The following is a 50,318-nucleotide window of genomic DNA, read 5'->3' as shown; positions in this document are numbered from 1 at the left end:
CATACTCCAATAAAAATTGCCTAACGGCTCAGATGGGACATCCCTGTCCCCCCGAGCCTGCGCCATCATCCATGATGTCGCCACGACATTTTTATCTACGTATTTCGACAACTTCGCAGGGGAAGGTGTATCTCTTTTATATTTGGTGTTGCTCGCGAGTCATGCAAAGCAAACAGAATTATACCCACCATCCCTTTTATAAAATTTAACAATGGGTGGCCCATTAAATTTTCATGGATGTGAAGAGCGGCCATGCCGTCAACGGTCACTTACATGCCAGCGCTTAATCCAACCAACTATCAAGTAATCTGTATGCCTTTTTATAAGCATACACTCTGCAAATTTCACAATGGATGGCTCGTTAAATTGGGTTAAATTTGAAACGGGTGAAGCGCTTAATTACCTAACCTTTATTGAGTCGGAAGTGATCCCATTTGTGGAGACTCATTACAGAGCAACGCCCAACCACAGAACACTTGCAGGTCAATCTTTAGGGGGATCTTTTGGCGTTTTAGCACTGCTGACTAAACCCCAATTATTTGAAAATTATATTCTGACGAGCCCGTCGCTGTGGATCCATGACCGTTATCTTTTCGAACTAGAAAAACAATTCGCCGCAAAAAATACTGATTTAAAAGCCAAAATCAATTTTGCGACTGCCGCGATGGAAACGCCAGCCAACGGTAGCAAAAATGACATGGTAGGCTTGCAAAATGCGTTCGTCGCCAAGCTGCGTTCGCGCAACTATTTGAGTCTTGAAGTGAAAGACGACATCATCGAAGACGCCTATCACGAGACCACTTTTCCTATCGGTTTCACTAAAGACGCATTATGGTTATACGGAGTGAGTAGTCCAAAACAATAAAAACGTAACAATGAATGGCTCGTTAAATTCTCCACTTATTTATCTTCATTGATTGGGTAATATGCCTTACAAGACGCCATTCGCATCTGGCCATCACTTGAAATTTGCAGGCTTCCGACGTTCGTATTTACCATTAGCTCACCGCTTGCAAGTATTTTGGCTTCAAACATAGAATCGGGTAATCGCCGCCATGGTGTTGCCGACCATTGGTTGTCGCCAGAGCGCTTTATTTCGTAGATGATGTCAAACCCGTCGATTCTATCGGTAATGGCAATATTCCTGCTACCCAATTGAAAAATGTCCGCGATTGGCTCTGATAAGATGCGCGAAGATGTCCCCAAGTCTGAAAGAAAAACCAGTTCTCCGCCCCACTCACCAAGATTAAGGCCTGCCAACCATCCGCCACCGACTTTTAATGCCACATTTGGCTCTTGTGGGTATCGAACTCCTGGCAGGGTCAGCTGATTTGAAGCATCCAAAACTATCGTATAACGCTCTATAGCGTCCGGGTTTGTCTGTTCCAAAGAATTGGAGCCACGACTGATAACCCTATATGAAATAGCTGCCAGAGAACTGTTTTCAGTATCTTGATAGCGTTTTATAAACAAATTATTCTTCGCAAAGGGAACTGCCAATTCGCTACATAACTTGGGCCTTGGAGTACTGTAATTTTCGACCATCAAATAATCAAAAAAGACATCAGCGAAACTGGCATTCGGGTGCTGCTTCGGGTACTGACGATTATGCTCAATGTTGAATATCGCTGTTTTCGCAGCATTTCGAACTGCAGGGAACCAATGCGATTCTGCAACTGGCTCAAGAAAGTCTATTGCACGCTGGTCTCCGATTCGACCAAGCGATTCAGCGGCTATCAAACTTAATACAGCATTGGCTGGATCATTAAGCAACTTGCCCAAATAGGGAATTGCCTCTGGATAGTCAATAAATCCAAGTGCTCTGGCAGCCTTCTCTCTGATAGCCCAATCAGGATGGTCCAATAATGCCGCGACGACAGAACCAGCTTCACGTCCCATCGGGCCTTTTTCAGCCAGATCTCTGAGAAGTAGATAATCAGGTTTTTTTTGCAGCTGTACTTTTATCGAACAAACCTCCGGTGTAGAACATGCTGCATCCTGCGCAGACCAAACCGATAATACTGGCACTACAAACACACAGAACAGCGGCAGAATAATTGCTTTTGAAATTTCCATAATGTCCTTATTTAGACAATTAAAAACGACCCCTGCTATCTATTGTAAAACAATAAGATAATTCAGCTTTAGTCTGTACTCAAGCTAAAGCAAACCTCAGAATAAAAGCCATCAGGGGAAAATGGAACAGGCATAACTCTTTTGGGTTTAACCGCAAATTTAACGTGCCACCCATTATTAAATTTTCTAAAAGGTGTTGTGGTTAAAGAACAAAGATGGGACAGGATAACTCTTTTAGGTTTAACAGCCGACACCGAGATTACAGAAGTTCACCCTCCCCTAGGAGTTGCCGTAGGGCATTTGCGTTCGTTGCGTGAGCGAGGCATGGATGCCGAGATAGCGTCAGTCGAATCAAGGACGAGCGTCTGACGCGATAGCATAAGGACGCTAAATGCCCAAGGGGCTTTCAACTCCGTTAGGGGCGTCTTGGAGCATCCAAGGAGGATAGGACGAACAGTCCTCCTTGGTCGGGTGTGGGGTGAAGCCCCACGACTTTGATTTTTCTTTTAAAAGCAATCAAGAATGATGGAACCATCTAACCACCAGCAAAAGTATACAATGTTACACTTTTAGTAACGATTTCAGTGCTTAAATTTCAAAAAGTGTAGGTAAGTACACCCAATACTTACCCAAGTTGCCAGAGCAAAAACAAAACCCCGATACTGTTACCAGTATCGGGGCTTTTTTTACAAGAACTTTGGTTTGAGGCTTTTAGGCTCCAGACCAGCAAAGTATCTTACGTAGGATAAATCGAGTTAGAACAAGGCGCTTTACCACGACGTTTAGCTTTCTTAAACGAGTGGTGAAGCAACGCAGTTATCACCGATTTAGACCAGTAAGATTACATCATGCCGCCCATTCCGCCCATCCCACCCATACCGCCCATATCTTGGCCAGCATTTTGTGGGATCTCAGCAACCATAGCTTCTGTTGTGATCATCAGACCTGCGATTGACGCAGCGAATTGCAATGCACAACGGGTCACTTTAGTTGGGTCAAGGATACCCATTTCTAACATGTCACCGTAAGTGTCGTTACCGGCGTTGTAACCGAAGTTACCGCTACCGTTCTTCACTGTGTTAGCAACAACTGACGCTTCTTCACCCGCGTTTGTGGCGATTTGGCGCAGTGGCGCTTCCATTGCACGCAGTGCGATAACCACACCGTGTTTTTGGTCTTCGTTTAATACTTCAACTTCAGCGATCTTAGAAGCTACGCGAACCAGAGCAACACCGCCGCCAGGAACCACGCCTTCTTCTACCGCAGCGCGAGTTGCATGCAGAGCATCTTCAACGCGGGCTTTTTTCTCTTTCATTTCAACTTCAGTCGCTGCGCCAACTTTAATCACTGCTACGCCGCCAGCTAGTTTAGCCATACGCTCTTGCAGTTTTTCTTTGTCGTAGTCAGAAGTTGATTCTTCAACTTGTTGTTTGATTTGGCTTACACGAGCAGCAATTTGTGTTTGCTCGCCGTTACCATCGATGATGGTGGTGTTGTCTTTAGTGATCACAACACGCTTAGCTGTACCTAAATCTTCCAGGGTTGCTTTTTCAAGCTCTAGGCCGATTTCTTCAGCAATAACAGTACCGCCAGTTAGGATTGCTACGTCTTGCAGCATTGCCTTACGACGATCGCCAAAGCCAGGTGCTTTAACGGCAGCCACTTTCACGATACCGCGCATATTGTTCACAACTAAAGTTGCTAATGCTTCGCCTTCAACATCTTCAGCAACGATAAGCAATGGCTTACCGGTTTTTGCCAGACCTTCAAGGATAGGTAACAGTTCGCGAATGTTAGAGATTTTCTTGTCTACTAACAGTACGAATGGGTGGTCTAACTCAACGCTGCCGGTTTCTGGCTTGTTGATGAAGTATGGAGATAGGTAGCCACGATCAAACTGCATACCTTCTACTACGTCCAATTCGTTTTCTAACGCTTGGCCTTCTTCAACTGTGATCACGCCTTCTTTGCCGACTTTTTCCATCGCAGTAGCGATGATTTCGCCGATAGATTCGTCAGAGTTTGCAGAGATAGTCGCAACTTGCGCAATCGCTTTTGAATCTGCACAAGGTTGTGATAAGGCTTTTAATTCAGCAACAGCAGCGATAACGGCTTTGTCGATTCCGCGCTTCAGATCCATTGGGTTCATACCGGCTGCAACGGCTTTTAAGCCTTCAACTACAATGGCTTGAGCCAGTACAGTTGCAGTAGTAGTACCATCACCGGCGGCGTCGTTGGCTTTAGAAGCAACTTCTTTCACCATTTGCGCGCCCATGTTTTCGAATTTGTCTTCTAACTCGATTTCTTTGGCAACAGAAACACCGTCTTTAGTGATCAGTGGTGAGCCGAAGCTCTTATCTAATACCACGTTACGGCCTTTAGGGCCTAAGGTCACTTTTACTGCGTTCGCTAGAATGTTTACGCCAGCCAGCATTCTTACGCGAGCGTCATTACCAAATACAACTTCTTTAGCTGCCATCTTGATTATCCTTTAAATTTTTAATGATTAATTGGAATGTCGAATTGATGCTGAGGATTAACCCACTACTGCCATCAGGTCAGCTTCCGACAGGATCAAAACTTCTTGTCCGTCGATTTTTTCTTTCTTAACGCCGTAACCTTCATTGAAGATCACCACGTCACCCACTTTGACATCCAGTGGTTTAACTGTGCCATTTTCTAAGATACGGCCATTGCCCACAGCAAGGATTTCACCGCGAGTTGATTTTTCAGCGGCGCTACCGGTCAGTACTATGCCACCCGCTGATGTTGATTCAACTTCTAGACGCTTAACGATTACGCGGTCATGTAATGGACGAATATTCATCTATGAACTCTCCTAATGATTTGATGCCCTACAATCGAGCCTATTTGTGATTAAAAAAACAGACACCTGAGTCTGCTCTTTTGCTGTCTGAGATATGGGGCTGATAGTGTCGAGATCCAAGGGCATTTATAAAAAAAACTTCAATTTTTTGATGTCGGTTTTTTCAAGTCCGCACAATCCTGCTAGAATCTCGCCTCCGCTCGCTAACAAGGCACTATTTTTCCATGAAAGACAGACACGGGCTGCTCACCGCGCCAATTGGTCGTGTACTGCTCAACATGAGCCTCCCCAACTTAATTGGCATTATGACCATTCTAGGTTTCAGCCTCGCTGACACTTTTTTTATCAGCCAATTGGGCACCGAAGCCTTAGCCGCCATCAGTTTTACCTTTCCGGTGACCTTAGTGATCTCGAGTATCGCCATTGGTATTGGCGCTGGAGTCTCGACCAATTTAGGCCGACTAATTGGCTCGGGTAATGCCCACAAGGCCAAAGTATTCTTGCATGATGCCTTATTACTGACCTTTGGCTTGATTGCCAGTTTAGCCGCTCTGGGTAGCATTTTTATCGAGCCACTGTTTCGCTTACTCGGGGCAAACGATGACAGCTTGCCGCTGATCCACGACTATATGATTTACTGGTATGTCGGTGCGCCGCTGCTGGTGTTGTTGATGGTGGGCAATCAGGGCTTACGTTCCACTGGCGATACCCGCTCGCCGGCGATGATTATGGCGCTGGCGGCAATCATCAACCTTATCCTCGATCCGTTGTTGATCTTTGGTATTGGGCCGTTTCCACGTTTAGAAATTCAAGGTGCCGCGATTGCAACCCTGTTCGCTTGGTTGGTGGCCTTATCTTTGTCGGGATATTTGTTGATTGTCAGGCGCAAAATGCTTGAATGGACAGTGTTTGACATAGATAGAATGCGCGCCAACTGGACCAAACTTGCCCATATCGCCCAACCCGCTGCTTTAATGAATTTAATCAATCCGTTAGCCAATGCCATTATCATGGCCATGTTGGCGCATATCGACCACAGTGCAGTGGCAGCCTTTGGTGCCGGTACTCGCTTAGAGTCAGTGCTATTAATCGTGGTGATGGCGCTATCGTCGAGCTTAATGCCCTTTATCGCGCAGAACTTAGGTGCAGGCCAGCCACAGAGGGCGAAAGAAGCCCTGCTGCTATCGATAAAATTTATCTTTATCTTCCAAACCATACTTTATATTCCACTGATCTTTTTGGCTGAACCTATCGCGCACTTATTCAGTACCGATCCGCTGGTGATCGAGTGGTTGAGTTTTTACATCTTAGTGCTGCCCTGCGCCTATGGGCCTTTGGGCATAGTAATTATTGTGGCGACCTCGCTCAATGCTTACCACAGACCTATGAGTTCACTGGTGATCAACCTGTGCCGCTTAGTGCTACTTATGCTGCCGTTGGCGGCCTTGGGATCCTATATAGGTGACGTTAAAGGCCTACTGCTCGCGCTACCTGTAACCAATATTTTTATGGGGATTGCCTGTTACTGGCTGGCGCAGCGGATCTGTGAACCGACAAAGGTCACAACCGCTAACGCCATTCGCGAGGGGTAAACTAGCTTGATTTTTTAACGGGAAAGCGCAACACGTCGTCTGAAAGCGCTCCCGTAGAGGCTTTGCAGGATCGACGTGGGCCTTGCTCGCTCATGTTGATCGGCACGCCATTTGGCACTAACTCTTGCATTATGTAGTCGATAAAGCGTCGACAGGCTAAACTAACGTAACGTCTTGATGGATAAGCTAAGAAACACTCGCCTTGGTGGGGCTGGATTTCAGGTAACAGAGTCACCAACTCACCGGTTTGCACATATTCATCCACGACCTCAGCAGGCGCATACACGATACCGCGTCCTTGCAATCCAAACTCAACCGCCACTTCAATACTGTTAGAGCAGAAATTGCCTCTGACTCTCACCTCTTGTTCTGAACCGATAAATAACTCATTAAAAATTTTGCCGTTGGATAAACGGAACATAGACACGTTATGCGCTTCAATCTCTTTCGGTGTTTTAGGTGTGCCGTGTACCGCTAAATATTGCGGACTGGCGTAAAAACGTAAGTCAGTGGTAAAAATCGGCCGCACCACTAAATCTAAGGTATCCAACGCAGGCTCGACCACAAAGGCCACATCGAGATTATGTTTCACCATATCGACGGATTCTGAGCTGCTGATGACCTCTAAGGTGAGTTTAGGGTGCATATCCATAAAGCGGAAAATGGCTTGCATCAAGATTTTCATGCTATGGATGGGGAACATTTGAATGCGCAGATGCCCGCTGATCTCAGCATCATCATTGGTCATTTCGAATAGGGTTTCATCGAGCTGGGCCAGAATGTTTTGCGAGCGCTGATAGAAATGGCTACCTGCAGACGTGAGCGTCATGGAGCGGCTCTGGCGGTGGAACAATTTAATATTCAGCTCATCTTCCAAGGCTTGCAAACGCCGACTGACAGTCGATTTTGGCAAGTTAAGTAAATCAGCCGCTTCAATCAAACTACCGGTTTCAGCAATTCTGTGGAATAACGCTAAGTCCTCTGTCTTCATTTTGACCTTAAGTTCAATCTCATTATGTGGGACTGATAATCCCAAAGTATCCCGTTTATTGCAACTACTTTAGCTGGTATCTTCGCGCCCAGAAATGCTGACAACTTGTTAACTAGGAAATCGCCACCATGAAATCATATCGACTCTTGCCACTGGCTATGCTGCTTCCAGCCCTGCTCAGTGGTTGTTCGCCAGCGGAAAGTTCAGTACAAGTGGACACTGTCCGTCCGGTTAAACTGTTTGAAGTGCTCAACGTAGAAGCTGGAGATTTTAGAACCTTTCCTGCCCGCGTTGCCGCCAATAGCCGCGCCGAATTGTCGTTCCGTATTTCAGGGCAATTAACCGAACTGACATTAGTCGAAGGCCAAAGAGTCGCTCAAGGTAGCCTGCTCGCCCAGCTTGACGACAGGGATGCCAAAAATAACTTAATGACCCGTGAGGCCGAGCACGAACTGTTAGCCGCCGACTTTAAACGTAAGGTCGAGCTGCTTAATCGTAAACTGATTTCACAGTCTGAGTTTGATAGCACTCAAGCGCAGCTCAAATCGGCCAAGGCCGCCCTTGCGGCAGCGCGCGACCAACTGAGTTACACCCGCTTAACCGCGCCCTTTAGCGGCACGATTGCTAAACGTTTAGTGGATAACCACCAAATCGTGCAGGCCAATCAAGGGGTGTTAACACTGCAAAACAACAACTTGCTCGATGTGAGCATTCAAGTGCCCGAGGCGATGGCGGCGGGGTTGAAGCAATATACCGATCAAGCTCACTTTACCGCTAAGGTGCGTTTTAGCGCCTTTCCCGAGCAGAGTTTCGACGCCAAATTTAAAGAATACTCCACCCAAGTCACCCCAGGTACTCAAGCCTATGAAGTGGTGTTTTCATTGCCTCAACCCCAAGATATTCAATTACTTCCTGGGATGAGCGCCGAGTTAACCTTAGCCTTAGTTAAAGACCCAAGCACCCTTGCATCCAGTATTGTGCCCGTGACCGCCATCGATAAACGCGATCAAGATGGCCAAGTGCAAGTGTGGGTTTATCAAACCCAATCAGGTGAAGTCAAACCCACTATGGTGACCCTAGGACGCGTGAGTAACCAAGGCGTTGAGATTTTAACGGGTATCAACAAGGGCGATCTTATCGTCAGCGCTGGGGTGTCTCAATTATCCGCTGGCATGAAAGTCAAACCACTACGCTGGCAGCGTGGAGTGTAATTGATGAACATTGCAGAGTATTCGATACGCCACAAAGTCATCAGTTGGATGTTTGTGTTGCTGCTACTCGTGGGTGGCGGCGTGAGTTTTACTGGTTTGGGGCAATTAGAATTCCCCGAATTCACCATTAAAGAAGCCCTAGTGATCACGGCTTACCCCGGCGCATCACCTGAGCAAGTTGAAGAAGAAGTCACACTGCCGCTCGAAGATGCCCTGCAGCAACTCGATGCCATTAAGCATGTGACCTCGATTAACAGTGCGGGCCTGTCACAAATCCAAATTGAGATTAAAGAAAGCTACGACAAAACCACCCTGCCACAGGTGTGGGATGAAGTGCGTCGTAAGGTCAACGACACGGCGGGCATCTTGCCACCGGGTACAACCGCGCCGCAGGTGATGGACGACTTTGGCGATGTGTATGGCATTTTATTTAATCTCTCTGGGCCTGATTACAGCAACCGCGAGTTAAGCAATTACGCCGACTATCTGCGTCGCGAACTCGTGCTCGTGCCCGGGGTGAAAAAAGTTTCAGTTGCAGGCAGCGTCACCGAGCAAGTGGTGATTGAAATCTCCCAGCAAAAGCTGTCGGCACTGGGGTTAGATCAAAGCTATATCTATGGTTTAGTGAACAATCAAAACGTGGTCTCTAACGCGGGCAGCTTAGTGATTGGTGATAACCGTATCCGCATTCATCCCACGGGCGAATTTAGCAATGTGCAGGATCTGGCGCGCTTGATTGTGAGCCCACCGGGTAGCACTGAGCTAATTTACCTTGGCGACATTGCTAATATTGAAAAGGATTACGACGAAACCCCGAATGTGCTTTACCACAATAAGGGCGAAGCGGCGTTATCACTGGGGATTTCTTTCTCTAGTGGCGTGAACGTGGTCGAAGTCGGACAAAAGGTCAGTGACCGCTTAGCCGAGCTTGAATCCCAACGCCCAATCGGCATGAATTTAGCGACGGTTTACAACCAGAGTCAGGCGGTCGATGAGACAGTCAACGGCTTCTTAATCAACTTATTAGAATCCATTGCTATCGTGATCGCCGTGCTCCTGCTGTTTATGGGGCTGCGCTCGGGTATGTTGATGGGTCTGATCTTACTGCTGACGATTCTGGGTACCTTTATCGTGATGAAAGTGCTGGGGATTGAGCTGCAACTCATCTCCCTCGGCGCACTCATTATCGCCCTTGGCATGTTGGTTGATAACGCGATTGTGGTCACCGAAGGTATTTTGATTGGCCTGCGCCGTGGTAAAACTCGCCTCGAAGCGGCGAAGCAAATTGTCGCTCAAACCCAGTGGCCGCTATTGGGCGCGACTGTCATTGCCATTATTGCCTTTGCGCCCATTGGCTTATCGCAAAATGCCGCAGGTGAATTCTGCCGTTCTTTATTCCAAGTGTTGATGATTTCGCTGTTTATCAGCTGGATAACCGCCATCACCTTAACGCCGTTCTTCTGCCATCTGTTATTTAAGGATGCGCCGAGCGATGAAGAAGCCCAAGACCCCTACAAGGGCTGGTTCTTCAGCTTATATCGCGCAAGTTTAACCCTAGCGCTGCGCTTTAGATTGGTGAGTATTCTGCTGGTTATAGCCATGCTGTTCAGCGCTGTGGTGGGCTTTGGTCATATCAAGAATGTGTTCTTCCCTGCCTCTAACACGCCGATTTTCTTTGTGGATATCTGGATGCCAGAGGGCACGGACATTAAGGCGACCGAACGTTTTACTGCCGATATTGAGCGCCAGTTACTGCAACAGAACGAGCAAAAAGATATAGGGCTAAAACACTTAACCAGCGTTATCGGCCAAGGCTCGCAGCGTTTCGTCCTGCCTTATCAACCAGAGAAAGGCTATCCCGCCTTTGCCCAGTTGATAGTCGAAATGCAAGATCTAGCCGCCGTTAAAGCCTATATGCCAGAGTTAGAAACCTTGTTAAATCAACGTTTCCCACAGGCACAATATCGCTTGAAAAACATGGAAAACGGCCCGTCGCCCGCAGCCAAAATTGAGGCACGCTTCTACGGCGACAATCCTGAAGTGCTGCGCGCTTTAGGCGCCCAAGCCGAGGCCATTTTCCACGCCGAACCGAGCATGGATGGCATACGTCACAACTGGCGTAATCAAGTGCCCTTGATCCGTCCGCAACTGGAAAATGCCCAAGCGCGGGAAACGGGGATCAGTAAGCAAGATCTCGACAATGCCCTATTGGTTAACTTTAGCGGTAAACAAATTGGTCTATACCGAGAAACCAGCCACTTGTTGCCCATCGTCGCCAGAGCGCCCGCCGAAGAACGTTTGCAGGCCGACAGCCTGTGGAAGTTGCAAATTTGGAGTAGCGAACACAACACCTTTGTGCCTGCCACCCAAGTGGTGAGTAGCTTTAACACTGAGTGGGAAAACCCGCTGGTGATGCGCCGAGATCGTATGCGTATGCTCGCTGTGATGGCCGATCCTAAGCTTGGCAGTGATGAAACCGCCGACTCTGTACTGCGTAAAGTAAAAGACAAGGTCGAAGCGATCAGCCTGCCCGCAGGTTATCACTTGGAATGGGGCGGTGAATTTGAAACCGCAGGCGAAGCGCAAACCGCGGTATTCAGCTCGATTCCCATGGGTTATCTGGCGATGTTCTTGATCACCGTATTCCTGTTCAACTCAGTGCGTCAGCCCTTAGTGATCTGGTTTACTGTGCCCTTGGCCCTGATTGGGGTGTCTGCGGGACTCTTGTTATTCGACGCCCCTTTCAGCTTTATGGCGCTACTCGGCCTGCTGAGTTTGTCGGGTATGGTGATTAAAAACGGTATCGTCTTGGTCGATCAAATCAACCTCGAACTCAGTGAAGGCAAACCCGCTTATTTCGCCTTGGTCGACTCCTGTGTCAGCCGTGTGCGCCCCGTCATGATGGCAGCGATAACCACTATGCTCGGGATGATCCCACTGATCTCAGACGCCTTTTTCGGTTCAATGGCGATAACGATTATTTTCGGTCTCGGTTTTGCGTCACTGTTAACACTCATAGTACTGCCAGTGATGTACAGCCTAGTATTCAATATTAAAGCGACAGCGATAGGAGGTGAGTCACCTAACAAATAACACTCAACTTTTTAGCTCCGCAATTGTTCCAAAAACGCTTCCCGGCGCGGCCGGTCAGTCTCGATTAAAGCGACTGACTGGTCATTTCTTTTAATGATTTATCGCCAATCCTCTCACTCCGTGTTAACGCCATTATTTGCTATTCATATTTGCCTTTAGATATCAGCCTAATTTGCCAATCCGATGACATACCAGAGCGATACTAAGGCGTATAGAGATCGTATAAGTGTTTTATGATTCAACTGAAAAGTGAGACCACTACATTGGAAACGAATAAGTATGGTTATGGGCAGAAAGGATGAGCGCATCTGCGGCCGAGTTCATGACTGAACAGGCAGCAGATAAAAGAGCGGCAATGATGATACCGCAGATGCAAATATGCTTGACGCAATAGAGCAATAATCGAGTAGCAAGTTACCCTTACACTCAGGTAGAACTAACAACAGTTAAAGACTAAAATCCATTAAAAGCTAAGACTTAGAATCTTTATCCTGTTTTTTTCCCTGCTCTTTATTCAGTTCTTTATCTGGGAGCTGATGACTAGCAGGTTTTATATCACTCGGATCGACTTTATGTTCGAAGTCGCCCTCAAACACATTACCGTCTTTCTTCACGCTATCATCAAACGGCGCTTGGCTAAATGGGTCCTGCGGCTTAGGCCCAAAGGGACTTTGGCCCGCTTGAAAGCCGCCGTGCATTCCGCCCTGTAACCCCGCTACAACGCGCAACTGCATGCGCTTGAACAGCAAGGCAGCAATGGGACGACGGGTGAATGGCGTCAGCAATAACAGGCCAATGGCATCGGTCACAAAACCGGGGATCACCAGTAAAATACCCGCCATGGCTAACATCATGCCTTCGACGATTTCTTGCCCCGGCGCTTCACCGCGAGCGAGTTTTTGCTGTACTTGCATTAAGGTGCTTAAACCTTGGCTGCGAACCAAAGAGACCCCGAGCACGGCGGTAAACAGCACTAAGCCTATGGTAGTCCAAGTGCCAAGCACTTCACCCACACGGATCAGCACCGACAGCTCTATTACTGGGATCAGCACAAAGAGTAAAAATATAATGAAAAACATACCGACCTCAGGTTTATCTGACTATCTGTGTAAACTAAATGGGGACTATCCGGTCTTAATTCAAGTCAGGCTAAGCATTGCGACAGACTAAGGGGCTAATAACCTCTAATTGAGCAACGGATTTAACAACTGATATTTAGCTCACCCTTTTGTTAACGCGCTAATGTATGAGACCATTAAAACACGTAAAGTAGCCTAACTCAGTTGGCTTAAGCGAACTTTAAGATTCTTAAGAGACGATACCTAACACCATGCAGCATCAGTATTTAATGGTTAGCACTACCTGCCCCGATGAAGTACAAGCCAATACCTTGGCTCGGGCTTTAGTTGAGTCGCGTATTGCCGCTTGTGTTCATATCTCCGCCCCGATACGTTCAATTTATGCTTGGGAAGGGAAAATCTGCGAAGAACAAGAATTTAGCTTACAGATTAAATGTTTACAAAGTCGATATTCAGAGTTAGAACAACTTGTGCTTAGACTCCACCCTTATCAAGTACCCGAAATTATTGCCGTGCCTGTGACTCACGGGCTACCAGCCTACTTAGATTGGATAAAAGACAACACTCAGCCATGAAAAAACTACTCAGCCTTATTTTCACGTCTTTATTGCTCCTCACGCCCTTAGCGCACAGTGAAGGGGTTTTCGGTAACAAATTCGACTTCATGAAGAGTGAACCGGAATTGATGCCTGTCGATCAAGCATTTGCCTTCGATTTCAAGCAAGAAGGTAATCAGGTCAAACTCAATTGGGTGATTGCCGACGGTTACTACATGTACCGCGACAAGCTTAAATTTACTGTCAATGGCGCCGAGCTAGGCACAGTGGCGCTGCCCAAGGGCAAGCCCCATGAAGATGAGTATTTTGGCGAGCAAGAAGTCTATTACACCTATGTGGATATTCCCGTTGCGCTGAAACAGGCCGATGAAAATGCCACGCTTACCGTCACTTTTATGGGCTGCGCCGAAGGCAAGTTGTGTTATCCACCGACCAAACGTGACGTGGTGCTAAAAGCGATTGCCGCCAACGAGGGCTTGATCGCAGGTGCCGAAGCGAGCGAATCGACCGCCGCAGCAAAGCCTGCCAGCACTGAGTCAGCCAGCAATAAGCCGAACACGGCCGATAAAGCCAATCCCCAACCTATTACTCAGCAAGATACCCTGAGCCAAATGCTGTCAAACGACAGCCTGATTTGGACCTTAGTGATCTTCTTTGGTCTAGGTGTCGGTCTGGCATTAACGCCCTGCGTGTTCCCTATGTACCCGATTTTGTCTGGCATTATTGTTGGCCAAGGGCAAAAACTCTCAACCGCGAAAGCCTTTACCTTGTCTATGGCTTACGTCCAAGGTATGGCAATCACTTACTCTATCTTAGGGTTAGTGGTCGCATCGGCGGGACTGAAATACCAAGCGGCATTGCAACATCCCGCCGTGTTAGTGGTATTGGCGATTCTGTTCTTTGTGCTCAGCTTATCTATGTTTGGCCTGTACGATTTAAAACTGCCATCGAGCTGGCAGGAAAAGATGAACTCAGTATCGAACAACCAAAAAGGCGGCAACTTAGTTGGCGTATTCTTGATGGGCGTGATTTCTGGCCTGGTCGCATCACCTTGCACTACCGCGCCGCTATCGGGTGCGCTCGTTTATGTGGCGCAAACCGGCGACTTACTCCAAGGCTTCCTAGCCCTGTATGTGCTGAGTATGGGCATGGGTTTACCTCTGCTGATTATCGGCACCTCAGGCGGTAAATTATTACCGAGAGCGGGCGCTTGGATGGACATCATCAAAACCGTCTTCGGCTTCCTGTTGATCGCTGTGTCTATCGTAATGCTCGGTCGTATTTGGACGGGCGTGGTATCCGATGTGCTTTGGTCACTGTGGGGAGTGAGCTTCACTGGCTACTTGATGCATCAGAACAAACTCAGTCCCTTCAACTGGAAACAAACTGTCCGTTCAGTGCTATTAACTCTGACGCTACTGGCAAGTTTCTCCTACGGATTCCAAGCTGTGATGGGCCACTTTGGTTTTAATCACAATCCCGTAGGCACTGCGGCGACGACCGAAGAAGCCCATGGCTTTAAACGGATTAAATCCATTGAAGATCTTGAGCAAGAAATCGCCGCCGCTGCCGCCCAAGGTAAGCCTGTGATGCTGGATCTCTACGCCGATTGGTGTGTTGCCTGTAAAGAGTTTGAAGCCATCACCTTTAAGGATGCTGACGTGTTAGCCCGCATGAATAAAATCGTGCTGCTGCAAGCCGATGTGACTAAGAGTGACAAGGTCGATGTCGCCTTACTCGAAAAATACAATGTGCTCGGTTTGCCTACGTTGTTGATGTTTAACGAACAAGGTGAGCAAAGGGAAGATTTACGAGTGACTGGTTTTATGGGCCCTAAAGATTTTGCCGCCCATTTAGATCATCTGGTGAAATAATCACGATTTAGACATATACCACTAAAGCGATTTCACCCGCGCCAGTTTTAATCGGCAAGTGTATTTACCGCAACACCAATAGAAAGCGGACTTTTTTCATTAAAAGTCCGCTTTTTTGTTCCAGTGTCATAGATTTCTTATACAATCACTCATAATTTTGGACTTTTTAGATTGGAGCATCATGGAACCCGGTATCCTCATTATCACACTCATCTGCGGCATGCTCGTCAGCCGTATAGGACTACCACCGCTCATCGGCTACTTAGTGGCGGGCTTTGTACTATTCGTCCTCGGGATAGATAAAGAAAGCCTGCCATTACTGCAAGAACTCGCCAGCCTAGGCGTGACTTTGCTGCTGTTTGCTATTGGTTTGAAACTCGATATTCGTAGCCTGTTCAAGGCCGAAGTGTGGGCGGGTTCGAGTGTCCACTTAGTGCTCTCAATCGTGGTTTTTGTGCCGATTCTGAAACTCTTCGGCTTACTGGGTTTAAGCCAACTCACGAGTCTTAACCTTGAGCAACTGACGTTAATCGCCTTCGCGTTAAGCTTCTCCAGTACCGTATTTGCGGTCAAAGTGTTAGAAGATAAGGGCGATGTCCAATCCCTCTACGGCCGGGTCGCCATTGGTATCTTGATTATGCAGGATATCTTCGCCGTACTGTTTTTAACAATTTCTAAGGGCGATGTACCTTCGGTATGGGCCTTCGCATTACTCTTACTGCCACTGGCTAAGCCGCTCATTTATAAAGCCTTCGACCGTGTCGGCCACGGTGAACTGTTAGTCCTGTTTGGTCTAGTGATGGCACTTGTGGTTGGCGCTTGGTTATTTGAATCTGTTGGCCTGAAACCCGATCTCGGCGCACTGATCATAGGTATCTTGTTGGCGGGCCACAAAAAGTCCTCAGAGCTGGCAAAATCCCTGTTCTATTTCAAAGAACTCTTCCTCGTGGCCTTCTTCTTAACCATAGGACTCAATGGCTTACCTACGGTATCGGATATCGTCCTCGCGGCGCTATTGGTGTTGTTAGTGCCACTTAAAATCCTGCTGTTTGTTTACATTCTGACTCGCTTTAAACTGCGTTCACGTACCTCTATGTTGGGCTCGTTCAACCTAGGTAACTTCAGTGAATTCGGTTTAATCGTCGCCGCCGTCGCCACCTATAAAGGTTGGTTACCTCCTGAGTGGCTAGTGATCATCGCCGTGGCATTAAGCTTCAGTTTTTTACTCGCCGCGCCACTTAACGCCACCGTCGGTAATATCTACCAGCGATTCCAGCAGCGTTTAATCAAGCTCGAAAAACGCCCGTTACACCCAGAAGATAGGCCCATCGCCATTGGCAACCCACGCTTCTTAATCTTAGGTATGGGCCGCATTGGTAGCGGCGCCTACGATGAACTCAGGGAACAATTTGACGGCGAAATTCTCGGCATTGAGCACAAGCAAGACTTAGTCGATTTACATAAAGCCAAGGGCCGCAACGTAGTGCAAGGTGACGCCGCGGATACCGACTTTTGGGAAAAACTCGACAGAGCGCCTAACCTTGAATTAGTGCTGCTGGCCATGCCGCACCACGCGGGAAATATGTTTGCGGTTGAACAACTCAAAAAACTGAATTATCAAGGCAAGATCAGTGCGATTGTGCAGTACAGTGACGATGCCGCGGCACTTCGCGAATCGGGCGTACACAGTGTTTACAACCTGTACGAAGCTGCGGGTGCCGGTTTTGTGGATCATGTGATCTATGAGCTGTTGCAAGACTCAGAGAAAAACGCCGCGCAAGCGGAAGAAACTGCGCAAGTGGCTGATCCTAAAATTAATGCAGAGTCCAATAGTTAAGTGCCTGCTAATGCTGCATTGAATTAAAATCACGCCATAATAGGCCGCACATACGAGCAGTAACCTCCTCTGCAAGTTTGTGCGGCATCCAACTAACTACTGACTAATCTTTACAAATCAATCGACTAGATAACGCACTGAATACGTTATTTTGACTTCCTATCACAGTATCGATTTTCTCATTGCCGCCCATCGCCATTTCAGCAAAAAATCTCAGTTACATCACCGACTCAGTCGTGATATAAATCGATGACGGTAACGAAATTAGCTCAGCTTTTTTGGAATTTTTTACAGCATGTCAAACCCTGCGCAGCGCGCCACAAAGTTATTTGTCCAAACCTTTGGCACTAAAGCCGACGATTTATATCAAGCCCCTGGGCGCGTCAATCTGATCGGTGAATACACGGATTACAACGACGGTTTTGTACTCCCGGCAGCCATTAATTTTCATACAGTGATTGCGGTAAAACGCCGTGACGACACTAAGTTTCGTGCCGTTGCCGATGCCTTTCCCGGACAAATTAAAGAGTGGACCTTCGGTCAAGAAAACGACATGGACCCGCAAGATGGCTGGGTGAATTACCTCAAAGGTTTTACTGCGGCTATGGCGCAAACGGGCTTATTAGCCAAGGGCTTAGACTTAGCCATTGTGGGCGATGTGCCACTTGCGGCAGGTTTATCCTCATCGGGCGCCCTCGTTGTCGCCTTCGGCACTGCCATCAGTGATACCAGCCAATTGCATTTATCACCAATGGCGGTAGCGCAACTGGCCCAACGTGGTGAACACAGATATGTCGAATCGGCCTGTGGCATCATGGATCAAATGTGCAGCGCTATGGGTGAGCAAGACCACGCGCTGCTGATTGACTGCTTAGATCTGGACAGCGAAGCCATTCCCATCCCAGAAAACTTAAGCCTTATCATCATAGATGCCCATATTGAGAAGCAACGTTTAGCCGCCACCAATCAACAACGTCGCAACGAATGCGCCCAAGCGGCCGAATACTTTGGCTTAGATGCGCTGCGTCACCTCGATTTACGTCGATTAGAAAGCGCAAAAGCCGATTTAGATGAAGTGTTATATCGCAGAGCAAAACACGTCGTCACAGAAAATCAAAGAACCCAGAGTGCAGCCCGCGCTTTAGAACAAAATAACATTCAAAAATTCAGCCGCTTAATGGCGGAATCCCATGCTTCACTGCGGGATGATTTTGAAGTGACACTGCCCGAATTTGATACCTTAGTTGAGATTGTCAGCCAAGTGATTGGCGAGCGTGGCGGCATCCGCATGACCGACGGCTGCGTGGTGGCCTTAGTTGATCATGAACTGACCGATGCTGTCGTGGCCGCCGTTGAACATGAGTTTTTCGACAAAACCGCAATCGATGCCACTGTCTATTTATGTTCCGCCAGCGCTGGCGCGGGCCGCATAGATAATTAGCCAGAGCACGCTTAAAACAAAGAAAACCAATACAGTGACAAGGCCGTCGATAACATACGAATTCATCGCTGAACTTTATGGTGTTGATGGCAAATAATAGGGTTAACATACTCATTTAACACAATAAGCAGTGAGCATTTTCAACACAGAGGGAAGCTAAATGGTACGTTTCAGTGTTTTGGATCCTTGGACCGATCCCCGCGGTGGCGAAATAGAACGGGTTCGGATCGACAATGGCATACTCGCATTAGAAGTCATCAGCTTAGGCGGAATTATCCGCGCTCTGTGGACCCCAGATAAACACGGCGAACGAGCCAATATCGTCCTTGGTTGCGACAGCGCCGAAGACTACCTGACGCAATCGGCTCACTTAGGCGCCATTGCTGGCCGCTTTGCGAATCGTATCGCTAACGGCAAAATGCACTATCAAGGCCAAGATTATCAACTCGATGTCAACCAAGCGACTAACTGTTTGCACGGCGGCCGTGAAGGGTTTAATCGTAAAAACTGGCACTTAGGCCAACTGCCCGATGGTGTGCGCTTGACCTTAATGAGTCCAGACGGCGACATGGGTTTCCCCGGTAATTGCACGGTTCAACTGGATTACCGCCTCGCAGGTAATAATCTCTATGTGGAAATTTTAGCTTCGGTGGATAAAGCCTGTCCCGTGAGCTTAACCCAACACAGTTATTTCAACCTCGATGGTTCAGAGACCAATCACGAGCATTTGATGCAAATCGATGCCAAGCGTTATCTCACCATGAATGATGTCAGTGTTCCCACTGGGATTGCCGAGACTACAGGATCAATTTTCGACTTGAGTCAGCCGATACGCTTAGGCGACAAACTGCATGCCGCTGAATTGGCGAGCACGCGCGGTTATGATCACTGTTATATGATGAATGACCCCGACGGTTCACTCGCCCGCTTTGGCTGTTTAAGCAGTCCAGTAAGTGGCCGCGCTATGACAGTTTATACCAATCAACCGAGCGTGCAGCTCTACTGCGCTAACTTTTTAGATGGCACAGTGGGTCGCAATCAACAGGTATTAAATCAACATCATGGCGTGTGTTTAGAACCGCAGATGCTGCCAGACTCACCGAATCAAGGCGAGCGCTTTGGTGATGATGTTTGGTTAGTGCCAGGCAAGGTTTATCACCACATCAGCCGATATCAGTTCGATGCCGATGCGTAACATTAGCTATAAATTAGCGGTATATTAACGGGTAAATCGAGTCGCGATAAAATAGCGATGAATTGAGGTTAACGCGCGGTTTCGCGGAAGGAAATAAAGCGATAAGGAATAAAATAAGCACTATTTTATTCCTTACACTCACAGTGTTAGCCCTTAAGCCGACACTGTGTTAATCATCAAAATCATCGACCCAATCATCGTCAAAATCGACGCCTACGGCATCGGATTCCACTTCTGGTTCAACTTCAGGCTTCGCCTTACGAACAGGCGCAGTTTCCTTCACGTTGTTTAGGTCAATACGAGCTTGATGCTTACTCATGAATTGAGCTCTAGCCGCCTTCCATGCACCACTAAACTTAGCCTCAGCAGCTTTTAACGCAGCCTCATCTAAGTCGTATAGGTTCACTTTGACGATATCTTCCACATACTCAATGATCGCATCGCGATCGGAATTGTATAGGTAGATACGTCCTGGGGAGGCATCGGGCAGCTGGTTGTCATGGACGACAATCGCGTTGCCTTTCGATGTTCTCAGCTCACCATACCAAACCTGTTTCTTTGCTGTGTTATACATATATGCTAATACCCTTAAATCAACACATACACTATGAGTTTTTTAGCCTGAATAAGCGAAGTATCGCTTGCTTTGATCCACGAATAGCGCCGGAAAGTCTCTGACGTTTTCAACTGGGTATTTTTACAGAATATTTCCGATAATCAATGCCTCATACCATGAAATTTTCACTAATTACGTATTAATTTCTGCCAAAGTACCCAAAAAGTTTAATCATTAACGACTTTAGTCTAAAAAATCGACGCGGCAAGTTTTATTCCCAATAAAAAGCAATCATATCGACTATGTTCGATGGGCATAAACTTTACGATTCGAAGTTGCCGTTCGAGGTTACTGCAAGGTTAAGCATCAGGTTTAACCATGACGATTTAACGACAGTAGCGCAAACGACTATTTACCCCTACGTTACTCAGCCACTCTTTTGCCTGAACGCTCTCAGACTTGCCTCAAATGGCTGCGACCTAAACAATCCATCGCGGCCAAAGCAGTATGCCGAGCCTAAATCACCGTCAGTACCACCTTTCCCCTGTGCTCACCCGACTCCATCAGCGCATGGGCTTTCGCGGCTTCGCCTAATGGGAAGGTCGCAAAAATATTGGGCACAATTTTATGGGCGTTTAACAGCGGCCAGACATTCTCAAATAATTCGGCGGCAATGGCGGCTTTAGCCTCCACGCTTTGCGGTCTTAGGGTCGACCCTGTCCACATAATACGTTTTGCCATCAGACGGAAAATCTCGACTTCAGCCTTAGGGCCACGTTGCATCGCCACCGACACCATACGGCCGTCCATCGCTAAGGCTTGTAAATCGAGATTAATAAAATCGCCACCCGCGATATCAAAGACCACGTTCACGCCCTTATCTTGGGTGAGTGCCATGACAGGCTCAACAAAGTTGTGGGTGCGATAATTGATGACTTCAGCGGCGCCAAGGCTCAAGCAATAATCGCGCTTCTCATCTTGCCCCGTCGTGGCAATGACTTTTGAGCCTAAGGCGCTGGCAAGTTGAATGGCCGTACTGCCGATACCGCCCGAGCCGCCGTGGATCAGCACAGTCTCACCCGCTTTTAGTCCCGCACGCATAAACAGGTTGCCCCATACGGTGAAGAAGGTTTCTGGCAGCGCAGCGGCCTGCACATAACTAAAGCCCGTTGGAATAGGCAAACAGTGGGCAGCATAGGTGAGCGCATACTCGCCATAACCCCCGCCCGGCACTAAGGCGCAAACCTTGTCGCCGATTTGCCATTGGCTCACGCCTTCACCGAGGGCACAAATATCACCCGCGACTTCAAGACCAATAATCGGTGATGCACCCGGTGGTGGTGGATAAGCACCTACCCTTTGTTTGACATCGGGGCCATTCACTCCTGCTGCATGCACGCGGATCAACACTTGGCCAGCCGCTGGCACAGGCAAAGGCGAGCGCGATAGCTGCATCACCTCGGGCGTACCGGGTTGCTCAACATGGATATGGGTGTATTCGCTTGGTAAAGCTGACATAAAAGCTCCTTTGGGAATGGCATCGACCTCATCGCAGATGATTTAGCATCTCAGGGGTCGAGTGCTAACTGCGGAAAAGTGCATCTAACCTTAATGCGGCTAAGCTAGCGCGAATTCAAGCCAAATAGCCACTCTTATTCCACAAGGTATTCAATCAGGCCTTTCTAAGCTGTGGAGTCCCGCAGACTCAGCTTCTGGCGCGAGTCCTTTGAGCAATAATCTGAACCTAAGCTGAACAGAAAAGATGTATCAAACAAATTTACAGGTAAATACTAGATATATTAAAAACTTACAGCCATCATTTGAACGCATTATTTGCTAGCTGCGATGTTTGTCGCGCTATTGTTATCACGCAAATAATCCAATGAGGTTTGATGCAAGCTTAGGTTACACGCATCAAATAACGCCCAAGGAAGATCTGCTTTGCAGACTAGATAACTACGGATACACAATGAAAAACACACTGCTCTTCGCAGCTATTAGCTTAGCTTTTGCGACTCCCGCTCTCGCCCATGACACTCATACGAGTCACCCATTAGGCAGCAACACACCCAGCAATCCACAAGCGCAACCGGCACCACGACCACCCTCGGCGCCCATTAGCCAAATAGAATCCCATAGACCGCTACTGCGGGAGACGCCATTGATGGCATCCCCGAATGAGCCAACTATGACAGAACAGACAATGACAGAACCGCCTAAGATGCATTCACGCAAGAAGCGAGAAGTATCTGAGCAACCGCCACTTAAGTTACAGAGTCGCAGCGCCGCACTGCAGAGCAATGACTGCAGTGACTTTGTCGGTAAATCGGGCCAAGCCCTAGTGGATCAATTGAGCCAATCGACCCCCGAATGCGTCGGTAAGCTCTATAGCCTCAAAGGCAGTGCTGCGACCGCGCTATTTAGCGAGGCCAATGTGATCAGTGTCGCCAACGCCATTGCCACTAAAGCCAAGGACTACACTGGGGTCGATGTTCAGCATCTTGAATCGCATATTTACTTTGTCCGCGCTGCCCTCTATGTGCAGTTTTACAGTCCAAATGATGTACCCGCTTACAGCAGCGCCGCTAAGGCCAGCTTAAAATCGGCCCTCAACGCTTTATTTGCGAACGCTGCGATTTGGACGGTCTCCGATGACAATGCTGGCGTGTTGAAAGAAGCCTTAATCCTGATTGACTCTGCCGAGCTTGGCGCCGATTTTAATCATGTCACCATAAAAGTATTAACGGACTACGACGCTAACTGGCAAGCCAGTTTCGCCATGAACGCCGCAGCAAACTCAGTGTTTACCACCTTATTCCGCGCCCAGTGGAATGATGACATGCAGGCGCTGTTCGCTCGTGACCAAGGCATTTTAGATGCGCTAAATAACTTCCAACTCGAACACCGCGACTTGTTAGGCACCAATGCTGAGTATCTGTTAGTCAACTCAGTCAAAGAGTTATCTAGACTGTATTACATTGATTCCATGCGCCCGCGAGTGACTCAGCTAGTTAAAAACATCCTCAGCAGCACCAGCAAAACCGAACCGAGCAAAGTGCTTTGGTACGCGGCGGCAGAAATGGCCGACTATTACGATCGCAGCCATTGTAACGATTACAATATCTGTGGTTTTAAGGCGCAGTTAGAGGCCGATGCCTTACCTTTCAACTGGAAATGCTCCGACAGTCTCAAGATCCGCGCCCAAGATCTCTATCAAGATCAAGCCAAGTGGGCCTGTGATGTGCTGACGAGCCAAGAAAGCTATTTCCACAGTAAACTCGAAACGGGCATGCAACCTGTAGGGCAAGATAACAACGATGACTTAGAGCTAGTGATCTTTGGCAGCTCGTCTGAGTATAAATCCTTAGCCAACAGTATCTTTGGCATCAATACCGACAACGGCGGCATGTACCTTGAAGGCTCGCCCGCCGGACTCAAAAATCAGGCGCGTTTTATCGCCTATGAAGCCGAATGGCGCACGCCGGATTTCCATGTTTGGAACCTACAACACGAATATGTGCACTACCTCGACGGGCGCTATAACCTGTTTGGTGACTTTAGCCGCGGCACGTCGGCCAATACAATTTGGTGGATTGAAGGTCTAGCGGAATACATTTCTTACCGTGATGCCAATACCGCGGCGATTGCCATGGGCGAAACCGGTGAATTTATGTTGTCGACCATATTCAAAAACAACTATGAATCAGGCCAAGACCGTATCTACCGTTGGGGTTATCTGGCGGTGCGCTTTATGTTTGAGCATCACAGGGACGATGTAAGACAGATTCTCGCTTACCTACGTAACGACCAATATGCTGAATATCAAACCTTTATGGATGGTATCGGTACACGTTACGACAACGAGTGGCAAGGTTGGCTCGCCAGCGGCTTGAGCACGGCTGACGATGGCATAGTCGATAAGGGCCCAAGTGATGTCGATGCTGAGCCCAGTGGCCGTGAAGGTAATTGGAGTGGTCCTGCGGGCACTATCAGTAAGGATTACTCGCCTTGCCAAGTAACGAACGAAGCCTACCGTTACACTGAATCGGCTAGCCTGAAAATCGATGTGCCGATGGAATGTATCGACTCCAAACTCGGCCGCGCCAGTTTCAGTTTCACTAATACCGAGCGCTCGGCCCAAGATCTTTGGATCAAGATTGGCGGCGGTTGGGGTGATGCCGACATTTATTTCAATTCTAAAGGTTGGGCAAGCCCAGAGCAAAACCAAGGCGCGGGGATCGGCAACGGTAACTATCAAGTCATTAAAGTGCAGTTAAACCCTGACGAATATTGGCACTACATTACCTTGTCGGGGGATTTTGGCGGCGTCGATATGCAAGTCAGCACCACTGAGTTGTTCGCTGATGTTGATCCCGATCTGGGAGATGGCGGCGTGGATCCTGAGCCACCAGCAAATTGCGGTGCAATAACCTTAGACTATGGCCAGCTCACACTGGGCAAAAACGAGTGTATCAGTGGTGGACGCAACAGCTTCTACTTCTGGGTTGAGGAAGATAATACTCAGTTCACCGTCACCACCAAGGGCGGCTCTGGGGATGCCAATCTCTACTTCAATGCCAGCGAGTGGGCCGACGCTGATAATGCCGATGCCAAGAGCACTCAAGTGGGTAATCAAGAGTCGCTAAGTTTTAGTGCCAATCGCGGCTGGCGTTATATCACAGTGGACACTGCCACTGAGTTTAGCGGTGTCACACTCACCCTCAATACAGGCGCGAGCAATACGCCTACGCCAGCTCTAATCGCTAATGCCTGCACGACGCAATCGCCCTTGAGTCATGGTGAACTGAGTTCAGGCAAAGCCATCTGCACCACCGATGGCCGCAGCGATTACTATCTTTGGGTGCCAGAAGGTACGAGTCAGTTAAGTATCAACTCGGCCCACGGCAGTGGTGATGTGAGCCTGTTTTCGGGGACGACTTGGGCCAATGCTCAACACTTCGATGCAGCGTCTGTCACGCCTGCTAACACTCAAGAAAGTATCACAGTCGATGCACCAAGCCCGGGGTGGTATTACATCACAGTGCAGAGTGAACCCCAGAGTTCGGGTGTCGCACTGCAGGTTGATTTACGCTAGTTGGCTGTCGTTGTTTAAGCCAGAACGTTTAAATTTGCTTATTTAGATTAAGCAGCTGAATAAATAGCAAAATCCCTGCCATGGCAGGGATTTTTATTGGCTAAATGCTAACGAATACTCTTTTATATAAACATGAAGTTATAATCGCAGCTGTTCGAGCACTTGCACTCTGTCCTTGGCCCTTGCTTCATAGTCGTTTGAAAATCGCTCTGCAATTTCAATGCTCTGCTGATAAAGCGTTAACGCTGTTTTCGCATCGACCGCGCCGCCCTCGCCTTTATCTAATAAGGTTGCTAGCTGGAAGTAAGCATTGCCTAAAATATCCGCCTGCAAGCCTTGCTTGGCACCCAGCGTCGTCACTCTTGCTAACCAGTAACGCGCGTTAACCGCATCTCGATGGGTTTCCGATAACAAGATATTGGCAAGTTCGGCTGCGGCATAGAGATCCCGCTCGGCGGCAATCTGCCAAAACTCCTCACCCGCAGCAAAATTATCCGCCAAATAGTAATAATCGCTGGCCGCCGCATGGGCCAGTTCAGGCTTAGCTTTCACACTCAGGCGATAATTTTCAAGCGCTGCATTAGCATTAAAATACGGCGAATAGGGTAACAGTTGATAGAAAGCCATAAGGCTGCTTGCCTCTGGCAATCCTTGGTCAACTAATTGATTTAACTGCTGCCACGCTTGCGTTTCTCTGACCTTATCTTCACCCGTATTAACGAGGCCACGTTCGATGGCAGATAAAGGCAAATGGATTAACTCAAGCTTTGTCTCATTGTCACCAAAACTCGCGGCGCGCCCGATCCAATAGGTTTTTTCATCAATTCGCCCCGCGTAACCGGCTTGATCTAGCATCCAGTGCAAGGCTTCAATATCGCCAGCCTCTGCGGCTTCACGGTAATACTCTTGTGCCTTAGCCTCGTCCTTAGGTAAGGCGTGGCCCAACTCATAGATACGCGCCAATAAGCGCTTATCTTCGGCCTTGGCACTTTGAGCTAAGGTCTTGATTTGTGATTCAGGTTTGCCATAGGCATACAGTTTTACTTCACTGTTGGCATAAGCATATTGAGTGCCGTCGGGATACTTCACCTCAACCGTATCGGGCTGATACCAGACATCGACCTCGTAATGCTCGGCAATCTGTGGATTAAAGTTCACCCGCATTACCGCCTCCTCACCGCGCCGAACCGCTTGAGTATACGGGCTGGCCCACAGGCTAGAAGTGCGCTGTAGGCTACTCTTCAGCCGTGCTTCGAAGGGTTTGTCTTCTTCTGGATAATGAATAAAAACCGGATAGTAAACTGGTGCTAACGATAACGGCGTGGTCGCCAGCAGTGAGTTATCTGCCTCGCTGCCTGTATGAATAGGATCGATATTAAGCTCATGACTTAAATAAAAATCATCGTGGGATGACACTTGAGTCGGCAACGCAGTTTGGCTGGCAAGCTGAGCCGCATCTACCGAGGTGCCCTGCAACTTGGCAAGGTAATCGCGTTGCAGCGTTTTAGCTCTCTGCCACAGCGGGTGGTTCGGCAGTATCGTCACATCGAGCATTAAATCCTCGAGATGCCACTGACAATCACCGCCGCCATTTAAGGCTAAGGGCAGCGAAAACTCACTCGCTTCACTGCCGCTACTGATGACTTGCCGTAGCACTGAGGTTTCTTCGAGTGTGGCGCGGTAGGGATTGGCAAGATCGCCACTGGGAAAACGGATTTCCTTGCGGGTACAAATCGATGAGGCGTAATAACCGACGAGTTCTAATTGCGTATTGGCGGGCAACACACCGACAAACTCGAAACGCTGGCTGTCCGCCGGCGCCGTCACTTGATCGACTGGCAACTCACTGCGAAACAAGGACTCCCAAAAAGAGGCCATGACCGGAGAGGCAAACATCAGCCCAGCCGAACAAGCCAAATACAGGGGCGCCCTGTGAAAGCACTGTAACAAACTCATAATGCCAGCTCTCCGTCGCTGATGAGGCAAATCCACTCGCACTAAAACACTCGCTTAAATACAAAAAAGATCATTAAGTTATCGAAAAAATTAAGCCAACGCGCTTAGCTATTGGCTTAGATCATAACGTATTTGCGGGCAAGTTGAACCCATGCTGTCGATCTAGTCTCGATAAACCCCAACGGACAGGCGACTAAGCTTTGGCGCTGCGCAGTCTTGCAAGTACATCCTTAGCTTTGAGTTCGGCCATAGCGACATAGGCCACAGGCACTACAAATAACGAGAAGAAGGTCCCCGCTAACAGGCCACCGACTAAGACTAACCCTATGTTGGCTAACCCTAATGAGCCTGGCCCAGAAGCCAGCGCTAAAGGAATGGCACTTAAAATCATGGTTAACGACGTCATTAGAATCGGTCTTAAGCGAGATTTAGCACTGCTTCGCGCCGCCTCAATCGCACTCAAGCCTTGGTCTTGTTGCTTGTTGGCAAACTCCACCAGCAAGATGCCGTGTTTGGTCACTAGCCCGACTAAGGTTAATAACCCTATCTGCGAGTAGATATTCACGCTCTGGCCAAACAAGGTTAAGGTCAACAGCGCGCCAACAATACACAAAGGTACAGTCAGTAAGATAATTAAGGGATCGACGAAGCTTTCAAACTGCGCGGCTAAAATCAAATAGATAAACACCAGAGCCAGCAAAAATAGCGACTGAGTGCCCGCTTGTGAATCCATTAAATCTTTCACTACCCCATTGTATTTAAAGCCTTGGGCATCGTTGAGCAGCGATGGCAGTTGCTCGTCTAAGTAAGCTTTGATTTCATCGGTGGAATAGCCGGGCATAACGTCCGCCGTCAGCTCGGCGCTATCAAGGCCCATAAAGGTCTTAATGTTCGATTCTGCCGTGGTCTGCTTAATCGACACAAACTGCGATAACGGCAGGGCTTGCCCAGATTCTGAAGTGACGTACAGCTTATTCAATACTTTGAAATCACTGAGCTTATCTAAGTTCACTTGCACTTGAATCGGATAAGTAAAGCCATCGGTGGCATGTAAGTCTGCCGCCTTAACTGAGCCAAGGAAGGTCGACAGCGCATTCGTCACATCACCATAGCTGACGCCCGAAAGGATAATGGCGTTGCGATCGATAGATAGGTCGTAGCGCAGCTGATCCCTCAGCACTGAGTTACCTACGTTGTTCAGCCCAGGATAATCCTCGAGTAACTTTTGCACTTTGGCGGCGGTGTCATTGAGCTCGTCCTTGTTGCGGTCTAAGGTCGTTAACTCTAAGCGTAGATTATTGGCAATGCTGAGATTATTCGCCGAGCGAATACTAAAGGACATGTTATAGGCAGAAACGCTTTCCTTTGATGTGCTCATCAAGTCGCTGATCACCTCATCTATGCCCTCGCTACGCTCACCCCAAGGTTTAAGCAGCACGTGGTTTACTGGCTCGCCCTCGATGTAAGACAGGTTCGCCCCAACAGCGGGATGCTCATCCATCACGCCATTAAGCTCAGCATTATGGTTCAGATGATACTGGCGACCCACACCGGTTGGGCCATTCGACGCCACATCGATAAAACCTGAATCTTCCGCAGGCAAGAGTATTTTCGGCAACTGCCAGTAGGCTATACCCGCAAGACCGATAAGCACCACTGCCGCGCCGAGCATTAAACGCTTACGGGTAAACCACTTATCCAGTTCTTTGATATACAAATCGTTTAACTGCTGCAGCGCATGCTCGACTCGACTAAACCATTTCGGCTGCTGCTCAGTGGTATTGATAAGATAGGCGCTCATCATAGGCGACAAAGTTAACGCCACCACCCCAGAGATCATCACGGCGGCGGCCAAGGTGAAGGAGAATTGCCTAAACAGATCGGCGGTTAACCCCGACATTAATCCTATCGGCAGATACACGGCCGCGAGCGTTAAGGTCATGGCAATGATCGGGAAGATGATTTCCTGACAGCCTTTAATCGCCGCGTTAAAAGGCGTTTCACCGTTTTCGATGTGGCGATAACAGTTCTCCACCACCACAATAGCGTCATCCACCACCAGACCGATGGCCAAAATAATCGCCAGAATGGTCAACACATTGATGCTAAAACCGAGGGCCGACATCACGGCAAACACCCCAATCACACACACGGGAATGGTAATGATAGGAATTGATGCCGCCCGCAGGCTACCCAAAAATAACACCACAATCAGCGACACTAAGATCACCGCCTCAATCAGCGCAGAAAAGCCTTCGTCGATGGAAGCCTCAATAAAGTCGGCCTGATTGTAGGCCAAGGTCATTTCTAACCCTTGGGGCAAATGCTGCTGCATACGCGCAATTTCGGCCTTAATGTTAGAGGCCACAGTCACAGGATTCGCGTTACTCAAAGGTAAAATTTGCAACGACATAGCGCTATGGCCGCCAATAGACAAGATACTCGGCGACAGACTTTCTTCGCCCATCACCACATCGGCGACATCGGCCACTCGGATGATCTTGCCTTCGCTGACCTTGATCACTAAGTCCTTCACATCTTCGAGTGTTTCAACTTGATTCAATGGGTTAATCGAGAAATCCCGCGATTTACCTTTAATCGCGCCCGAGGTGAAGCTGGCATTGTAGGAGCCTAACGTGCCCACCACATCGGCGGCCTTAATGTTCAGCGCCTTCATCTGCTCGGGGTTGAGCCAGACTCTAACCGCCTTTTGTGAGCCGCCATAGGGCCCCCACACAGCGCCAACGCCTTGCACTTGCTTGAGCTGCGGCACCAGCTGCTGGCTAATGTAGTCGTACATGGCCTGCTTTTCCATGCCGCCCGCGTTCACAAAGGTAATGATATTACTGGCAGAATCTGTGGCCGAGGTATCGTCGGTGACCGTCGGCTTATCTATCATGCTCTGGGGAAAATCGTTAATCCCTTCGACGCTGCTACGCAACTTATTCATTAAGTTGGTGTATTCGATATCGCTGGTATCGTCATTGAATTTAATGGTTAACGAGCAGCGCCCCTCGCTACAGTCAGTCGACATAGTATCGACCTTGTCTATGCCCGAAGCCGCAGCAATCAACTTATCGGCCACATTGCTCGACATAAAATCGGCGCTCGCCCCTGCAATCGATGCATTCACAGATGCCGAGTGGGTGGTGTGCTCAGGAAAATATTGGATATCGAGTTTTTGAAAGGCAATCAAGCCCAGTAACACAGCCATAATGCTGAGTACGGAGGCGAAGATAGGATGACGAATACAGACTTCGGGTAAACGCATTATTCGGCTCCCTCAGTGCTAGGTTCAGGACTTGGAGTAGCATCCGCACCTGAGTTGGAACTGGAGGCTGAAGCTTTATCGGCCGTGTTTTTATCCTGAATGACTTTGATCTTGCTATCGGACTTGAGGTTTTGCATGCCCGTCTTAACCACGAGATCGCCTTCGGCTAAACCTTCAGTCACGACCGCATAACCGTCGTTGGTGTTTTGCGCGAGTTTAACCACTTGTTTTACGGCGCTATCGCCCCGCACTAACCAGACAAAGCGTTCGTCGTTATTGGCGATAATCGAATTTTGCGGCACTAATAAGCGTTTTATCCCACGGCTATAGAACTGCTTAATATTGGCGAACATGCCAGGCGCTAGTTTGAACTCTGGGTTGTCGAGGGCAGCGTGCACTTCAACTCGCCCTGAGCTTTCATCCACCGCTGGAGCGACATAGTTAACTAATCCTTTGAACACCTTATTGCCATAGGCTTCGACCGTCACATTTACCTTCTGGCCTTTTTGCGCCTTACCAAAATCGTTCTGGCTGATGGCATAACGGACTTCGACGGGATTTAAACTGTAGAGAGTGACTAAGGCTGTACCTGCGCCAATTTGGCTGCCGATGGACTGGCTAAAGCTTGTCAGCTGACCGTCGAAGGGCGCCTTGATCAAGTAATCGTTCATGGTCGCTTGTTTCTGGCGAAAATCGGCATCGGCCAGATTCACATTTTCCCGCAGCTCATCCACATCTTGCTTGGCGAGTGCGAAAGGCTCTTTGATCAGCAGGTCTTCAATACGCTCAAGCTTAGTTTTCGCCAGTGCTAAGGTGCTCTTAGCCTTGTCTAAATCGGCCTTGGCCTTAGTGTTATCTTGCTCGGCAATCACTTGGCCTTTCGTCACTTTGTCGCCGTTACTAAAATGAATGGCACTGATTTTTTCGCTGGCGTTAAAGTTGAGTATCGCCGAATCGATGGCGTTAATTTTACCGACTTCATTGACGACATCGGCAAAGGAGGTTTCTTTAATGGCCTCGACCGTCACAGGGATAACGTCGACCTTGTCCGCCGCAGATACGGCTATAGGGGTTAAGGTGAAAAGACTCGCCAGTAGAAACGTCAAAGGCGCGAATAAGGGCGCCTTTGGGAGATGATGGGGGCTTTTAAATGAAATATCGCATGCACTGCGTGCTCGTTCAGTCACTCTTTGTATAAACAGCGTTTGTGTAAACAGCGTTCGTGTAAACATAGTATGCAAACCTATCGTTCTTACTATTCAACGGACATCCTATCCGACAACAGCAAACCGGATTGAACCCAAGACTAATACCAAGTCCCCCCAAAATGCTTTTTTCAGCAATTTGAGGTTATTTGGGTATACAGCCTATAGGCATAATCCCAGTCAGTGCCAGTAAAAACTCGGCTACACAACCAAACAAAACAACGAGTTAACGATAAACCCAATAGATAAAACTTAAATCACACAAAGACACATAAAACACAACAAACTAGAAACAGATGTAAAACTGATCTGTTAGCTGGCCACTATTTGCCTTTTAGCAGGGCTTCGATGGCCTTTTTCACCTCTGCAAAACAGGGGCGCTGAGTCACATCCAACTGCATGCACTCATCCTTAATCGCACTCAACTTTTTATAGTGTTCAAGGCCAATCGAGGCACTCACATAGGCCGATGCATCCACATAGGCCAACAAATCCTCAATCAAGCAGCCCAGCGCGCGCACTTCAATCGCCTCCATTGCCAAGCGCTCTACTGTAGACAGATTGCGTAAATTGGATGCCGCACCAAAATCACCAAACAACAAATTCATCTGTTGATTAACCATAATGTTATGGGCGTAGACATCGCCATGGCTCACTTGCTTGGCGTGCATGTGCGCCATTGCATCGGCCAATTGGAGTGCAATCTTAGCCACATCATCAAGGCTAAACTGAGTACCTGCGTTAAAGGTATCACGGGTGCAGGTTGCCAGACTTGGCGGTAAACCTAAATTGCTAAACCCGGGCGGGATGAGCTCCATCACTAAGCCCAATTGATCCTTCTGGCTGATGTGCGCCACCACCTTAATAAGGCTCAGGTGATCTCCCGTTGTGAGGCAGCAATCTAACTCGTCGGCGGGATAACCATCGCTCGTCACCTCCCCTTTAAAGAGTTTTACCGCAATCTGTGATGACCCCGTCGCGGCTATCATGGCCTGATTCAACCAATCACCACGGTAAATCACCCCAGAGGCGCCTTCGCCCAGTTTTTCTGCCAACTTGATATCATGCAGAGTCACGTTTGCCACTGTGGCCACATCGGCATGGGGATCGACCAAGGTATGGCTGAACGGATTACCCGCAAAAGCGAGCCAAGTTAGCTTAGGCAAACTCAGTAGCCAAGCTGGCAGCGCTTGCAGTTGATTGGCCGATAGACGCACTAATTCTAAGTTACGGCAATTGACCATAGACTCGGGCAAAGCCGTTAACCGGTTGCCCGCTAATGCTAATTTTTGCAGACGAGGTAAATCGCCCATAGCCGCAGGCAAGGTCTCGATGTAGTTATCGGTAAGAATGAGCCAGCGGGTTTGTGGCGGTAACGCGGCGGCAGTCACAGTGCGGATTTGATTCGCCTTAAAGCCAATCATCTCTAAATTCGCACAGCGCCCTAATGCCTCGGGTAAATGTTCGAAGCGGTTATTAGAAGCAAAGAGGATCCTTAAACGCGATAAACGGTGCAAGTCCTCGGGCAGAGTACTCAGTTGATTATTCGACAAATCGAGGATTTCGAGGCTATCGGCTAAGTCAAAAATCTCCCGCGGAAACTCGGTTAACTCCTCGACCAATTGTAAACGCGTGATCCCTTGTAACTGCCCTGCTCTTAACTGCGCTAACGTCTGCACTTTGCTACCCAAGTCAATGAAAAATCGCCGCTATAGTAGCGCATTAATGGTTAAAGCTAAACGCAAGATATACAGCCAAAGTGCAGCACGATCGGCGCTAAACGGGCGCTGCAAATAGGGGGAAACCGTGGGGAGCTATCCAGAAACGCGAAAACAGATTAGCATGTGCACCAATATGGAATGCCCAGTTAACTCATCACAGGACAATCATGCGGAAACATTTTCGCCAAACGCACTCTTTTACAGTGCTAATGCTGGCCATGTTCGTGGCCCAATTGAGCGGTTGCGCGACCACGTCGGCAAGCCCATCGACCACAGAATTCAGTGCCCCAGCAAATGATGTGAGTAACGGTAGCGACCACTCGCCACAACACCAGCAGCACACGCCACCCGCTGTGGTTGAGCAGTACAGCGACGTTTGGGAAAAGATCCAACACGCCAATACCATTGACGTACATGACGATGCCGAAGTGCGCAAACAGCGTAACTTTTTCGATGATAAACAGAAATTTATGAATCAAGTCGGCGAACGCGCCGAGCCCTTTTTGTATTACATCGTCAGCCAGCTCGAAGCCCGTAATATGCCATTAGAATTGGCGTTATTACCCATAGTCGAGAGTGGTTACAATCCACTGGCACAGGCAAACGGCCCGGCTGGACTGTGGCAGATGATCCCCGCCACAGGGCGTAATTTTGGCTTAACGGTTAACTCTGCCTACGACGGTCGCAAAGATGCGCTGGCCTCAACCGATGCCGTGCTCGACTATTTACAGCATTTATACGACACCTTAGATCACGACTGGATCAACGCCGTCGCCGCCTACAATACCGGTGAATTGGTGATTAAAGCCGCCATCGACAAGAACAAAGCCAAGGGTAAACCGACGGACTTTTGGTCGCTGGGCATTCCGGCGAAACGCGTACAAACTGTGCCTAAGTGGCTGGCGTTTATTCAAATTATCCGCGCCCCTAATCATTACAATTTAAAAGTGCGACCGATTGCTAACCGTCCTTACTTGGATAGAGTACCAGCGCCCAATGGCGTGGATATCGGCCAAATCGCCAATGCGGCAGGGCTGAGCAAGGCAGAATTTAAAACCTATAACCCCGGCTTTCGCCAAGGCGTGATCCCGAGCAAAGGCAAATATCAAATCGCCTTACCGCTGGAAAACATAGGTCAATATCAAGAAAATCACGACAAACTCTACGCCCAAAAACGCTATGACAGCCAAAGCTACATAGTTAAATCCGGCGACAGCCTAGGCACAATCGCGGCTAAGTTTGATACGTCAGTCAAAGCATTAAAACAGGCTAATAATCTGACCTCTGATCGCCTCAAAGTCGGCCAAGAGCTCACACTATTAACGCCAATGGCGGCCAATGACAATGCGCCTGAACCCGCTAAAGCCAACACTAAGGCCAACACTAAGGCCAACACTAAGGCCGATAGCAAAGTCAGCAGCAAGTCATCGACTAAAGCAAATGCCAGCGGCACTAAAGCCGCCAGCTCAAAATCGGCCGACAAACCAGCGGCAAAAGCGAAAACCTATAAAGTGAAATCCGGCGATTCACTGGATAAAATCGCCCGTAAGAATAAGGTCAAACTGGCTGATTTAATGAAGTGGAACCAGCTCAATGGCAAAAGCATTATTAAGCCAGGCCAAGAACTGAAAATCAGCGAATAACGCTTACGGCGTTAACAGCAAAAAGCCCAACAAAGCGCGAATTAAAAACGCTGTGTTGGGCTTTTTTGTGTCCCACGCTTACAGGAAGAGTGGCTTATTCCTTATGACTTGCAACTTGCGACTTGCGAAGAGTCACTTGCGAACTGTCACTTCAAACCCATCTTTTAAAAGAAGTCACTTCAAATACAGCGCTGCTATTTTGTGTCTTTCTTCGCTAACCCAAGGGGATACAATTGCTGCTTAAACATGCCAACGGGCATGTAATCACCGACAACACCATATTGCTCAGGCCACTCTTTCTGACCTCGAACGGCGGTTCCAAATAAGTAATCTAAAAATGAAAAATGGGCAGCATAGTTACGATCGATAGCCGCCTTATCGGAAGCATGATGCCAATGGTGGAACTGCGGGCTGACGATTAAGTAACGTAGCCAACCGAAGTTAACTTGGACATTGGCATGATTAAAGACCGCCTGCACGCCAACGATAATCACATAAATACTGATGATGTCTTTAGAGAATCCCAAGATAAAAATCGGCGTGAGCACCAAACAACGGGTAGCAATCAACTCAAACATATGTTGCCGAGATCCCGCCAACCAATCTAAATGCTTGGCGCTATGGTGCACCGAATGGAAGCGCCACAGGAAAGGAATTTCATGGTAAGCGCGATGCGCTGCATATTGCATTAAATCGGCAACCAATAGGATCAACAGCAGTTGCAACACAAAGGGCAGACCCGCGATAAAGCTTTGCACTGTGCTGGAAATGGCCCAAGAAAAGCTCGACTGCACAAATTGGTTTGCCACCAATAATACAAATCCAATCGCTAAATGATTCACCAGAAAATGATTCAAATCCCCTTGCCACTCGGGTCTCAATATTGCCTGTTCTGGTTTATGGGGTAACCATTTCTCGATAAAAATGAAAATTAACGTTGAGCCTAATAAGTCTAAAATAAACCAATCCAAACCCAGTGAAACCTTATGATTGGCAAAAGGCTCGACCTCGACTTGATGGCCACCGAAGGCGATCGCTAAACTCACAAATACCCAAGCCACAAAGCCGAATCGTTTATTTTTATTTCGAATAAAATTCAATAAACCTAAGCTGCCCGACACCACTAAGGCGACAAATATCAAACTACGAATAACATCGACGTTATAGCTTTGGCGTAATTCGGGAGTGGTGAGATATTCGGGGAAATGAAATGCCAATACACCCAGAAACGATAATATGGCTAACATACACGCTATGGTGCCGCTAATACTGCCTTCACCAATTTGGAAATGGCCGTCTTTAAATCCTTTACTCATCACAGTGAACTCCTTTTCCTATTGTTGCTCGCGTTATCCGCGCAACAATCACTCAGCTTAATTTTTGCCGATTAGCCTACATTAACCCCACAACTACAATCAATAAAAAGCGCACGCTAAGAGAATAATGCTGAATTTATTAAGCCTCTCTAAAATGAACACCTAAAAAACAGCCCAAAAAAAGCGCTACCTAAGTAGCGCTCTTGTATTAGCTAAGTTCACTCACCCTAACGGTTAGATCTTAATCAAGTTATAACCAAAGCTAGTCGCAGGATCTTTATTCAGCACCATAGTGACATTGTCTTCATTGCTGAAATCCATTAAATCGGATGCATAGATAACGGTTTTAGTGCCATTTTCGACTGCGATGACTTTAATAGAATATTCGCCTGCAGGCACAGTCACTGACTGAGGGCTAGCTGGATTGACCGCAGTGATTTTATTTACCGCAGTTTCAATCGTGTCATTTGCTTTTAAGAAATACACAGTGAGATTGCTTTTATCGGCAAAACTCACAATGTCGAACTTAAAGCTATAGGGACTTAGAGTCTGAGTTTGCTTCATCTCCATCGCCTTCACTTGGCTGCCCTGCTCAGTCGCCTGCTCGTAAATGAAGATGGTTTTAATATCATCTTGATTAAGGGTGATCAGCACATTATCGAGCAATTTATTTTGCGTACCGTGATCGAACACGCTCACACCAAAGTCATTAAACTCGGCGCCTTGATAAGCTGTTACACCAAAAGATGGCACTTCGCTAAACAGGGTTTCTTGCTTACTGCTGGCCACTTTCACATCGATAATGTGCGAGCCTAAACCGTTAAAGACGCGATAATCGACACTCGCTTCTAGCGCCACATGGTTACGAACATTGGTGGTTGAATCGACGCTGTCTAAGGTGATTTTTGAATCCGAAGCGCCAAAACCTTCACGGATGATCAACTTATAAGGCACCTTAGCACTGAATTTAATGTTCGCAGTCGTGTAAGACACATTGGTCGTTCCCGCAGGAGCGAGGTAAACCTTATATTCCCCAGTATCCATCACTTGCGGCTGCGACGCTTCACCGTAGGCCACACTGCCTAACATCACGGCATCGGCAAAGGTTTGGGTCGACTTAGACACATAGGCGTCAAAGGCTTGGGCATGCACAGCAGTATTCGCAATCAAAAGCTGCATTTTACTGTTTTCTGCCACTTCATTGAGCTTATCGAGTTCAGTGCGGGAATAGTTGATATTGAGTAATTTAGGTTCGGCAAAATCACCATGCAATACAAAGAAATGATCTGTAGCGACTTTCAAATCGATATCTTCTTTATAGATGGAGATATCTTTGTCAGAGGCGTCCTTAGCCATCACTTCAATCGCACTCACGCCCGCCGTCGACGTAAAGCGCGGCATAGTGTCACCATAGATCACGCTTTCATAGGTTTTGTCGGCGACTTTGAGTGCCGTTGCAGTGCTTCCGGCCGAAGCGTTATAGAATTGCACATAGGTGGCATTCTGATCTGTGCCATCTTCATTATTGCTATCTGAGCCACATGCCGTTACCGCTAAACAGGCAACAGTCACCGCAGCGAATCCCTTTAGCTTACTTTTTATCATTGTTTCCCTCATTGACTGACATAAAATTCAGTTCAGTCTACCCAGATATCCAATGACAACAATGCCTTTTTACCTTAAAAACAAAAACAAATATTTCACAAACTCAAACACTTAACAAACATTTCAATAACACTGTAAATAGTGATACAAACCACACTTTTTGGCCTCTTAATTGATACAAATGCATTTGCCGATACTTTTACTCACAGCTCAAAAACGCTTCTACTGCGGCGTATAAACAAAATATCCCCTGCACTGGCTAGCACAGGGGATATGGCGGTGAATGATCAATCTTCTATTCTATGCACCAACACTCATTGCTGGGATTCAAGTGGTGCAGGAAGGACTTGGATGGTTAAACTACCATCAGCTGGTAGATATTGCTGTGCCAGTTTACTAAGCTCAGCTGGTGTCATCTTCTGTGCCAACACTTGTCTTTGTTTGAAAGCAGCAAAGCGTCCTGGATAACTCTGGGCATTTGATGCCAAATCTAACCAAAAACCATTGCTCTGCGGCGCGGCTTGCATCCATTCAAGCACAGGTTGGCGGGCTCGGTTAAGTAAGTCTTCGCTAATCCCCTGCGGCTGCTTCACTTGGTTAACTGCAGCGGTGAAATACTCGAAAACCGTTGGCAACATGGCTTGAGTCGTCACGCTAAATAGACCGAGATAACCATAACCGCTGGCATTTAGATCATTGTAAGAAAAGGCCGATGGCGAATAACTCGCGCCCGCTTTTTCTCTCACATTTTCCGTTAATAGGATGCTGAGCACTTGCTCCAACAATCCCAGTCCAGCGTGTTGGCTTAGGTGAGTCATATCCGTTGTTGGCCACACCATGGCCAGCGCCGCTGAATCTGGATGACCATAGTGTGTTAACGTCATCTTAGCAGGCACTTTCGGGAACACAGGCACTAACGACTGGCTATTTTTAGTGGGGCTGCGTTTGATTGCCCCGAGAGTTTCAGCCACTGCAGCGATGGCGCTGGCTTCGTCAAAATCACCCACTATGGCGATTTCAATTGCCCCTTGCTCGACGGCTGAATGGAAACTCGGTGCCAGCTCTGCAAACTGACGTTTTAAAATTTCTTCCGGTTCACCATAACCATAACGTTTATCACCACTGTGGGAGATACGGTCAAACTGATTAGAAAACTCAGTTTGCGGGTTGCTATGGAGACTTTGCTGCTCGGCAATCACTTGCTCGCGGAACAATTGCTCAGCCTGCTTATTCATGCCGGGTTCAATCAAAAAGGCCGTCATTAAACCGAGCTGCGTGCGCAGTTCTGCAGCATTGGTACTAATCTCACCGCCAAAACTCTGCTCACGCACGCCTAGGTTGATGGAAATATCTTGCCCAGCAAAAATCTCCTGCAGGCTTTCATAATCATGGGCCTTGAGTCCACCCTGCACAAACGCACTGTTAAACAGATAAGATAAGCCATCTAACTCAGGGAATGGCACTTCACCAAAGCCTATGTTGAGGCTGACCAAAGTAGTGCCTTTATTAAAGTCAGTAGGCTTAAGATTAAGGCGTACGCCATTGGAAAATTGTAGCTGGCGAATGCCCGTTTCGGCATCGCGACTATCGGCCACTAACTTGCCTTGATCGCCAAATTGAGTGTATGCAAACTCGTCAATCGCCTTAGTTGCTGGCGCACTCACAGCTTGTTTGCGGCTTTTCTCATAGCTAGCGATAAGCTGTTTTTCAACATTTTCGATGGGCTTATTGCTCGTCAGATACAGATACGGCGTAGCATTCCATGTCTGATTAAACACTTGCTTTAGCTTTTGCGGCGTCACTGTTGGCAGTATTTTTTCAAAAAATGCCAGCTGCCACTCAGGCTCTACAGGCACGCGATTTTCCGCGACCGAATACACTAACCCCTCGGCAATATTCACACTGTGGATAGTAGTGCTACCCGCTGCGCTGAGCTGATACCCTTTGTGCATACGTTTGATTTGTTGGTCAATTTCCTGCTGACTAAAACCAAACTCTTGTGCTTGGCGCAGGGTTTGCTCCAATATTGCTATGCCCTCTTGCCAGTTATTCTCCTGCGTACCTAAGCTCATTTGAGTGCCATAGGCGATATCAAATTGATCCCCAACCTGCAGGCTAACGCCAGATAAACCTTGGCTATGCAGTAACTGCGACTCCATTCTGCGATACAAGATGCCGTGGGCGAGTTCAAGCAGTATTTCCTGCTCTCGCACGGCAGGGTTGTCGGCTGGATATGCCATAGGCTTGAGCATACCGAGTGAAACCGAGGTCGATAGGCTAGGATCGAAAAATGCCGCCGCCTCGACGCGTTGACGCTCTGCGACAGTGCCCAGCTTTTGCGGCTTAACCTTCGCCGCCAAAGGCGCGGCCTGCCAACTGGCAAACTGTTGTTTTATCTTTTGTTCAACTGCGGCTACCTCGATATCACCCACCACAATTAAGGTGGTGCGTGAGGGCGTGTAAAAACCTTGGTATAAAGACAGCAGCATCTCGCGAGTAGCATTCTTGATGCTGTTCGCCTCACCCACAGGTAAGCGCTTTGACAACAGTGTATCTGGCATTAAAAACTGTAATTGATTGCGGTAATTCTCCAGATCCGCACCGCTACGCTCACGCAGTTCAGCCAATACCACCGCTTTTTCACGCTCGATAAGCGCCGGGTCGAGTAATAAATTACTGCCAATTTCGCGCATTAAAAACAAAGCGGTATCGACTTTATCTTGGCTATTACTTGGCAAGTTGAATTGATAAACCGTCTGCTGAAACTCAGTCACAGCATTGGTATCGGCGCCAAAACTCAGACCAAGACGCTGCAATGTCGGGATCATCTCCCCCGCAGCCAAACCCGTCGAGCCATTAAAGGCCATGTGCTCAAGAAAATGCACTAACCCCTGCTCGGTATCAGACTCCACCACTGAGCCCACGTCCACCCGCATGCGTACTATGACAGCCTGCTCTGGCGTCTTATTGCTCACTAATAAATAGCGCATGCCATTGGCAAGTTCACCGGTATGGACTCGCCCACTCATGGGCAAGTCAGCCGTCCCCATCCACAGCGGCTCTTCGCTCGCCTGTAGCGGTAACGCCACACTTAATAATGCCAGCAGTAACCACTGGCGCATCAAACTAATCACCTTGAAATTGTTCATTAAAATTCGCACTTTTCCCCCAAAATCAAATAAGAAACCTAGGAAGCGCACACCTAAGTTTCAGATAAAATAAGCTTTCACTATAGTACCTAAAGCACTTTAAGTCACAAAATCAATACCTTATGCCGTACTAAAAATAGTTTATAGCCTTGATATTTAGCAGGAATATCTTGAAAAATAAGCGCGAGAGGGGATAGGGAAAAGGATAGTATTCAGTAAGCTAACAAAATTAGCTTATACCAACCGTATTAGTTCCCAGATGTTGGCAGTGACTTTAAAAAAGCAGAATATAAGTGATTAGAAATATATCCCGCTATCATATTCAGAAATTTAAACTAACAAGGTGAGAGCATAAATAATCATCGCCCAATAGAAACAAAACAGAAAAATCCATATCCAATTCAACCAAGTTAAGCGTGAATTATCAGGATATTCCACAGATTCAAGCGCAAAATTAACTGCTTTTTGAGCTTGATACAGCGGATATAAAACAGCTAATGGAACAAATATTGATGCCACAACTAATGATATTGGCAACGTATCAATTTGATTAAGAATTCCGCCAACGACTAACAATACAACATAAAATGTCGCCATAGCTGAGCTATTCCAGCGATACTCTCGATTATCTTCTTTAATGTATTCACTAATATAAACAAATAGAGAATGTGTATAAAAGATAGAAAAAAAGCTACGCGCTATTGGCCATGCATCTAAGTCATAGTAATTTTTTAAAGCCTGCCACTGTTTATAAAACCAATAAACTTGATAGAGACCAAAGGTCGCAATAAACATGATAATTAACTTGGTCAGTGATACATGAAACAGCGGTACCCCATGGGTTTTAACCTCTTCCGTTGTTAACCTGGCATCACTTTCTAGCGAACTGTTTTCCTGACTAATCACTTCTTCCATGGTGGGGGAAATTCCTTTATTTTTCTCAATTATCTCAATGTTAAATAGCTCTATTGCTTTCAATTACATCATCTAAAACTGATGCGAGTAACATTCTAATCCACAATGTAAAATTTGTTAACATAATTTGGGTGGTACTTGGCGTTATGAGTAACTAAAATACTGCTCAGAACAACGACAGCCTAGTTGCTGCTAAACGAGGCGCCTGCAGAATGAGAGTGAAGAGTGTTAATTAGATAGCGTGTCACTCCGACAGAACGTCTGTATAACTTTCATAGAAAAGGAAATATTATCGAAAACATTAACTATTTTTGAATACACGTGAAATCAGCGCGATAAACATAAGTCATGCATGTCATTTCGATAAGGCGAATAGTTTGTTGCAGCACATACACTCGGAATATTTGAATACCCTACATGGAAGTCGTTCTGTTTAGTGAATAGAAGAATCGGCAGTCCGCCTTGGTCGCCTCTTGATTGAAGCTCTGAATTGAACCCTCACTATTTTTAGCTTTCAAAATCACAACCAAGTTGAGATATCTTTACTCATGGCATCTAGGAAAAACAACGTCATGAATAGCTCCTCAATGACAAAATGCAAAAGCCCTACGAATATGCGCAGGGCTTTTTTTTACCACTCAACTGAAATCCTAAAACTGTTGAAACCAACGTTGGATCTGCTGTGGATCTTTGCTTTTCGTTAACGATAGCATCAACAATATACGGGCTTTTTGCGGGTTAAGATTACCTGCTGCAATAAAACCGTATTTAGCGTCGTCAATTTCGGCATCGAGCGTCGTTGCGCCGGTTGGCACTCGGCTAGAGCGAACGACTAAGGTGCCTTTTTGACTCGCTTTAGCTAAAACATCGAATATAGAATGGTAGATATTACCGTTACCCACACCGGCACTGACTATGCCATCAAAACCGGCTTCAACCATGGCTTTGGCTGGTAAATCACTGGCATTGGCGTAGTTATACACTATGCCTACCTGCGGTAACTTGTCGAGTTTGCTGACATCAAAAGGCGTTTGCGTAGTATGTTGACGCTCAGTATTACCCATGTACTCAATCTTGCTGTTATGGATAACGCCAAGCGGGCCAAAGTTAGGCGCAGCAAAGGTATGCACTCCTGTGGTATTAGTCTTAGTGACGTCGCGGGCGTTCAATACAGTATCGTTCATTACCACTAATACACCTCGACCTTTAGATTGAAGGTTCGCGGCGGTTGCGACGGCGTTATACAGATTCATTGGACCATCGGCGCTCATGGCGGTTGATGGACGCATAGCGCCAACCAATACCACAGGTTTATCGCTCTTGATGGTGAGATTTAGAAAATAAGCGGTTTCTTCTAAGGTGTCGGTGCCGTGGGTGATGACGATACCGTCTACATCTTTATCGGCCAGTAACAGATTGATGCGCTTGGCTAACGCTAGCCAAACTTTATCGTTCATGTCCTGCGAACCGATTTTAACCAGTTGCTCACCTTGAATATCGGCAAGCTGTTTCATTTCAGGCACGGCCGCAATTAAGCTACTAATGCCCACTTCACCAGCCTGATAGTTAGACTCAGTGGCCGATTGCCCTACTCCGGCAATGGTGCCACCCGTGGCAATGATCCGTACCTGTGGAAGCGCCTGCGCCGCAGAGGAGAGAACTAACCCTAAGGTGACCGAGAGCAAGAGCTTACGCATTGAAAAATTCATGCTTACATCCTTTTATTAATAATAAACGCTCCACAGTGTGCACTATTATTTAAGTCTAACCGTGATAATTCTCACTAAAATGAAATAACAAATTTAGCGTTATCTAATTGATTATTTAAAACTTAAATAAAACACCATGCATTTATTATTGAGTAGATTTAACTAATCAATGATTATTCGCGACTGATAAAGTGGAAATTAAATAGCGTACGGTTTATTTAGATTCAAAAACACTTGAGTAAATATGTCGCCGATTGGTTAACAAATAACAAATCTATAGCTAATTTGCATCAAAAAGTAATAGCTCACACTAGCTAACAGAGTTGAGATGCTTATCTAATAAACAAAACAAATCTACCATTTCAAACAGTTAAGTGATCCCCATCTAAATCCTTTTATTGCCAAAGCGTTAAGATCTGTGTCGATAGTCAAGGAGACGATTCTCCTTCATGTTTTCGATGAGTTATTTTTGAAGTGTTACGCATACTTATGTACGCACCACAACTCAATACTCGGAGATATATCTTACTATTAACCGGATTTAATAGGATCGAAATGAAAGATACTAATAGCGTACGGATCGAAGAAGATTTATTGGGAACGAAAGAAGTGTCCAATGAATTTTATTACGGCATACATACATTACGTGCCATCGAAAACTTTAAGCTGAGTAATCAAAAAATTTCCGATGTACCTGAATTAGTCCGTGGCATGATGCTAACAAAGAAAGCAGCTGCCATGGCCAATAGCGAATTAGGCGCCGTAAGTCCTGAAATCGCTGACAAGATTATTGAAGCGTGCGATTTGATACTCACAACGGGCCGATTTGTGGATCAATTCCCAGTCGACGTGTATCAAGGAGGCGCAGGCACTTCAGTCAACATGAATACCAATGAGGTATTAGCCAACGTTGCACTGGAGATCATGGGGCTTGAAAAAGGCCGTTACGATGTCATCAATCCTAATGACCATGTCAACAAGTGCCAATCGACCAACGATGCCTATCCAACAGGCTTCCGTATTGCGGTCATCAACAGTACCGATATTCTGCTAGATGCATTAACTGACCTTATCAGTGCCTTCGACACTAAAGCCGCAGAGTTTAAAACCGTCTTAAAAATGGGCCGCACTCAGTTGCAAGATGCCGTGCCTATGACCTTAGGCCAAGAGTTTCATGCCTTTGCTGTCACACTGCGAGAAGAAATTAAGTCCATCAAGCGTTGCCAAGAATTGCTGTTAGAAGTGAACTTAGGCGCAACGGCCATTGGTACCGGCCTTAACACGCCAGTGGGTTATTCCTCACTCGCCATTAAACATCTAGCTGAAATCACTGGCCGCGCTTATGTGCCAGCGGAAGATTTAATCGAAGCGACCTCCGATTGTGGCGCCTACGTCATGCTGCACAGTGCGATTAAGCGCATGGCGATTAAAATGTCCAAGATTTGTAATGACCTACGCTTACTGTCATCGGGTCCACGTACAGGTCTGAAGGAAATCAATCTGCCTGAATTACAAGCGGGTTCTTCTATCATGCCAGCCAAGGTTAACCCTGTGATCCCTGAGGTCGTCAATCAGGTTGCCTTTAAGATTGTCGGCAACGATATCACTATCACTATGGCCGCCGAAGCGGGCCAGTTACAGCTTAACGTCATGGAACCTGTGATTGGTCAGGCGATGTTTGAGTCACTCAGTTTAATGGGTAATGCCTGTATCTCCCTACGTGAGAAATGCGTTGAAGGTATCACCGCAAACCCAGAGATCTGTATGGCCCATGTGATGAACTCCATCGGGATCGTGACCTACCTTAACCCCATCATCGGCCACCATGAGGGTGACATCATCGGCAAGATTTGCGCCCAAACGGGTAAAAATGTCCGTGAAGTGGTACTCGAACGCGGTTTGTTAACGGTTGAAGAACTCGATGACATTCTCTCGATTGAAAACCTGATGAATCCTAAGTATCAAGCTAAACGCAGCAGCAAAGCCAAAGTGTAACTCAGTGGGGCTGGGGAGCCTTCCCCAGCCCAAAACTCGATGATTCAAGAATAAGCCAGCGCATAGTGAATATGCACAGGCTATTGAAATTAAAAACAAAATAGAGTTAACACTATGATTATATTAGAGATAATTATCGTACTCGGGGCCATTTACCTAGGTGCAAGGATGGGTAGCATGGGAGTCGGCTTTGCGGGCGGTGTCGGGGTACTGATACTGACCGCAGGGATGGGACTCAAACCGGGCAATATTCCGATTGATGTGATCCTCATCATTATGTCGGTTATCACCGCGATTGCGGCCATGCAAGTATCAGGAGGGATGGATTATTTAGTCTCACTGGCAGAAAAATTATTACGTAAACATCCAAAACAAATCACTTTTCTGGCACCTGTAGTCACTTATTTCATGACACTCTTTGCAGGAACAGGCCACACCGCATTCTCAACCTTACCTGTTATTGCCGAAGTCGCAAAAGAGCAAGGTATTCGTCCCTCTCGTCCTCTTTCTATCGCCGTTGTCGCGTCCCAAGTCGCCATTACCGCTTCACCGATTTCGGCGGCAGTCGTGTTCTTCTCAGGCATTCTAGAACCCTTTGGCGTGGACTATTTAGTACTGTTAGCCGTATGTATTCCTTCAACTTTCTTAGCCTGTATGGTCGGCGCCGTTGTTGCTAACTTAATGGGTAAAGAGCTGGCTGATGATCCTATTTATCAAGACCGTTTAGCTAAGGGCTTAGTCAAAACACGCGGTAAAACTGAGATCAAGATTAAAGCCGGCGCAAAACGATCTGTGATGATTTTCTTGCTGGCGATTGCGGCAGTGATGGCCTACGCCACTGCGATATCTGACAAAGTCGGCTTGATTGTTGACCCTGTACTGCCACGCGATGCTGCCATTATGGTGCTGATGCTAACGGCAGCTGCGGCTATCACGATTTTCTGTAAGTTAGACGCAAGTGAAATCTCCAATGCGGCCACCTTTAAATCGGGCATGTCAGCCTGTGTTTGTGTGTTAGGTGTGGCTTGGTTAGGCGATACCTTAGTGTCGAATCATATCGAGGAAATCAAAGATTTAGCAGGCACCTTACTGCAAAGTCAGCCTTGGTTATTGTCGGTAACCCTGTTCTTTGCCTCCATGTTGCTCTACTCCCAAGGCGCAACCACTAAGGCACTGATGCCTGCGGCCTTAGCCATTGGCGTGAGTCCTTTGACTGCCGTTGCCTCTTTCGCCGCCGTCAGCGCGCTGTTTGTATTGCCCACTTATCCCACGCTACTGGCTGCGGTTGAGATGGATGATACCGGCTCGACTCGGATTGGTAAGGCGGTATTTAACCATCCGTTCCTGGTCCCTGGCGTAGTAACGATTGCCACCAGCGTGGCATTGGCCTTCCTGTTTGGCGGCATGATGCTATAGCGCAACTTTACCCAAAGTGTTCTAAGGGCTAATGCCAATAATTGGATTAACCCTCTTCTTTTAATCTGGATCTAAAGACTTTGTGTTGGCGTGATGCAGGTACATTCACGCCACAACAAACCTGGTAAGAGGTGAATTAATGTCAGCGAAAACGCGTGTTCCTACCGCCATTAACGGCGGACCATTTGGCCAAGCCTGGTCGGCTAAAGCAGACTGCTTACAAAGTGCGACAGGGCTTATATTGGGTATTTTCCTGTTATTTCATATGCATTTCGAGGCGAGCATTTTATTTGGTAAAGAAACCTTCTTTCACATGGTGCAATTCTTAGAAGGCAGTATGTTTAGCTCGACAGGTCATGGCTTCCCCATAGTGACCAAGATCATTTCAGTCATTATGCTGGTGATTGTTGCAGTACATGCCGCCACCGCACTACGTCGTTTTCCAGTGCAATTAGGCCAATGGCGAGCGATGCGTGGCTTCATGTCGAGTATCAAGCATAGAGATACCCAAGCATGGTTCTGGCAGATGATTACCGGGTTCTTACTGTTTTTCTTAGTGTCAGCCCATCTTGCCACTATGATTTTAAACCCTGATATTGGCCCTCACCTTTCGGCCGAAAGGGTTTACCACGATAACGCTTGGCTCTTATATGTGGTGTTTTTACCTATCGTGTTATTCCACGGCATCGTTGGTTTATACCGAGTGATATTAAAGTGGGGTGTGAGTAGTAACCGCCCACTTATCCGCACTATAGCGCAAGTATTGATCGTCTATTTATTGTGTTTAGGCACATTAAGCCTAGTGACCTATATCAATATTGGTATCGAATTAGTTCTGCCAGTACAACCGTTTATTCCTCAGTAATGGGCATGACGCTATCGGCGCACTTAGCCTGTATAGCAAGACAAACAACATACGGATCCTCCTCTGATACATAGTTGCCGCGCATCTATGCCCGAGGAGTGCAATGATAAATCCATGAAATGTTATCTAAATTATTAGATAAGGATCTGATTTGAAAATCATTTATACAGACTCATTAGTCATTGGCGCAGGATTGGCAGGCCTCAGAGTCGCAATTGCCACCAAAGAGCGAGGCCTAGATACCTTAGTGCTATCGTTAATTCCCGCAAAACGTTCACATTCGGCCGCCGCACAGGGCGGAATGCAAGCCAGCCTAGGCAATACCGTTAAAGGCATGGGCGATAACGAAGACATTCACTTTCAAGACACAGTCAAAGGTTCTGACTGGGGTTGCGATCAAGACGTCGCCCGCATGTTTGCCCACGTTGCACCGAAAGCGATCCGCGAACTCACCAACTGGGGCGTGCCTTGGTCAAGGATTTCCGCTGGCCCACGTGAAGTCATCATGAATGCGCAAAGGGTAACGCTCAATGAGGCCGAAGAAGCTCACGGCCTAATCAATGCCCGCGATTTTGGTGGCACAAAAAAATGGCGTACTTGTTACACCGCCGACGGCACTGGCCACTCTTTACTGTATGCAGTGGATAACCAAGCTATTTCTATGGGTATTCCAGTACACGAACGGATTGAAGCCCTGTCGCTGATCCATGACGGCAAGCGTTGCCATGGTGTGATTGCCCGCTGTTTAGTCACAGGTGAACTGCGCGCTTATGTAGCCAAATCCACCACTATCGCCACCGGCGGTTATGGCAAGATTTATGAAATATCGACCAATGCCACCATCTGCGAAGGCATAGGCCAAGCATTAGCACTCGACACAGGTGTCGCCACCTTAGGCAATATGGAAGCGGTGCAGTTTCACCCCACCGCCATAGTGCCCGCAGGGATCCTCACCACTGAAGGGTGTCGTGGTGATGGCGGTATCCTGCGCGATAAAGACGGCCATCGCTTTATGCCAGATTACGAGCCAGAGAAAAAAGAACTCGCTTCCCGCGATGTGGTGTCCCGCCGTATGACAGAGCACATGCGCAAAGGCAATGGCGTCGAAAGCCCTTACGGCCCGCATCTGTGGCTGGATATTACGCAGCTGGGCCGTGAACATATCGAAACTAACCTGCGCGAAGTGAAAGAGATTTGTGATTACTTCCTTGGTATCGATCCTTGCAAAGATTGGATCCCCGTCAGGCCAACCCAGCATTACTCTATGGGCGGCGTGCGCACCAATGCCACTGGCGAGAGTCCACAACTCAAGGGGCTGTTCAGCGTCGGAGAAGCGGCCTGTTGGGACATGCACGGCTTTAACCGTTTAGGCGGTAATTCGGTGGCAGAAACTGTGGTCGGCGGCATGATCATCGGCAAATATGTGGCTGATTTTTGTGAGAATAACGATTTAGAAATTGATACTGCGCTGACTCAAAAATTCATCGATAAATTGCAGCAAGAAATCGATGGACTGGTCGAAGGCAACGGCACAGAAAACCCCTTCCAAATAAAGAAAGAAATGCAACGCATCATGATGAACTACGTCGGGATCTTCCGTAATGGACCCGAATTAGATAAAGCCATCAAAGGCTTGAAAGACTTACTGCTGCGGGCAAAAAATCTCGGTCTTAAATGTAAAAAACGTCACGCTAATCCTGAGTTAGTCGAAGCACTACGCGTCACCCGTATGTTGAAAGTGGCCCTCACCGTCGCCTGTGGCGCAGAGGCTCGCACTGAAAGTCGCGGCGCCCATTCGCGGGAAGATTACCCACAACGCAATGATAAAGATTGGCTTAACCGCACACTGGCAACTTGGCCAGATGCCGAGTCACTGGAACCTGTGCTGCGTTATGAAGCGTTAGATGTGATGAAAATGGAGCTACCACCGGGATACCGAGGCTACGGCAACGATAACACTATCGCCCATCCTGATACCGAAAAACGCGTACAAGAAATCAATCAAGTGCTCGCGCGCTTAGGTAACGATCCCGATAGAAACACACTGCAGCGAGCCCTAATGCCATACGAGCTGCCAAGTCATCTGCAGGCTCCCAATGGACGCCTCAGCGATACCTTAGCGATCACT

General features: G+C 47.6%; 31 protein-coding genes (1 of these 31 running past the window's edge). 15 read left to right on the top strand and 16 right to left on the bottom strand.

Annotated features, from left to right (window positions below; genetic code table 11):
• Window positions 1-349 precede the first annotated feature (349 nt).
• Window positions 350-865, top strand: a complete 516-nt coding sequence (locus tag BM607_RS22125; RefSeq protein WP_249269574.1) for an alpha/beta hydrolase-fold protein — start codon at window positions 350-352, stop codon at window positions 863-865.
• Between the two features lie 35 nt (window positions 866-900).
• Here BM607_RS22125 and BM607_RS08730 read toward each other — a convergent pair whose 3' ends face one another.
• The 3 genes from BM607_RS08730 to BM607_RS08715 all read right to left on the bottom strand — a co-directional run bounded on the left by BM607_RS08730 (window position 901) and on the right by BM607_RS08715 (window position 4,903).
• The gene (locus BM607_RS08730) at window positions 901-2,076 is read right to left on the bottom strand and encodes a HEAT repeat domain-containing protein (RefSeq protein ID WP_006086111.1); all 1,176 of its coding nucleotides are present in this window, start codon (window positions 2,074-2,076) and stop codon (window positions 901-903) included.
• Window positions 2,077-2,917: 841 nt separating this feature from the next.
• Entirely contained in the window at window positions 2,918-4,555 is a 1,638-nt protein-coding gene (gene groL / locus BM607_RS08720; RefSeq protein WP_071938647.1) for a chaperonin GroEL, read from the bottom strand.
• A 57-nt stretch (window positions 4,556-4,612) separates the two neighbouring features.
• Window positions 4,613-4,903, bottom strand: a complete 291-nt coding sequence (locus BM607_RS08715) for a co-chaperone GroES (protein WP_006086113.1) — start codon at window positions 4,901-4,903, stop codon at window positions 4,613-4,615.
• 224 nt (window positions 4,904-5,127) lie between these two features.
• Here BM607_RS08715 and BM607_RS08710 point away from each other — a divergent pair, with 224 nt between their 5' ends.
• A complete protein-coding gene (locus BM607_RS08710; protein WP_071938648.1) occupies window positions 5,128-6,495 on the top strand; it encodes an MATE family efflux transporter in 1,368 nt (455 codons plus the stop codon).
• Between the two features lies 1 nt (window position 6,496).
• On the opposite strand, the gene BM607_RS08705 is transcribed toward BM607_RS08710, so the two are convergent.
• Entirely contained in the window at window positions 6,497-7,486 is a 990-nt protein-coding gene (locus BM607_RS08705) for a LysR family transcriptional regulator (RefSeq protein WP_071938649.1), read from the bottom strand.
• Between the two features lie 128 nt (window positions 7,487-7,614).
• Here BM607_RS08705 and BM607_RS08700 point away from each other — a divergent pair, with 128 nt between their 5' ends.
• Both BM607_RS08700 and BM607_RS08695 read left to right on the top strand, forming a co-directional pair.
• Window positions 7,615-8,697: an efflux RND transporter periplasmic adaptor subunit gene (locus BM607_RS08700; RefSeq protein WP_071938650.1), complete on the top strand. Its 1,083-nt coding sequence runs from the start codon at window positions 7,615-7,617 to the stop codon at window positions 8,695-8,697.
• Between the two features lie 3 nt (window positions 8,698-8,700).
• Window positions 8,701-11,790: an efflux RND transporter permease subunit gene (locus tag BM607_RS08695; RefSeq protein WP_071938651.1), complete on the top strand. Its 3,090-nt coding sequence runs from the start codon at window positions 8,701-8,703 to the stop codon at window positions 11,788-11,790.
• Window positions 11,791-12,260: 470 nt separating this feature from the next.
• On the opposite strand, the gene BM607_RS08690 is transcribed toward BM607_RS08695, so the two are convergent.
• Complete coding sequence (locus BM607_RS08690; protein WP_071938652.1) at window positions 12,261-12,869, bottom strand: FxsA family protein; 609 nt, start codon at window positions 12,867-12,869, stop codon at window positions 12,261-12,263.
• A gap of 251 nt (window positions 12,870-13,120) precedes the next feature.
• On the opposite strand from BM607_RS08690, the gene cutA reads away from it, so the two are divergent.
• The 5 genes from cutA (at window position 13,121) to BM607_RS08665 (ending at window position 19,773) form a co-directional block, all read left to right on the top strand.
• Window positions 13,121-13,444, top strand: coding sequence for a divalent-cation tolerance protein CutA (gene cutA, locus BM607_RS08685; protein WP_012088202.1), 324 nt, complete (start codon window positions 13,121-13,123; stop codon window positions 13,442-13,444).
• Window positions 13,441-15,300 carry a protein-disulfide reductase DsbD gene (locus BM607_RS08680; protein WP_071938653.1) on the top strand — a complete coding sequence of 620 codons (1,860 nt, stop codon included), beginning with the start codon at window positions 13,441-13,443 and terminating at the stop codon, window positions 15,298-15,300. Before cutA ends, BM607_RS08680 begins: the two co-directional genes overlap by 4 nt.
• A 181-nt stretch (window positions 15,301-15,481) precedes the next feature.
• Complete coding sequence (locus BM607_RS08675) at window positions 15,482-17,137, top strand: cation:proton antiporter family protein (RefSeq protein WP_063883603.1); 1,656 nt, start codon at window positions 15,482-15,484, stop codon at window positions 17,135-17,137.
• A 295-nt stretch (window positions 17,138-17,432) separates the two neighbouring features.
• Window positions 17,433-18,578, top strand: coding sequence for a galactokinase (galK, locus tag BM607_RS08670; protein ID WP_006086123.1), 1,146 nt, complete (start codon window positions 17,433-17,435; stop codon window positions 18,576-18,578).
• A 160-nt stretch (window positions 18,579-18,738) separates the two neighbouring features.
• A complete protein-coding gene (locus BM607_RS08665; RefSeq protein WP_071938654.1) occupies window positions 18,739-19,773 on the top strand; it encodes an aldose epimerase family protein in 1,035 nt (344 codons plus the stop codon).
• 169 nt (window positions 19,774-19,942) lie between these two features.
• On the opposite strand, the gene BM607_RS08660 is transcribed toward BM607_RS08665, so the two are convergent.
• Together BM607_RS08660 and BM607_RS08655 are read right to left on the bottom strand one after the other, a co-directional pair.
• On the bottom strand, window positions 19,943-20,347 hold the full coding sequence (locus tag BM607_RS08660; RefSeq protein ID WP_006083132.1) for a hypothetical protein: 405 nt from the start codon (window positions 20,345-20,347) through the stop codon (window positions 19,943-19,945).
• A 498-nt stretch (window positions 20,348-20,845) separates the two neighbouring features.
• Window positions 20,846-21,847 carry an NAD(P)H-quinone oxidoreductase gene (locus tag BM607_RS08655; protein WP_071938655.1) on the bottom strand — a complete coding sequence of 334 codons (1,002 nt, stop codon included), beginning with the start codon at window positions 21,845-21,847 and terminating at the stop codon, window positions 20,846-20,848.
• 451 nt (window positions 21,848-22,298) lie between these two features.
• Between BM607_RS08655 and BM607_RS08650 the strand changes: the two genes are divergently transcribed.
• Window positions 22,299-25,424, top strand: coding sequence for a M9 family metallopeptidase (locus tag BM607_RS08650; RefSeq protein ID WP_071938656.1), 3,126 nt, complete (start codon window positions 22,299-22,301; stop codon window positions 25,422-25,424).
• Between the two features lie 138 nt (window positions 25,425-25,562).
• Here BM607_RS08650 and BM607_RS08645 read toward each other — a convergent pair whose 3' ends face one another.
• The 4 genes from BM607_RS08645 to BM607_RS08630 all read right to left on the bottom strand — a co-directional run bounded on the left by BM607_RS08645 (window position 25,563) and on the right by BM607_RS08630 (window position 33,535).
• Window positions 25,563-27,380 (bottom strand): sel1 repeat family protein, encoded by a 1,818-nt coding sequence (locus tag BM607_RS08645; RefSeq protein WP_071938657.1) that lies wholly within the window; start codon window positions 27,378-27,380, stop codon window positions 25,563-25,565.
• A 193-nt stretch (window positions 27,381-27,573) separates the two neighbouring features.
• Window positions 27,574-30,651: an efflux RND transporter permease subunit gene (locus tag BM607_RS08640; RefSeq protein ID WP_071938658.1), complete on the bottom strand. Its 3,078-nt coding sequence runs from the start codon at window positions 30,649-30,651 to the stop codon at window positions 27,574-27,576.
• On the bottom strand, window positions 30,651-31,883 hold the full coding sequence (locus tag BM607_RS08635) for an efflux RND transporter periplasmic adaptor subunit (RefSeq protein ID WP_071938659.1): 1,233 nt from the start codon (window positions 31,881-31,883) through the stop codon (window positions 30,651-30,653). Before BM607_RS08635 ends, BM607_RS08640 begins: the two co-directional genes overlap by 1 nt.
• Before the next feature lie 296 nt (window positions 31,884-32,179).
• A complete protein-coding gene (locus BM607_RS08630; RefSeq protein ID WP_071938660.1) occupies window positions 32,180-33,535 on the bottom strand; it encodes a leucine-rich repeat-containing protein kinase family protein in 1,356 nt (451 codons plus the stop codon).
• A 209-nt stretch (window positions 33,536-33,744) separates the two neighbouring features.
• On the opposite strand from BM607_RS08630, the gene BM607_RS08625 reads away from it, so the two are divergent.
• Window positions 33,745-35,220 (top strand): LysM peptidoglycan-binding domain-containing protein, encoded by a 1,476-nt coding sequence (locus BM607_RS08625; RefSeq protein ID WP_071938661.1) that lies wholly within the window; start codon window positions 33,745-33,747, stop codon window positions 35,218-35,220.
• A 194-nt stretch (window positions 35,221-35,414) separates the two neighbouring features.
• Here the strand turns inward: BM607_RS08625 and BM607_RS08620 are convergent, their stop codons facing one another.
• The 5 genes from BM607_RS08620 to ansB form a co-directional block, all read right to left on the bottom strand.
• Window positions 35,415-36,536, bottom strand: a complete 1,122-nt coding sequence (locus tag BM607_RS08620; RefSeq protein WP_006083140.1) for a sterol desaturase family protein — start codon at window positions 36,534-36,536, stop codon at window positions 35,415-35,417.
• A 234-nt stretch (window positions 36,537-36,770) separates the two neighbouring features.
• A complete protein-coding gene (locus BM607_RS08615) occupies window positions 36,771-38,141 on the bottom strand; it encodes a hypothetical protein (protein WP_071938662.1) in 1,371 nt (456 codons plus the stop codon).
• Window positions 38,142-38,455: 314 nt separating this feature from the next.
• Window positions 38,456-41,263, bottom strand: coding sequence for a M16 family metallopeptidase (locus BM607_RS08610; RefSeq protein WP_071938784.1), 2,808 nt, complete (start codon window positions 41,261-41,263; stop codon window positions 38,456-38,458).
• Window positions 41,264-41,620: 357 nt separating this feature from the next.
• Window positions 41,621-42,205: a hypothetical protein gene (locus tag BM607_RS08605; RefSeq protein ID WP_006086135.1), complete on the bottom strand. Its 585-nt coding sequence runs from the start codon at window positions 42,203-42,205 to the stop codon at window positions 41,621-41,623.
• A 650-nt stretch (window positions 42,206-42,855) separates the two neighbouring features.
• On the bottom strand, window positions 42,856-43,914 hold the full coding sequence (gene ansB, locus BM607_RS08600) for an L-asparaginase 2 (protein WP_071938663.1): 1,059 nt from the start codon (window positions 43,912-43,914) through the stop codon (window positions 42,856-42,858).
• A gap of 555 nt (window positions 43,915-44,469) precedes the next feature.
• On the opposite strand from ansB, the gene aspA reads away from it, so the two are divergent.
• The 4 genes from aspA to BM607_RS08580 form a co-directional block, all read left to right on the top strand.
• A complete protein-coding gene (gene aspA / locus BM607_RS08595; RefSeq protein WP_012196633.1) occupies window positions 44,470-45,909 on the top strand; it encodes an aspartate ammonia-lyase in 1,440 nt (479 codons plus the stop codon).
• 114 nt (window positions 45,910-46,023) lie between these two features.
• Window positions 46,024-47,325, top strand: a complete 1,302-nt coding sequence (locus BM607_RS08590; protein ID WP_006083147.1) for an anaerobic C4-dicarboxylate transporter — start codon at window positions 46,024-46,026, stop codon at window positions 47,323-47,325.
• A gap of 139 nt (window positions 47,326-47,464) precedes the next feature.
• A complete protein-coding gene (locus tag BM607_RS08585; RefSeq protein ID WP_006086136.1) occupies window positions 47,465-48,190 on the top strand; it encodes a fumarate reductase cytochrome b subunit in 726 nt (241 codons plus the stop codon).
• 151 nt (window positions 48,191-48,341) lie between these two features.
• Window positions 48,342-50,318 carry the 5' portion of a fumarate reductase flavoprotein subunit gene (locus BM607_RS08580; protein WP_071938664.1) on the top strand. The gene runs 33 nt beyond the window's last position, so 1,977 of the gene's 2,010 nt are visible here — the first part of the coding sequence; it begins with the start codon at window positions 48,342-48,344; the stop codon falls past the right edge of the window.

Source organism: Shewanella sp. SACH, assembly GCF_001887095.2.
GTDB classification, from domain to species: Bacteria; Pseudomonadota; Gammaproteobacteria; order Enterobacterales; family Shewanellaceae; genus Shewanella; species Shewanella baltica.
The sequence above is the reverse complement of the archived record's forward strand: the minus strand, read 5'-3'. Positions and strand labels throughout refer to the sequence as shown.

Bases quoted from the DNA above. Each gene is read 5' to 3' on its own strand.
- BM607_RS08655 (WP_071938655.1), bottom strand. From the start codon at position 21,847: ATGTCAGCTTTACCAAGCGAATACACCCATATCCATGTTGAGCAACCC.
- cutA (WP_012088202.1), top strand. From the start codon at position 13,121: ATGCAGCATCAGTATTTAATGGTTAGCACTACCTGCCCCGATGAAGTA.
- BM607_RS08625 (WP_071938661.1), top strand. From the start codon at position 33,745: ATGCGGAAACATTTTCGCCAAACGCACTCTTTTACAGTGCTAATGCTG.
- BM607_RS08660 (WP_006083132.1), bottom strand. From the start codon at position 20,347: ATGTATAACACAGCAAAGAAACAGGTTTGGTATGGTGAGCTGAGAACA.
- BM607_RS08690 (WP_071938652.1), bottom strand. From the start codon at position 12,869: ATGTTTTTCATTATATTTTTACTCTTTGTGCTGATCCCAGTAATAGAG.
- BM607_RS08605 (WP_006086135.1), bottom strand. From the start codon at position 42,205: ATGGAAGAAGTGATTAGTCAGGAAAACAGTTCGCTAGAAAGTGATGCC.
- BM607_RS08665 (WP_071938654.1), top strand. From the start codon at position 18,739: ATGGTACGTTTCAGTGTTTTGGATCCTTGGACCGATCCCCGCGGTGGC.
- groL (WP_071938647.1), bottom strand. From the start codon at position 4,555: ATGGCAGCTAAAGAAGTTGTATTTGGTAATGACGCTCGCGTAAGAATG.
- BM607_RS08650 (WP_071938656.1), top strand. From the start codon at position 22,299: ATGAAAAACACACTGCTCTTCGCAGCTATTAGCTTAGCTTTTGCGACT.
- BM607_RS08680 (WP_071938653.1), top strand. From the start codon at position 13,441: ATGAAAAAACTACTCAGCCTTATTTTCACGTCTTTATTGCTCCTCACG.
- ansB (WP_071938663.1), bottom strand. From the start codon at position 43,914: ATGAATTTTTCAATGCGTAAGCTCTTGCTCTCGGTCACCTTAGGGTTA.
- BM607_RS08585 (WP_006086136.1), top strand. From the start codon at position 47,465: ATGTCAGCGAAAACGCGTGTTCCTACCGCCATTAACGGCGGACCATTT.
- BM607_RS08635 (WP_071938659.1), bottom strand. From the start codon at position 31,883: ATGTTTACACGAACGCTGTTTACACAAACGCTGTTTATACAAAGAGTG.
- galK (WP_006086123.1), top strand. From the start codon at position 17,433: ATGTCAAACCCTGCGCAGCGCGCCACAAAGTTATTTGTCCAAACCTTT.
- BM607_RS08590 (WP_006083147.1), top strand. From the start codon at position 46,024: ATGATTATATTAGAGATAATTATCGTACTCGGGGCCATTTACCTAGGT.
- BM607_RS08645 (WP_071938657.1), bottom strand. From the start codon at position 27,380: ATGAGTTTGTTACAGTGCTTTCACAGGGCGCCCCTGTATTTGGCTTGT.
- BM607_RS08700 (WP_071938650.1), top strand. From the start codon at position 7,615: ATGAAATCATATCGACTCTTGCCACTGGCTATGCTGCTTCCAGCCCTG.
- BM607_RS08620 (WP_006083140.1), bottom strand. From the start codon at position 36,536: ATGAGTAAAGGATTTAAAGACGGCCATTTCCAAATTGGTGAAGGCAGT.
- BM607_RS08640 (WP_071938658.1), bottom strand. From the start codon at position 30,651: ATGCGTTTACCCGAAGTCTGTATTCGTCATCCTATCTTCGCCTCCGTA.
- aspA (WP_012196633.1), top strand. From the start codon at position 44,470: ATGAAAGATACTAATAGCGTACGGATCGAAGAAGATTTATTGGGAACG.
- BM607_RS08610 (WP_071938784.1), bottom strand. From the start codon at position 41,263: ATGCGCCAGTGGTTACTGCTGGCATTATTAAGTGTGGCGTTACCGCTA.
- BM607_RS08715 (WP_006086113.1), bottom strand. From the start codon at position 4,903: ATGAATATTCGTCCATTACATGACCGCGTAATCGTTAAGCGTCTAGAA.
- BM607_RS08705 (WP_071938649.1), bottom strand. From the start codon at position 7,486: ATGAAGACAGAGGACTTAGCGTTATTCCACAGAATTGCTGAAACCGGT.
- BM607_RS22125 (WP_249269574.1), top strand. From the start codon at position 350: ATGGATGGCTCGTTAAATTGGGTTAAATTTGAAACGGGTGAAGCGCTT.
- BM607_RS08730 (WP_006086111.1), bottom strand. From the start codon at position 2,076: ATGGAAATTTCAAAAGCAATTATTCTGCCGCTGTTCTGTGTGTTTGTA.
- BM607_RS08695 (WP_071938651.1), top strand. From the start codon at position 8,701: ATGAACATTGCAGAGTATTCGATACGCCACAAAGTCATCAGTTGGATG.
- BM607_RS08675 (WP_063883603.1), top strand. From the start codon at position 15,482: ATGGAACCCGGTATCCTCATTATCACACTCATCTGCGGCATGCTCGTC.
- BM607_RS08710 (WP_071938648.1), top strand. From the start codon at position 5,128: ATGAAAGACAGACACGGGCTGCTCACCGCGCCAATTGGTCGTGTACTG.
- BM607_RS08615 (WP_071938662.1), bottom strand. From the start codon at position 38,141: ATGATAAAAAGTAAGCTAAAGGGATTCGCTGCGGTGACTGTTGCCTGT.